This is a genomic window from Parahaemophilus parainfluenzae (assembly GCF_001053575.1).
Taxonomy (GTDB): domain Bacteria; phylum Pseudomonadota; class Gammaproteobacteria; order Enterobacterales; family Pasteurellaceae; genus Haemophilus_D; species Haemophilus_D parainfluenzae_S.
This window is the reverse complement of record NZ_JVSL01000020.1, coordinates 1-49115: the sequence shown is the minus strand read 5'-3', so window position 1 is coordinate 49115 and position 49115 is coordinate 1. Positions and strand designations below refer to the sequence as shown.

The 49115-nt window shown below is 40.6% G+C and carries 41 protein-coding genes and 4 tRNA genes; 25 read left to right on the top strand and 20 right to left on the bottom strand.

Features of this window, described 5'->3' with window-relative positions:
* Nucleotides 1–28 precede the first annotated feature (28 nt).
* The 5 genes from tuf to AC979_RS04280 form a co-directional block, all read right to left on the bottom strand.
* Nucleotides 29–1213, bottom strand: a complete 1185-nt coding sequence (tuf, locus tag AC979_RS04300) for an elongation factor Tu (protein WP_049365036.1) — start codon at nt 1211–1213, stop codon at nt 29–31.
* A gap of 103 nt (nt 1214–1316) precedes the next feature.
* Nucleotides 1317–1392: transfer RNA gene (locus tag AC979_RS04295), tRNA-Thr, on the bottom strand.
* Nucleotides 1393–1395: 3 nt separating this feature from the next.
* Nucleotides 1396–1470: transfer RNA gene (locus AC979_RS04290), tRNA-Gly, on the bottom strand.
* A 41-nt stretch (nt 1471–1511) separates the two neighbouring features.
* Nucleotides 1512–1596, bottom strand: a tRNA-Tyr gene (locus AC979_RS04285).
* Nucleotides 1597–1626: 30 nt separating this feature from the next.
* Nucleotides 1627–1702 (bottom strand) — tRNA-Thr (locus AC979_RS04280).
* Nucleotides 1703–1915: 213 nt separating this feature from the next.
* Between AC979_RS04280 and coaA the strand changes: the two genes are divergently transcribed.
* A complete protein-coding gene (gene coaA, locus AC979_RS04275; RefSeq protein ID WP_005695046.1) occupies nt 1916–2851 on the top strand; it encodes a type I pantothenate kinase in 936 nt (311 codons plus the stop codon).
* A gap of 39 nt (nt 2852–2890) precedes the next feature.
* Here the strand turns inward: coaA and cydC are convergent, their stop codons facing one another.
* The 5 genes from cydC to AC979_RS04250 all read right to left on the bottom strand — a co-directional run bounded on the left by cydC (nt 2891) and on the right by AC979_RS04250 (nt 10599).
* On the bottom strand, nt 2891–4549 hold the full coding sequence (cydC, locus tag AC979_RS04270) for a thiol reductant ABC exporter subunit CydC (RefSeq protein ID WP_049372995.1): 1659 nt from the start codon (nt 4547–4549) through the stop codon (nt 2891–2893).
* A complete protein-coding gene (locus AC979_RS04265; RefSeq protein ID WP_049372994.1) occupies nt 4542–6287 on the bottom strand; it encodes an ABC transporter ATP-binding protein/permease in 1746 nt (581 codons plus the stop codon). The genes cydC and AC979_RS04265 overlap by 8 nt, the downstream gene beginning before the upstream one ends.
* A gap of 252 nt (nt 6288–6539) precedes the next feature.
* Nucleotides 6540–8966 carry a DNA topoisomerase (ATP-hydrolyzing) subunit B gene (gene gyrB / locus AC979_RS04260; protein WP_049372993.1) on the bottom strand — a complete coding sequence of 809 codons (2427 nt, stop codon included), beginning with the start codon at nt 8964–8966 and terminating at the stop codon, nt 6540–6542.
* 176 nt (nt 8967–9142) lie between these two features.
* Nucleotides 9143–10030, bottom strand: a complete 888-nt coding sequence (locus tag AC979_RS04255; RefSeq protein ID WP_049372992.1) for a DUF3137 domain-containing protein — start codon at nt 10028–10030, stop codon at nt 9143–9145.
* Between the two features lie 11 nt (nt 10031–10041).
* Nucleotides 10042–10599 (bottom strand): LemA family protein, encoded by a 558-nt coding sequence (locus tag AC979_RS04250; RefSeq protein WP_080971306.1) that lies wholly within the window; start codon nt 10597–10599, stop codon nt 10042–10044.
* A 411-nt stretch (nt 10600–11010) separates the two neighbouring features.
* On the opposite strand from AC979_RS04250, the gene hybO reads away from it, so the two are divergent.
* The 6 genes from hybO to hybE all read left to right on the top strand — a co-directional run bounded on the left by hybO (nt 11011) and on the right by hybE (nt 17258).
* Nucleotides 11011–12159, top strand: a complete 1149-nt coding sequence (hybO, locus tag AC979_RS04245) for a hydrogenase 2 small subunit (protein ID WP_005697985.1) — start codon at nt 11011–11013, stop codon at nt 12157–12159.
* 1 nt (nt 12160) lies between these two features.
* Entirely contained in the window at nt 12161–13201 is a 1041-nt protein-coding gene (gene hybA, locus AC979_RS04240; RefSeq protein WP_049372991.1) for a hydrogenase 2 operon protein HybA, read from the top strand.
* Nucleotides 13194–14420 carry a Ni/Fe-hydrogenase cytochrome b subunit gene (hybB, locus tag AC979_RS04235; protein ID WP_049372990.1) on the top strand — a complete coding sequence of 409 codons (1227 nt, stop codon included), beginning with the start codon at nt 13194–13196 and terminating at the stop codon, nt 14418–14420. The genes hybA and hybB overlap by 8 nt, the downstream gene beginning before the upstream one ends.
* Nucleotides 14420–16129: a hydrogenase 2 large subunit gene (gene hybC / locus AC979_RS04230; protein WP_049371972.1), complete on the top strand. Its 1710-nt coding sequence runs from the start codon at nt 14420–14422 to the stop codon at nt 16127–16129. Before hybB ends, hybC begins: the two co-directional genes overlap by 1 nt.
* Nucleotides 16129–16608: a HyaD/HybD family hydrogenase maturation endopeptidase gene (locus tag AC979_RS04225; RefSeq protein WP_049372989.1), complete on the top strand. Its 480-nt coding sequence runs from the start codon at nt 16129–16131 to the stop codon at nt 16606–16608. The genes hybC and AC979_RS04225 overlap by 1 nt, the downstream gene beginning before the upstream one ends.
* 140 nt (nt 16609–16748) lie before the next feature.
* Complete coding sequence (gene hybE, locus AC979_RS04220) at nt 16749–17258, top strand: hydrogenase-2 assembly chaperone (RefSeq protein ID WP_049372988.1); 510 nt, start codon at nt 16749–16751, stop codon at nt 17256–17258.
* Between the two features lie 110 nt (nt 17259–17368).
* Here the strand turns inward: hybE and serA are convergent, their stop codons facing one another.
* The 4 genes from serA to lon form a co-directional block, all read right to left on the bottom strand.
* Entirely contained in the window at nt 17369–18601 is a 1233-nt protein-coding gene (gene serA / locus AC979_RS04215) for a phosphoglycerate dehydrogenase (RefSeq protein WP_049372987.1), read from the bottom strand.
* Between the two features lie 19 nt (nt 18602–18620).
* Nucleotides 18621–19280 (bottom strand): ribose-5-phosphate isomerase RpiA, encoded by a 660-nt coding sequence (gene rpiA, locus AC979_RS04210; RefSeq protein ID WP_005695032.1) that lies wholly within the window; start codon nt 19278–19280, stop codon nt 18621–18623.
* Nucleotides 19281–19388: 108 nt separating this feature from the next.
* A complete protein-coding gene (hemW, locus tag AC979_RS04205; RefSeq protein WP_049372986.1) occupies nt 19389–20537 on the bottom strand; it encodes a radical SAM family heme chaperone HemW in 1149 nt (382 codons plus the stop codon).
* A 48-nt stretch (nt 20538–20585) separates the two neighbouring features.
* Complete coding sequence (lon, locus tag AC979_RS04200; RefSeq protein ID WP_049372985.1) at nt 20586–23003, bottom strand: endopeptidase La; 2418 nt, start codon at nt 23001–23003, stop codon at nt 20586–20588.
* Nucleotides 23004–23238: 235 nt separating this feature from the next.
* Here lon and AC979_RS04195 point away from each other — a divergent pair, with 235 nt between their 5' ends.
* Both AC979_RS04195 and AC979_RS04190 read left to right on the top strand, forming a co-directional pair.
* Entirely contained in the window at nt 23239–24117 is an 879-nt protein-coding gene (locus tag AC979_RS04195) for a VirK/YbjX family protein (RefSeq protein ID WP_049372984.1), read from the top strand.
* Nucleotides 24118–24288: 171 nt separating this feature from the next.
* A complete protein-coding gene (locus AC979_RS04190) occupies nt 24289–25812 on the top strand; it encodes a YfcC family protein (RefSeq protein WP_049372983.1) in 1524 nt (507 codons plus the stop codon).
* Nucleotides 25813–25866: 54 nt separating this feature from the next.
* Here the strand turns inward: AC979_RS04190 and AC979_RS04185 are convergent, their stop codons facing one another.
* The 3 genes from AC979_RS04185 to ansB form a co-directional block, all read right to left on the bottom strand.
* Nucleotides 25867–26502 carry a hypothetical protein gene (locus tag AC979_RS04185; RefSeq protein WP_049372982.1) on the bottom strand — a complete coding sequence of 212 codons (636 nt, stop codon included), beginning with the start codon at nt 26500–26502 and terminating at the stop codon, nt 25867–25869.
* A 123-nt stretch (nt 26503–26625) separates the two neighbouring features.
* A complete protein-coding gene (locus tag AC979_RS04180; protein WP_049365060.1) occupies nt 26626–27927 on the bottom strand; it encodes an anaerobic C4-dicarboxylate transporter in 1302 nt (433 codons plus the stop codon).
* Nucleotides 27928–28082: 155 nt separating this feature from the next.
* Nucleotides 28083–29132: an L-asparaginase 2 gene (ansB, locus tag AC979_RS04175; RefSeq protein ID WP_049372981.1), complete on the bottom strand. Its 1050-nt coding sequence runs from the start codon at nt 29130–29132 to the stop codon at nt 28083–28085.
* Nucleotides 29133–29381: 249 nt separating this feature from the next.
* Between ansB and AC979_RS04170 the strand changes: the two genes are divergently transcribed.
* From AC979_RS04170 to AC979_RS04150, 5 genes are read left to right on the top strand one after another with little or no spacing between them, the layout of a single operon-like run.
* On the top strand, nt 29382–29828 hold the full coding sequence (locus AC979_RS04170) for a rhodanese-like domain-containing protein (RefSeq protein WP_005695015.1): 447 nt from the start codon (nt 29382–29384) through the stop codon (nt 29826–29828).
* 9 nt (nt 29829–29837) lie between these two features.
* The gene (gene secB / locus AC979_RS04165; RefSeq protein ID WP_005695013.1) at nt 29838–30347 is read left to right on the top strand and encodes a protein-export chaperone SecB; all 510 of its coding nucleotides are present in this window, start codon (nt 29838–29840) and stop codon (nt 30345–30347) included.
* 53 nt (nt 30348–30400) lie between these two features.
* The gene (gpsA, locus tag AC979_RS04160; RefSeq protein WP_049372980.1) at nt 30401–31408 is read left to right on the top strand and encodes an NAD(P)H-dependent glycerol-3-phosphate dehydrogenase; all 1008 of its coding nucleotides are present in this window, start codon (nt 30401–30403) and stop codon (nt 31406–31408) included.
* Between the two features lie 9 nt (nt 31409–31417).
* Nucleotides 31418–32215: a serine O-acetyltransferase gene (gene cysE, locus AC979_RS04155; protein WP_005695011.1), complete on the top strand. Its 798-nt coding sequence runs from the start codon at nt 31418–31420 to the stop codon at nt 32213–32215.
* Nucleotides 32216–32224: 9 nt separating this feature from the next.
* A complete protein-coding gene (locus tag AC979_RS04150; RefSeq protein ID WP_049372979.1) occupies nt 32225–33040 on the top strand; it encodes a shikimate 5-dehydrogenase in 816 nt (271 codons plus the stop codon).
* 47 nt (nt 33041–33087) lie between these two features.
* On the opposite strand, the gene udp is transcribed toward AC979_RS04150, so the two are convergent.
* Both udp and AC979_RS04140 read right to left on the bottom strand, forming a co-directional pair.
* Nucleotides 33088–33846: a uridine phosphorylase gene (gene udp, locus AC979_RS04145; protein ID WP_049372978.1), complete on the bottom strand. Its 759-nt coding sequence runs from the start codon at nt 33844–33846 to the stop codon at nt 33088–33090.
* A gap of 47 nt (nt 33847–33893) precedes the next feature.
* On the bottom strand, nt 33894–35393 hold the full coding sequence (locus tag AC979_RS04140; RefSeq protein ID WP_049372977.1) for a helicase HerA-like C-terminal domain-containing protein: 1500 nt from the start codon (nt 35391–35393) through the stop codon (nt 33894–33896).
* A 122-nt stretch (nt 35394–35515) separates the two neighbouring features.
* Between AC979_RS04140 and AC979_RS04135 the strand changes: the two genes are divergently transcribed.
* The 7 genes from AC979_RS04135 to ppx all read left to right on the top strand — a co-directional run bounded on the left by AC979_RS04135 (nt 35516) and on the right by ppx (nt 45292).
* Nucleotides 35516–36181, top strand: a complete 666-nt coding sequence (locus AC979_RS04135; protein WP_049372976.1) for an MOSC domain-containing protein — start codon at nt 35516–35518, stop codon at nt 36179–36181.
* A gap of 1 nt (nt 36182) precedes the next feature.
* Entirely contained in the window at nt 36183–36656 is a 474-nt protein-coding gene (locus AC979_RS04130) for a YchJ family protein (protein ID WP_049372975.1), read from the top strand.
* Nucleotides 36656–37480: a virulence factor BrkB family protein gene (locus AC979_RS04125; RefSeq protein WP_049372974.1), complete on the top strand. Its 825-nt coding sequence runs from the start codon at nt 36656–36658 to the stop codon at nt 37478–37480. The genes AC979_RS04130 and AC979_RS04125 overlap by 1 nt, the downstream gene beginning before the upstream one ends.
* On the top strand, nt 37477–37911 hold the full coding sequence (gene dtd / locus AC979_RS04120) for a D-aminoacyl-tRNA deacylase (protein WP_049372973.1): 435 nt from the start codon (nt 37477–37479) through the stop codon (nt 37909–37911). Before AC979_RS04125 ends, dtd begins: the two co-directional genes overlap by 4 nt.
* A gap of 188 nt (nt 37912–38099) precedes the next feature.
* A complete protein-coding gene (locus AC979_RS04115; protein WP_049372972.1) occupies nt 38100–39836 on the top strand; it encodes an autotransporter assembly complex protein TamA in 1737 nt (578 codons plus the stop codon).
* A gap of 3 nt (nt 39837–39839) precedes the next feature.
* Entirely contained in the window at nt 39840–43739 is a 3900-nt protein-coding gene (locus AC979_RS04110; RefSeq protein WP_049372971.1) for a translocation/assembly module TamB domain-containing protein, read from the top strand.
* An 8-nt stretch (nt 43740–43747) separates the two neighbouring features.
* Nucleotides 43748–45292 carry an exopolyphosphatase gene (gene ppx / locus AC979_RS04105; RefSeq protein WP_049372970.1) on the top strand — a complete coding sequence of 515 codons (1545 nt, stop codon included), beginning with the start codon at nt 43748–43750 and terminating at the stop codon, nt 45290–45292.
* Between the two features lie 22 nt (nt 45293–45314).
* Here the strand turns inward: ppx and AC979_RS04100 are convergent, their stop codons facing one another.
* Entirely contained in the window at nt 45315–45680 is a 366-nt protein-coding gene (locus AC979_RS04100; protein ID WP_049372969.1) for a hypothetical protein, read from the bottom strand.
* A 111-nt stretch (nt 45681–45791) separates the two neighbouring features.
* Here AC979_RS04100 and AC979_RS04095 point away from each other — a divergent pair, with 111 nt between their 5' ends.
* The 4 genes from AC979_RS04095 to purT all read left to right on the top strand — a co-directional run bounded on the left by AC979_RS04095 (nt 45792) and on the right by purT (nt 48821).
* Entirely contained in the window at nt 45792–46391 is a 600-nt protein-coding gene (locus AC979_RS04095; protein ID WP_005694997.1) for a beta-phosphoglucomutase family hydrolase, read from the top strand.
* Nucleotides 46391–46870 (top strand): YqaA family protein, encoded by a 480-nt coding sequence (locus tag AC979_RS04090; protein WP_049372968.1) that lies wholly within the window; start codon nt 46391–46393, stop codon nt 46868–46870. Before AC979_RS04095 ends, AC979_RS04090 begins: the two co-directional genes overlap by 1 nt.
* Nucleotides 46871–47126: 256 nt before the next feature.
* On the top strand, nt 47127–47630 hold the full coding sequence (gene luxS / locus AC979_RS04085; RefSeq protein WP_005694994.1) for an S-ribosylhomocysteine lyase: 504 nt from the start codon (nt 47127–47129) through the stop codon (nt 47628–47630).
* A gap of 9 nt (nt 47631–47639) precedes the next feature.
* On the top strand, nt 47640–48821 hold the full coding sequence (gene purT / locus AC979_RS04080) for a formate-dependent phosphoribosylglycinamide formyltransferase (RefSeq protein ID WP_049372967.1): 1182 nt from the start codon (nt 47640–47642) through the stop codon (nt 48819–48821).
* Nucleotides 48822–49115 lie beyond the last annotated feature (294 nt).

Genomic DNA, 49115 nt, shown 5'->3' with positions numbered 1-49115 from the left:
ATCTAACTTGTTACAGTTAATACATCAATTATTTGATGATTTTCGCAACAACGCCTGCACCTACTGTACGGCCACCTTCACGGATTGCGAAACGTAAACCTTGGTCCATCGCGATTGGGTGGATTAAGCTTACTGTCATTTTGATGTTATCACCAGGCATTACCATTTCCACGCCTTCTGGTAACTCGATTGTACCAGTTACGTCAGTTGTACGGAAATAGAATTGTGGACGGTAACCTTTGAAGAATGGAGTGTGACGACCACCTTCATCTTTTGATAATACGTAAACTTCTGATTCGAAGTCAGTGTGTGGAGTGATTGAACCTGGTTTCGCTAATACTTGACCACGTTCGATTTCTTCACGTTTGGTACCACGTAATAATGCACCGATGTTTTCACCTGCACGACCTTCGTCAAGTAATTTACGGAACATTTCAACACCAGTTACTGTTGTTTTCGATGTTGGTTTGATACCAACGATTTCAACTTCATCACCAGTACGGATGATACCACGCTCAACACGACCTGTTACTACTGTACCACGACCTGAAATTGAGAACACGTCTTCGATTGGAAGAAGGAACGGTTGGTCAATTGCACGCTCTGGTTCAGGAATGTAAGTATCTAAGTGGTTTGCTAACTCAAGGATTTTTTCTTCCCATTCTGCAACACCGTTTAATGCTTGTAATGCAGAACCACGTACGATTGGAGTATCGTCACCTGGGAAATCATATTGAGAAAGAAGTTCACGAACTTCCATTTCTACTAATTCTAATAACTCTTCGTCATCTACCATGTCGCATTTGTTTAAGAATACGATGATGTAAGGTACACCTACTTGGCGACCTAATAAGATGTGTTCACGAGTTTGTGGCATTGGACCATCTGTCGCTGCTACTACTAAGATTGCACCGTCCATTTGCGCCGCACCGGTAATCATGTTTTTAACATAGTCCGCGTGTCCTGGGCAGTCAACGTGTGCGTAGTGACGAGTTGGAGTATCGTATTCAACGTGTGAGGTGTTGATGGTGATACCACGCGCTTTTTCTTCTGGCGCGTTATCGATTTGGTCGAATGCACGAGCTGCACCACCGTAGTGTTTTGCTAATACAGTTGTGATTGCTGCTGTTAAAGTTGTTTTACCGTGGTCAACGTGGCCGATTGTACCCACGTTTACGTGCGGTTTTGTACGTTCAAATTTTTCTTTAGACATTTAAAGAGTCCCTCTAAATAGACACGGTTATCGATGGGTAAATTAAACCACATTAACCAATAAAATCATTACTATTTAATAAGGAGAGAGGAATTTGGAAGGCTGGTGCTGATAGGCGGATTTGAACCGCCGACCTCACCCTTACCAAGGGTGCGCTCTACCAACTGAGCTATATCAGCGTTTGGAGCGGGCAGCGGGAATCGAACCCGCATCATTAGCTTGGAAGGCTAAGGTAATAGCCATTATACGATGCCCGCAGTCCTAAATTCATCTGTCCCATCAGAATTCATTTAGAAAATGGTGGAGGGAGAAGGATTCGAACCTTCGAAGGCTGAGCCAACAGATTTACAGTCTGCCCCCTTTGGCCGCTCGGGAACCCCTCCACGCTAAATGAATACTTGTTTACTAAAGGATGGTGCCGACTACCGGAATCGAACTGGTGACCTACTGATTACAAGTCAGTTGCTCTACCTACTGAGCTAAGTCGGCGTGTTGTAAGCAAGTGAGGCGTATTATATGGAAAATTTTATGCCTGACAAGTTTTTTTTATGAAAAATGCGTTTTTTTTAACTATTCGTCTAATTTACAAGCAAAAAGCCACATTCTTGCTTTAAAACTCATCACTTTTAATAAAAAACGATGATCACAACTCATTTATAGGGTATATTTTGTCCAATTTTTTCACTCCAGATATAAAGCACCGTGGAAATTACCGAACAACTAACGCCCTTTCTGAACTTTAGCCGTCAGCAATGGGCCGAATTAAGAAAATCTGTTCCGCTAAAATTAACGGAGCAAGATCTCAAACCGCTTTTAGGTTTTAATGAAGAGCTTTCTCTTGATGAAGTGAGCACCATTTACTTGCCACTTGCACGTCTCATCAACTACTACATTGATGAAAATCTTCGTCGCCAAACCGTTTTGAATCGTTTTCTTGGCGGACAAAGCCCTAAAGTCCCTTACATCATTAGTATCGCGGGTAGTGTTGCTGTTGGGAAAAGTACATCGGCACGTATTTTGCAATCTTTGCTGACTCACTGGCCTACCGAACGAAAAGTTGATCTAATTACTACTGATGGTTTTCTTTATCCATTAGAGAAACTTAAAAAAGATGATTTGCTACAGAAAAAAGGCTTTCCTATTTCTTATGATACGGCCAAATTAATTCGTTTTTTGGCTGATATCAAATCAGGCAAGCCTTCTGTAAAATCACCTATTTATTCTCATCTGACTTACGATATTGTTCCTGATAAGTTCGATATTGTCGATCAACCGGATATTTTAATTTTAGAAGGACTAAACGTTCTCCAAACAGGTTCAAACAAAGCCAATCAAACCTTCGTATCTGATTTTGTGGACTTTTCTATTTATGTTGATGCTGACGAGAATTTGCTTAAAGAATGGTACATCAAACGATTCTTAAAATTCCGTCAAAGTGCTTTCACTAATCCGGATTCCTATTTTAAACATTACGCCAATCTCTCTGAGCAAGAAGCCATTGAAACAGCCAGTAACATTTGGGATAACATTAACGGATTGAATTTAAAACAAAACATTCTGCCGACTCGTGAGCGCGCCAATCTCATTCTTAGAAAAGGTGAAAATCATGAAGTTGAATTAGTGAAATTAAGAAAATAAAAAAGAGCGGTCAAATTGATCGCTCTTTTTCTCACTACCTTACGACATTCTACCATTCTCAATGCCAATCACCTGATCACAAATAGCCATGGTAGATTGGCGATGACTCACTAGAATAATCAATTTTTCTGCCTTCACATTCAACAATGATTTCAAAATCATCGCTTCGTTTAAGCTGTCCAAATTGCTGGTCGGTTCATCGAGTAAAATAATCGGTGCGTTGTGTAGGAATGCACGAGCAATACCAATACGTTGTTTTTCACCATCAGACAGGTTGCCGCCCAATTCCGTCATTTTTGTTTGATACCCTTCTGGCAAGCTTAAAATGAAATCATGAATTGACGCTTTCTTCGCGGCTTCCATAATTTCTTCTAATGTTGCATCACGGCGTGCAAGGCGAATATTTTCCTCGATGGTTTCGTTGAAAATGTAGGTTTGCTGGGTAATGTACGCCATATTGTCACGCAAACTATGAGTGTTGATGTTCGGTAAGGTTTCACCGTTAATTTTAATGCTACCTGATTTAGGATCGTAAAAACGCATTAGTAGTTTTAACAGGGTACTTTTACCACTGCCACTTCTGCCGTGAATCCCTAAGATTTCACCTTTTTTTACTGACAGGCTGACATCCGATAAAATTTGTTCTTCACCATAGGCAAAACTTACATTCTCAACATCAATGCGAGAAACCTCTTTTAAATCGACCGCACTTTCTACGTCTTTTAATTCGGGTTCTTCTGCTAGCAAACTCAATACACGCTCACCTGAAGCCAAAGTTTGTAACAAGTTGCTTGAAAGGTTACTTAACGCAATAACCGGGCCATAGCTAGACATCAATAAAATCACGCCGATTAAAAAGGCAGAAAAATCAATCTTATCTAGACTAAACAAAATTAAGCCGGTGAATAACATAATGATGTTAAACGCTGATACTGCCACTTCAGTGTAAACGCGCACTTTCGCTTCTTGGTCTTTAATACGTTCAAAAGCCGTATCAATTTTTTGGCTGCGTTGTTGGATTTCTGCTAAACGTTGTTGTGCATAGCCGAAAAGTTGAATTTCTTTCATACCACGCACGCTGTCGAGGAAGAAGTCATTCATTTCGCCTACTAATTCACGATAGCGTCTGCCATCTTCACGCGCCAATTTGGTGGTAATAATGGGTAGAATCACGCCCACTGTTAAATAAGCGGCTAATGCAACAACCACAAACCAGCCAGAAAGATGTCCAAAGACCAACAATAAAATCGCAGAGGTAAAGAAAGCGATCATAATTGGCGCAATGGTATGCGCATAGAATACTTCGAGCAATTCAATATCATTGGTGACTAATGACACTAATTGCCCCGCTTGTTTATCTTGCAACTTCACAAAAGCCAAACGGCGCAAAGAAGAAAACACTTTGTCACGCAATAATGCCAATAATTTAAAGGCGATATAATGCCCAGACATTTGCTCTAAATAACGCAACGCGCCACGAGCCACCGCTAAAACGATAAGTGCGGTCAAAATGCCAGAAAAACTTAAATGGGTGTCAAAGTTTAAGAGATTCACTAACCCCATCGCCCCAAGTACCATAATAAAGATGGCAGCCAGGAAACCAAGCGTTCCCATGGTGATGGTAAACGCCATGATATGCGCAAGTGGGGTCACTAATTTCAACAAATGCCCCATTACAACAAAACCATTTTTACGCATTTGACACCTCTCTAATTTGTTCTAAATCTTTTTGTTGTTGGAACATTTCAGCATACGCACCTTGTTTTGCCATGAGCTCTTTATGCGTGCCTTGCTCAATCAATTTGCCTTGTTCAAGCACATTAATGCAGTCGGCATTCACGGCATTAGCCAAGCGGTGAGAAATCATCACAATGGTTTTTTGTTGTTTAAATTGTTGAATGAACTGCAAAATAATTTCTTCGCTTTCCACGTCAATGTTACTGGTCGCTTCATCAAAAATATAAAGCGCCGCATTGTGTAATAACGCGCGTGCTAAGGCTAAACGTTGAATTTGACCGCCGGATAAATTCGCGCCACGACTTAATAGCTGCATATCTAATCCACCATTATCTCGAACGAATTGCGCCAGATTGACTTGCTCTAAACACGCATAAATTTGCTCATCTGTGGCATCAATTTTCGCCATCTTCATGTTTTCACGTAGCGTACCTTTAAACACATAACTGCTATGGCTCACCAAAGAGACTTTTTCGTAAAACGAATGACGATCAATCTCTTGAATTTCTTGGCCGTTGAACAAAATCTTACCTTGTTGCGCTTGATTAAAGCCCATTAGCAATGAAACCAAGGTCGATTTACCACAACCACTTTTACCCACAAATACCGTAAGCTGATTTGGTAAGATGCTTAAATCTAAGCCAACAATCGCAGGCTTCTCTTCGCTATAAGCAAAATATAGATTTTGAATATCCACTTGAATAGCATTTTTCGCTGCAAAATCGACCGCTTGTGTTTGAGTTTCAACTGGCGTATCTAACAATGTAAAGATCTTATCTGATGCCGCTTTACCATTCATCGCCACATGGAAGAAAGAACCCAATAAACGAAGTGGAATAAAGAATTCAGAAGAAAGCAGAATAAATAAAATGACACCTAATACAGTTAATTGATCGGCTTGGAATTGCAACAAAGCCGTTAAAATCCCAATTGCTGCACCACCATAAGCAAGTAAATCCATGAGTGATACCGAGTTAAGCTGCATGGTGAGCACTTTCATGGTAATTTTGCGGAAATGTTCCGCTTCTTCATCCATCGCTTTCGCTTTATAAGCATCATCTTGATAGATTTTTAGCGTAATTAAACCCTGTAGGTTATCTAAAAAACTACTGCCTAATCCCACATAAATGGACCAATATTTTGCCAGGAGTTTTTTCGCGATTTTATTCACCGCAATAATCGACATAGGAATAAGCGGCACGCAAATCAGCAAAATCACGGCTGTTTTAAAGCTGAAAAAGATCAGGAAAGCGAAGAGTGTGAGTGGGGCAAGCAAGCTATAAAAAAGCTGTGGCAAATAACGCCCAAAGTAGATTTCAAGCTGCTCCACACCTTCTGAAGCCACTTGGATAATATTTGACGTAGATTGTTGATTCACTTGGTTAAGTGGCATCGAAGCCAATTTGCGATAAATGAGGCTACGCAACTCATGTTTCACTTTTGTACTGGCAAAATAAGAAGCCTGCACCGATTTTTTACCCGCAAAGGCACGCAATGCCAAAGCGGCAATTAAAACAATGCCCAAAATGACCGCACTTAGTGGGCCCAATTCGTTAAAATAAGCCGCCTGTAAAATATAAGAAAACACGACGGCACTAATAATCCCACCAATTAACGCCACCCAGTTCCATAACACCGTGATACCAATCCATTTTTTACTGTCGGCCACCGTGTTAATTAGGCGTTTATCTATCATCATAATGATTGCTCCTAAAAACAAAAAAGAAGTACGCACATTACTATGCGTACTTTGCTACCAATCTAACAACAAAAAACGAGTCTATTTCGTATCATTGTCCTTAAACGATAAAAATCGTGAAAATTATAGTAAAGAATACACACAAATAATAGATCTAATTGAAAATTATTTCTATTTCTAAATAAAATAAAAAAATACCGCACTCGGTTTTCCTAAGTGCGGTCATTCTCAGTGATATTTTTGAATATTAGACTAAACGTCTAAGTTTGCTCGCAACGCATTCATTTCGATGAATTCACGACGCGGCTCAACTTCATCACCCATTAATGTGGTGAAGAGTTGGTCTGCAGCAACAGCATCTTTAATTGATACTTTTAACATACGACGAGCATTTGGATCCATGGTGGTTTCCCAAAGTTGCTCAGCATTCATTTCACCCAATCCTTTATAACGTTGGATTTCTAAACCTCGGCGAGATTCTTTCATCAACCATTCAACAGCTTGTTCAAATGATTGAACTGGTTGAGTTTTTTCACCACGAGTGACATACGCCCCCTCTTCGAGCAAGCCATTGACTTGCTGGCCGAATGTAGAAATCTTCGCAAATTCATTGCCTGTCACAAAATCAAAGTTAATGAAGTAATCTGTATCAATACCATGTTTACGAACGGTAATGACGGCTTCATATACTTGGCGTTCGCTGTTAAATTGGGTTCTTGCTGAATATAAATGGGCTTCCGTTTCTTTTTCGGTTAAGTACGCAACAAAAGCATTCGCCCAATTTTCGACCGCACTTTCATTACGCATTAACTCAACGGTTAATTGTGGTTGGTAAACCAAGCCTTGTAACAATGGCTCTGGATAGTAACGACTTAAACGAGTAATTAATTTCTGAACATTGTTATATTCGCCTACTAATTTCTCAAACACTAAATCATTCATTGCTGGCGCATTAGCACTAATATGTAACGCTGCACCATCTAACGCAAGCATTAACTCATATTGCACCATTTCGTCGTTATCTTTGATATAACGCTCTTGTTTACCTTTTTTCACTTTATAAAGTGGCGGCTGAGCGATATACACGTAACCACGCTCAATTAATTCCGGCATTTGACGATAGAAGAAGGTCAACAATAAAGTACGAATGTGTGAACCGTCCACGTCCGCATCAGTCATGATAATGATGTGATGATAACGTAATTTATCAGGATTATATTCATCGCGGCCAATACCACAGCCTAGCGCCGTAATTAATGTACCTACTTCTTGAGAAGAAAGCATTTTGTCAAAACGTGCTTTTTCAACGTTAAGAATCTTCCCTTTTAGCGGTAAAATCGCTTGGGTTTTACGATCACGACCTGATTTTGCAGAACCACCCGCAGAATCCCCCTCCACGAGGTAAAGCTCTGAAAGAGCTGGGTCTTTTTCTTGGCAGTCAGCTAATTTACCCGGAAGGCCAGCAATATCTAATGCGCCTTTGCGACGGGTCATTTCGCGTGCTTTACGAGCCGCTTCACGTGCACGTGCAGCCGTAATAATTTGATTTACAATGATTTTTGCATCAGCTGGATTTTCTAATAGATATTCCTGCATGCGCTCATTCATGGCAGATTCAACCGCACTTTTCACTTCAGAAGACACTAATTTGTCTTTTGTTTGTGAAGAGAATTTAGGATCTGGCACTTTCACCGAAATAATTGCCACCAAACCTTCACGCGCATCGTCACCTGAAGTGCTCACTTTCTCTTTTTTCAGTAACCCTTCGCTTTCCATGTAGTTATTTAAGCTACGGGTTAATGCGCCACGGAAACCGGCTAAGTGAGTACCACCATCACGTTGTGGAATGTTGTTGGTAAAGCAATAAACGTTTTCGTTTACGCCATCATTCCATTGCAATGCGACTTCCACGCCAATGCCGTCTTTTTCAGCTGAAAAATAGAATGGTTTTGGATGAATTGGATTTTTATTTTTATTTAAATATTCAACGAATGCCTGAATACCACCTTCATAATGGAAGTGATCTTCCGTACCATCACGTTTGTCGATTAAACGAATGGATACGCCAGAATTTAAGAATGAAAGCTCACGTAAGCGTTTTGCTAAAATTTTGTAATCGAAAGTTGTAATTGCAAAAATTTCTGGACTTGGCCAAAAACGCACGGTTGTACCCGTTGCTTGAGTTTCACCAATAACGGTTAAAGGTCCTTGAGGCTCACCCAAGTGATAGAATTGCTCATGCACATGACCTTGACGACGAATGGTTAATTGCAATTTATCAGAAAGTGCATTTACTACCGAAACACCCACGCCGTGCAAACCACCTGATACTTTATAAGAGTTATCATCGAATTTACCGCCCGCGTGAAGCACTGTCATGATTACTTCTGCTGCAGAAACACCTTCTTCTGGGTGAATATCTACTGGAATACCACGGCCGTCATCTTGTACGGAAACAGAATTGTCATCATGAATGGTCACGATAATATCGGAACAATGACCCGCAAGGGCTTCATCGATCGCATTATCCACCACCTCAAACACCATATGGTGTAGGCCTGTTCCATCATCGGTATCCCCAATATACATGCCCGGACGTTTCCGAACCGCATCAAGCCCTTTTAAGACTTTAATACTTGATGCACCATAAGCATTTTCTGTAACCGGTGTTTCTGACATAGTTTTTCTCTATTTTGTAATGAAAATTGTGCGGAATTATAGCAAAAAACTGACTATTTTGCGAAATAAAAGTGCGGTCAAAATTTTCGCTGTTTAAAAACCAATAAACAAGTACATAGCATATAAAACAAAAAGACGAGTTTTATCTAAACTCGTCTTTTTTATTGTATTAACACTTATTTCCAAATATGGTTATTTAACCCGAGTTCTTTCACCATATCTGTGAAACCTTTGATACTCGAAATATAATCACGGATCGTATTGTCTTCCAACAATGACTTTTCAAAGGATGGTTCAAAACTATTCTTTCCTAAATTAACCGCAATAATCACTTCTCGATTACGAAGCACCATCGAAATAGGGCTATTAAATTTCTCTTTCAATCCACAAAAGCGTTCCATTAACTTAGGCGATAAGGCATATCTTGCTAAGATTTGATCTTCAGTAAAGACATCAAAGTAACGATTAAAAGACGGATTATCCATCAATGCAATCTCACCTTCTTTTCTTAAACCCGCTTCTTTCTTATCGCAAACATAAACCCAATGGGCTAGTTCTTTAGGAAAAGTTGCTTTGAATAAAATGCCTTGAAAGTTCTTAATCCCTAATGATTTAACCGTTTTTTCCCTCAACTCCATGTTAAATGCTGAAAAATCACAGATTTCAACTTCAGTCTGGTTGAATTCACCAAAAATTAAATCCTCACTACGGAAAGTAGCGGGTCCCGTATCATAAACCGAGAGAAAATCAGCAATATGAAGACCTCTATCTGCTCTAAAATGGAAACCAAACTCCTGAACAATTGTGTTAATCACCCGAGTTTTAAATTCTGCGATAAAGCGTTTGTATCTAAAAAATAAGCGACGAAAACAATAAATGAGCACACCAAGAATCAATGCCGTACTTAATAGATTCTCACTCCCTATCGCGCCGAGAAGCAAAAATAACCCAAAAAACAACCCTATTATCGATTTGTTAATAAGGGATTTTATGGCTAAACGTTCCTCATCTAATTTTTCCAATCCAAGAAAACGAATCCCTTCAATCTCTTTTGGTGTATTCATGGTTTTTCCACTTATTGTTTAAATAAATTACCCACATTAGGGACTTCCGCTTCATTCTGAGGAATATCGAAAAATGTTCCTTTCTGGAAATTAAACAAGTTTGCAATTAAATTTGATGGGAACATTTCCACCGCATTGTTATACTCTTCAACTGCTGAGTTATAAGTACGTCTTGCTGCAGAAATTTGCTCTTCTACATCGCTAAGTACGGTCTGAATTTGCATAAGATTTTGATTAGATTTGAGATCAGGGTAATTTTCTAGACGAACCTGTAAATGACGTAATACCCCCGAAATCTCATTATTGAGTTGGAATTTTTCACTTGTAGTATGAGCTAATTTAGCACTTTCACGTAACGTTACGATACGCTCAAGCAAGCTACGCTCATGCGACATATATTCCTTTGCTGTGGCAACAAGGTTTGGTAACAAATCATAACGGCGTTTTAACTGAACATCCACGCTTGCCTCAACACTGCTCACTTGATTACGTCTCATAACCAATTTGTTATACATTGAAATGGTGAAAGCTAAAGTTACAACAACAATACCTGCGACTACACTCATCATTATTTTCTCCATAAAAAATTATCCCTGCTTAGTATAGGGAAAAGCGTAATAAAATCCATTCTCTTAGACAATTTTTTGTTGATAAAAATCAATAAAAATAAACAAAACCAAGAATTTAACTTATTCACTTCCTATTCATATCGACGCAAAGTGCGGTCAAATTTTACGAAGATTTTTCGAGACCAAATCCTTCTTTATTATTGTGATTTTATGTACAAAAAATATACTCCAAGTGAAGATAATGCTGGCAAATAACAATCATTCTCAATAATTAAGTAAAAACAATCACTTACCCACTTATTTTATAAGGAAAATAAGGGTATTTTTGATTACGATCAAATAAATTTCCCTCATTAAGGCATATCATGGGTAAATTAACCATACAAGTAACGTGCCAATTGGAGTGATTATATGCAACGAAGTGATGGATTATTTTCTGCTTTAGCAGAAGTTTCCCGTCGGGATTTTATGAAGTTATGTACCGCACTTGCGGCGACTATGGGGTTAAGTTCAAAAGCGGGTGCAGAAATGACCGCTGCTTTAACCGAACCTAAACGTCCACCAGTATTATGGATTGGGGCGCAAGAATGTACGGGGTGTACTGAATCCTTGCTACGTGCGACCCACCCAACAGTAGAAAACTTGGTATTGGAAATGATTTCCTTAGAATACCACGAAACCCTTTCTGCAGCCTTCGGGGAACAAGCTGAAGATAATAAACACAATGCAATTAAACAATATTATGGAAAATATGTTTTAGTCGTAGATGGATCTATTCCGGTGAAAGACGGTGGCGTCTATTGTATGGTAGCAGGTAAACCGATTGTAGAACACATCCAAGAAGCAGCTAAAGGTGCTGCAGCGATTATTGCTATCGGTTCTTGTGCCGCGTGGGGCGGCGTACCTTCCAGCGGTGGCAACCCAACTGGTGCAAGCAGCCTATCTGAAGTCTTACCAAAAGGTACACCTGTGATTAATATTCCTGGCTGTCCACCAAATCCACACAACTTCCTTGCAACTGTCGCTTATATTCTTACTTATAAGAAACTACCCGCAATGGACAAATTAAATCGTCCATTATTCGCTTACGATCGCTTAATTCACGAAAACTGCTATCGTCGTCCACACTTTGATGCGGGTCGTTTCGCTAAAGAATACGGCGATTACGGTCACCGCAACGGTTGGTGTTTGTATCATCTCGGTTGTAAAGGACCAGAAACTTACGGTAACTGCTCTACTTTGGAATTCTGTGATGTCGGCGGTAATAACTGGCCAGTCGGTATCGGACACCCTTGCTATGGTTGTAACGAAAAAGGGGTCGGCTTTACTAAAGGTATCTTCCAATTAGCGGGCGTAGAAAACCCAACACCACGCGTTGAAAAACCAGATGTTAATAATACCGAAGGTTCAGGTGCAACCATGACCGCCATTGGTTTATTAGGTGGTGCAGCTGCAATTCTAGCAGGCGTGAGTGTTGTGACCTTACGCGAATTAAGCGCTCAACATAAAGCCCGTTCCGAAGCTAAAGCCGCAGAGAAAGAACAACATACAGGTAAATAAGATGGATAGACGAAAATTTCTAAAAGCAGGTATGCTTGGCGGAATCGCTTCCTCCTTGCCTGTGTCGAGTGCGCAGGCAACGGAAACGGTTGAGCCCATTCCTGGTGCACTAGGAATGCTTTACGACTCCACCCTTTGCGTAGGTTGTCAAGCATGTGTGGCTGAATGTCAAAACGTAAACCACACCCCCGTGAACCCAAAAGGTGATCAAACTTGGTCAAATAACGACAAACTCACCCCATTTACTCGTAACGTGATTCAAGTATGGAGTGATGGCAACGGCACAAATAAAGACAAAACAGAAAACGGCTATGCTTATGTGAAAAAACAATGTATGCATTGCGTTGACCCTAACTGTGTTGCGGTTTGTCCTGTTCAAGCACTTACTAAAGATCCAAAAACGGGTATCGTAAAATATGATCCCGATATCTGTACTGGTTGCCGTTATTGTATGGTTGGCTGTCCGTTTGATGTACCAAAATACGACTATGACAATCCTTTCGGTGAAATCAGCAAATGTGAACTCTGTAACCAAAAAGGTGTTGAACGCCTAGATAAAGGCGAATTGCCGGGTTGTTGCCATGTTTGCCCAACAGGTGCCATTATTTTTGGTACACGTGAAGAATTATTGGCGGAAGCGAAACGCCGTTTGAGCTTGTTACGTGGTACTGAATATGATTACCCACGTCAAAGTGTCAATAGTACAGATAAATACCGTGCTACCGTGCCAGCCTATCTACACCACATTTACGGTGAAACCGAAGGCGGTGGTACACAAGTATTAGCGTTAAGTGGTGTACCTTTTGCCAACCTAGGTTTACCAGACTTAGATGAAGTTGCAACGGGTTCTCGTGCCGCGCATTTACAACACTTCTTGTATCGCGGTTTAGCATTACCGTTAGTCGCACTTGCCGGTCTAACCTTTATGACTTACAAAAATATGCACGGCGATAAAATCGCTGAGCGTATCGCAGCACAAAAAGAAGCTATGCGTCAGGCACGCAAGGAAATTGAAGAAGCGGAGGATGAGCATCATGAGTAATCCACGTCCGGTAGGCGGTCGCCTTGTTTCTGCCGCCATTCTCTTTTTTGCTCCCCTTGCCGTGCTTTGCGTTTTATTAATTTTAAAACGTTTGGTTTTTGGTATCGGTTCTGTAACCGCACTTAATGGCGGTTATCCTTGGGGTTTATGGATTGCCTTTGACTTACTTGTTGGTACAGGATTTGCCTGTGGCGGTTGGGCACTCGCTTGGACCGTGTATATTTTCAATAAAGGGAAATATCACGCTCTTGTTCGCCCAGCATTGCTTGCAAGTTTATTCGGCTATTCCCTCGGTGGTTTATCTATCACCATTGATATGGGACGTTATTGGCATTTACCGTATTTCTACGTTCCTGGCCAGTTCAACACGAATTCCGTGCTATTTGAAACAGCATTTTGTATGACGGTGTATATCATCGTGGTGACCCTAGAATTCGCCCCGGTATGGCTTGGATTCCTCGGTTTGAAAAAATGGTTTAATAAACTCAATAAAATCATGTTTTTTATCATTGCCTTGGGTGCCTTGTTACCAATGATGCACCAATCTTCCATGGGTTCCTTGATGATTGTAGCTGGTCACAAAGTCCATCCGGTATGGCAAAGCTATGAAGCACTACCAATTCTCTCCTTACTGACAGCTTTCATTATGGGCTTCTCTATTGTGATTTTTGAGGGTTCTTTAGTTAAAGCGGGTCTTGCAGGAAAAACACCAGATGAACGTCATTTATTTACTCAATTGGCACGCGTTACCGCAGGATTAATTTTCTGTTTCTTAGCGGTGCGTTTTGGTGAGTTGATTTATCACGACAAACTGCAAATGGTTGTGGGTTTCGATAAATTAACTAAATTTGAAGCATGGATGTTCTGGATGGAAGTCTGGTTGATGGTATTACCATTACTAACCCTCTTCCTTGGGGAGAAAAAATCAGATTCCCGTTGGTTATTTATTTCGGCATTAAGCATGTTACTCGGTGCAGCATTATGGCGTATGAACTACTCGCTTATCATGTATAATCCGGGCAACGGCTATCAATATTTCCCATCTGCGGAAGAATTGCTTATTTCAATCGGTTTCGTTTCTATTGAAGTATGTGCCTATATTTTAATCATTCGTTTATTCCCTGTATTACCGGTATTTAAAGAAAAACATACCGAAGACTCAGAAAAAATTATTGCCGAAAAAGCGGCATTCAGCAAAAAAGTTAGCGGAGCAGAATAATGTCAGAAAAAAAACGTATCTCAATTGACCCAATTACCCGTATTGAGGGTCATTTACGTATTGATTGCGAAATTGAAAACGGTGTTGTCACCAATGCTTGGTCATCAGGTACCATGTGGCGCGGTATGGAAAATATCGTAAAAGGTGCCGACCCACGTGATGCATGGATGATTATGCAACGTATCTGTGGCGTATGTACCACAGTACACGCGATTATCAGCGTACGTGCCGTAGAAGATGCTATTGGTGCTAAAGTTCCCGTCAATGCACAGTACATTCGTAACATGATTCTTGCTGCCCACAGCATTCACGACCATATCGTGCATTTCTATCAACTCTCCGCAATGGACTGGGTGGATATCACCGCTGCACTAAAAGCTGATCCTGAAAAAGCGGCAGATATGCTAAAAGGTGTATCTACATGGTCATTAAACAGTGCTAACGAATTCCGCAACGTACAGAAAAAAATCCAAGCATTAGTGGATAGCGGACAACTTGGTATTTTCGCTAACGGTTATTTTGGTCATGCAGCAATGAAACTTCCACCAGAAGTCAACCTCATTGCCGTCGCACACTATTTGCAAGCCCTTGAATGTCAACGTGATGCTAACCGCGTAGTGGCATTACTCGGTAGTAAAACACCACATATTCAAAACTTGGCGATTGGTGGCGTAGCAAACCCAATTAACTTAGATTCCCAAGCGGTACTAAACCAAGAACGTCTCATGTTCGTGAAAGCTTGTATCGATCGCTTAACTGACTTCATTAACCAAGTGTATAAAGTAGATGCGGCAGTATTTGCGGCTTACTATCCTGAATGGTTAAGCTTAGGTAAAACATCAGGCAACTACTTATCTGTACCAGAATACCCAATTGATGCAGATAACTCTAAATTCATGTTAAAAGGTGGTTATATCGAAAACGGCGATTTATCGACTTTCCGTGCAATCGACCAACAAAAAGATGAGTTCGTTGTAAAAGGCATTAAAGAGAGTGGTAAACACGCTTGGTACGAAGATGATGAGCCATTAGAACCTTGGGCAGGCTTAACTCGTCCGAAATATACCGGCTGGCAAGATGATGGTAAATACTCTTGGGTAAAAGCACCAACCTTCTACGGTAAAGTTGTCGAAGTGGGTCCTCTCGCCTATTTAATGTGTGGTTTGGCTGCGAATGACACGCCAACTGTCAACCACTTCAATGAATTAAAAGGCATTTATGAAAAATTGACTGGTAACACGTTAACCACCGATCAATTACATTCTACCCTTGGACGTATTATCGGTCGTACCGTGCATTGCTGTGCGATCAACGACATTTTAAGTGCTCAATGGCAAATGCTCATTGATAATATCGCTAAAGGTGATATGACGGCGTATATCAAAACAGATATTCCAGCAAGCGGTGAATTCCGTGGTGTTGGTTTCGGTGAAGTACCACGTGGTATGCTTTCTCACTGGGTTGTCATCAAAGACGGTCGCATTGAAAACTACCAAGCAGTTGTACCATCTACATGGAATGCAGGTCCACGTAACGAACAAGACCAAATGGGCCCTTATGAGCTTTCCATTATTGGTACACCGGTGGCAGATCCAACTAAACCGTTAGAAGTGGTCAGAACCATTCACTCTTTCGACCCTTGTATGTCCTGTGCCGTGCATGTCGTTAATACCGAAAGCGGTGAAGTGACTGAAGTGAAGGTGTTGTAATGAAGCCATTAATTCTTGGCGTTGGCAATATTTTGTTAAGCGATGAAGGTGTCGGTGTGCGTGTTGTGCAGGAGCTTGAAAAACGCCCTGAAATTCAACCGCACTTTGACGTCATCGATGGTGGTACTTGTGGCATGGAATTACTGGATGCGATGGCAAATCGCGAGCATTTGATTATTGTCGATGCCGTGCTTGCTAATAAACAGCCAGGTGAGATTGTCGTGTTACATGACGAGCAAGTACCAACCTTTTTCTCTCGTAAAATTTCGCCACACCAACTCGGCATTTGTGATGTACTTTCTGCAATGAAATTAACGGACGAATTTCCCAAACACCTTTGTCTCATCGGCATCCAACCAGAGTCGCTAGAGTCTGGAATTGGTTTAACGGAAACGATAAAAAACGTGTTGCCAAAGGTTTTTGAAACGTTAAATCAAGTCATTAAGGAATACGGCTTAAATCTAGATTCCCCTCTTTAGAAAAGAGGGACTGGGGGAGATTTGACTTAATTAATCGAGACAAGTGTTAAATCTCCCCTAACCCCTCTTTACAAAAGAGGGGAATTTTCTTTAAGGTTTCGCCAGAATTCTTTAATCTTATTAATATTGAAAAATAAACCATGTATAGACACGAAAAAACACCTGAAAACTCTACCGCACTTTTAACCTCTGTTACTGGTTTTGAAGAAAACCCAACGGAGATTTTCCTTGCCGAAATGCAAAACATTGTACCTGAAATGCAAGATCTCCCTTTTTATCACAAAGGCGTCGAATGTTTCTGCCCTAAATTTGTTTTATTCGAAGACCAATGGATTGGCACAGTATTAACCCCGTGGATGATGAGTGTGGTGATTCTACCTGGCCCTCAACAACAATGGGAACCACGTGAATTAGGTGATAAACTCACTGTACAACTACCGTACAAAGCACTCACTTTCACCGTTAGTAGTGTTGAAAATGTACCGCAATATTTAAGTTGCTCTTTACATTCACCACTCGACCCGAATCTGACTAACGAACAAGCGGTTCAACTTACACAAGATTGTTTGCGTATGGTTTTATCCATCCCAACCGCACAGCCGACATTTAATTCTGATCGCCGTAATCTATTTAAGGCCATGATCAAATAAATGTTATCTGCAAACAGTTAATAAAAATGGGCAAAGTAAAATAACTTACTTTGCCCATTTTGCTTTCCATCCCACACAAAGTGCGGTCAATTTTTGCTTAATTTTTCAAATTAATACAACACACGCGCTTTGATTGTGCCTTCAATCTCACGAAGTTTCGCCAATAATGGTGATGCATCATCTGTTTCAACATCCACAACCACATAACCAATTTTCGGATCAGTTTGTAAATATTGTGCTGCAATATTGAGATTAGCTTCAACGAAAATTTGGTTCAATTTGTTTAATACACCAGGACGGTTTTCGTGAATATGAAGTAAACGTTTTGTACCAACGTGTTCTGGCAAGGATACTTCAGGGAAATTCACAGAAGAAAGGGTTGAACCGTTATCTGAATATTTCACAAATTTACCCGCTACTTCAAAACCAATGTTTTCTTGCGCTTCCGCGGTTGAACCACCGATATGCGGGGTTAAGATCACATTATCAAATTTACGTAGTGGTGAAACAAACTCTTCATTGATTGATGCAGGCTCAACAGGGAATACGTCAACCGCTGCACCACGAACTTTACCTTGTTCAAGCGCAGCTGCTAAAGCATCAATATCCACTACCGTACCACGTGCTGCATTGATCAAAATAGAATCTTGTTTTAATTGCGCAATACGTTCAGCACTCATTAAATTACGAGTTGAAGGTAAATCTGGTACATGAAGCGAAATCACATCACAAGAACCCAATAACTCTTCAAGTGTGTGTAATTGTTTTGCATTACCCAATGGCAATTTATTTTCAATATCGTAGAAATATACTTCCATCCCTAGAGACTCTGCAATAATACTTAATTGCGAACCGATATGGCCGTAACCCACGATACCTAATTTTTTGCCACGCACTTCATGAGAACCCACTGCCGATTTATTCCATAAACCACGATGCACATCGGCATTCGCTTGAGGAATGTTGCGCATTAAGAGCAAAATCTCACCCAACACTAGTTCAGCCACAGAACGAGTATTAGAGAACGGTGCATTAAATACCGGAATCCCACGCATTTTGGCTGCATTAAGATCCACTTGGTTGGTACCGATACAGAAACACCCAATAGCAATCAGCTTCGGCGCAGCTTCAATCATTTCAGCGGTTAATTGGGTACGTGAACGTAAGCCGATAAAATGCGCATCTTTAATGGCTTCTTTTAGCTCATCACCATCTAAAGCTTTTTTGTAAAAGTCAATGTTGGTGTAGCCCGCCGCATGTAAGGTATCTAATGCACTTTGGTGCACGCCCTCTAATAGCACAAATTTAATTTTTGATTTGTCGAGTGAGACTTTGTTTGTCATGTTTGCTTCCTTATTTTTATTAATCAATAATTTTTGCGCCGTCTGGTGTACCAACAATCACAATATCCGCCCCACGTAAGGCAAAAATACCATTTGTTACAACACCTGCGACATTATTCAATTCTTTTTCCATTTCCACTGGATTTAAAATCGCGAAGTTATGTACATCTAAAATCACGTTGCCGTTATCAGTCACCACACCTTCACGATATTCCGGGGCACCACCAAGAGAGACTAATTTACGACCAACTTGTGAACGTGCCATTGGAATTACTTCTACTGGTAATGGGAACGTGCTACCTAACACATCCACTTGTTTACTAGCGTCCACAATACAAATAAATTTTTTCGCTAAAGCAGCCACAATTTTTTCACGAGTCAGTGCCGCACCGCCGCCTTTGATCATCATTTTTTGTGGGTTGATTTCATCTGCACCATCCACATAAATATCTAAACTGGATACATCGTTAGCACTAAACACTTCAATGCCCTGTTTACGTAATAATTCTTCTGAGGCTTTAGATGCTGCTACCGCGCCTTGAATTTGATCTTTTAATTCTCCTAAGGCTTCAATAAAACAATTCACTGTTGAACCACTTCCCACGCCAACAATGGTATCGGGCTTAACATATTTTAACGCCGCACGTGCCGCTAATTTTTTCATTTCTAATTGGTCCATTTTTCTCTCCCTTTTAAATCGTGGATACAACGTAAACGTTTGCTTTACTTTAATACGACCCTATTAAATAAACAAGTGTAAAAATTTATTCGTGCTGATGAAAAAATTTTATTCATCCAATAAAAGCGCTAATAGCTCGTTTAAAAACAATTTTCCATGTTCGGTGATTTGCCAATAATCAGGTGTTTCCACAATATAATTCTGCTGGATCGCAAAATCAATTTGATTTTTGACCGCACTTTGCGAAAGCCCCGTGTAATTTTCAAACTCTTGTTTTGGCACGGCTTCCAATAAACGAAAACGATTCATGAAAAATTCAAAAGCGCGGTCATTTTTTTCCACGTTTTTTTCTTCATAAAGGTATTCACCACGCAAGTAGCCTTTTGGATGCTTCGTTTTAGAAAAACGTAAAATATCGCCATCAGGAAAAGTGAGTTTTCCATGAGCACCGCAACCTATCGCCAAATAGTCCCCGAATCGCCAATAATTCAAATTATGCTGACATTGAAAACCCGGTTTTGCATAAGCAGATGTTTCATATTGTTGATAACCGGCTTCGGTTAAAAGTTGGTGGCCTTGCTCAAAAATATCCCAAAGTTCATCATCATCCGGCAACTTAGGTGGACGATAAGCAAACATGGTATTGGGTTCAATGGTGAGTTGATACCAAGAAAGGTGCGTCGGAGCAAGCTCAATGGCTTGTCGTAAATCATCTAAGGCTTCTTCAAGTGTTTGATTTGGCAAGCCGTGCATTAAATCTAGATTGAAACTTTTTAACCCAGAAACTTTCGCCAAACTGACCGCACTTTTAGCTTCCGCCGCATTATGAATACGCCCCAAGCGCTGTAATTTATCGTCATTAAAACTTTGGATACCCATGGAAATACGTGTTACACCAGCATCCACATAGCCTTTAAAACGCTCCGCTTCCACAGTGCCAGGATTGGCTTCCATGGTGATTTCAATATTCTCTGAAAAAGGAATGTGACGTTGAATTTCTACCAATAACAACTTGATACTTTCCGCTGAAAATAAACTCGGCGTGCCACCACCAATAAAAATTGAATGAAGTGGACGATTTTGAATACTAGCCTGATATTTCTCTAAGTCTGCCTCAAGATCGGCTATCAGATGTTGCACATATTCTTGTTCAGGAATTGTGCCTTTCTGTGCATGCGAATTGAAATCACAATAAGGGCATTTCTGCACACACCAAGGAATATGTACATAAAGGGAAAGGGGGGGAAATTTTTGCATAATTAAAAGTCAAAAGGGCTTGTTTTCACAAGCCCTAAAAATGAGTCATTAATTGACCGCTCTTGCTGTTTTAGTCGCAGCTTTGCGGCGTGGTGCTTTCGCTTTCGTTTCCACTTTCACAAATTCAATGCCTTCTGGTGGATTCTCTAACGCTAAGCCTAACACTTCATCAATGGTTTCTACCGCATGAATCGCAAGATTTTCTTTTACGTTACCAGGAATTTCTTCCAAATCTTTCACGTTATCTTTTGGAATCAATACGGTTTTAATGCCACCACGATGTGCCGCAAGTAATTTTTCTTTCAATCCACCGATTGGTAATACTTTACCGCGTAGGCTAATTTCACCCGTCATCGCGACATCGGCACGCACTGGGTTACCCGTTAAGCAAGAAACTAATGCGGTACACATTGCGATACCTGCACTTGGACCATCTTTCGGTGTCGCACCATCTGGCACATGAATGTGAATATCACGTTTTTCATGGAATTCAGGATTGATACCCAATTTCTCCGCACGTGCACGGACTACGGTCATCGCTGCTTGGATTGATTCTTTCATTACATCGCCTAATGAACCAGTGAAGGTCAACTTGCCTTTACCTACCACTGAAGCAGTTTCAATGGTTAGTAAGTCACCGCCCACTTCTGTCCACGCAAGGCCTGTTACTTCACCCACACGGTTTTGGGTATCCGCTTTACCAAATTCAAAACGTTTCACACCAAGATAGTCATGCAAATTGTCTGAATTAACGGTAATGGATTTCACTTTTGGATTGACCAATAAATTCTTCACTGCTTTACGACAGATTTTAGAAATCTCACGCTCTAATCCGCGCACACCAGCTTCACGGGTGTAATAACGGATAATATCTAAAATGGCGTTTTCTTCGATGGTTAATTCGACTTTTTTCAATCCATTGCGTTCAATTTGTTTTTGTAACAAATGTTGCATCGCAATATTGAGTTTTTCATCTTCGGTATAACCAGAAAGACGAATTACTTCCATACGATCTAGCAATGGACCTGGAATATTCATGGAATTTGAAGTTGCCACAAACATCACGTCAGACAAATCGTAGTCTACTTCAAGATAATGATCGTTGAAGGTGGTATTTTGTTCAGGATCAAGCACTTCTAATAAGGCTGATGCTGGATCACCACGCATATCCGAAGACATTTTATCAATTTCATCAAGCAAGAAGAGTGGGTTTTTCACGCCAACTTTTGCCATTTTTTGAATCAATTTACCCGGTAATGCACCAATATAGGTTTTACGGTGACCGCGGATTTCCGCCTCATCACGTACCCCACCCAATGCCATGCGTACATATTTACGACCTGTTGCATTGGCAATAGATTGCCCCAGTGAAGTTTTACCCACCCCTGGTGGTCCCACTAAGCAAAGGATTGGACCTTTGATTTTGTTTAAGCGAGCTTGTACCGCAAGGTATTCTAAAATACGTTCTTTCACGCGCTCTAAACCGTAGTGATCCGCATCTAAAACTTGTTGTGCTTTTGCGATATCTTTCTTCACTTTAGTACGTTTATGCCATGGCACTTGAAGCATCCACTCAACATAGCTTCGCACCACCGTCGCTTCAGCCGACATCGCTGACATCATTTTGAGTTTTTGCAACTCGCTTTCTACTTTATCACGCACATCTGCCGGCATACCTGCCGCTTCAACTTTTTGACGAAGTTGCTCAACTTCATCAATGGTATCTTCGCTTTCGCCTTCGTCCATTTCTTTGCGAATCGCTTTAATTTGTTCGCTAAGATAATAGTTACGCTGGCTTTTCTCCATTTGTTTTTTCACACGGCCGCGGATGCGTTTTTCAACTTGAAGAATATCTGCTTCAGATTCCATCATGCCGAGCAAGTATTCTAAACGTTCTTGCACATCTGCCAGTTCTAACACACTTTGTTTATGGCGAACGGTCACTGGAATATGTGCAGCCATGGTATCTGCTAAACGGTCAGCATCATCAATGCGTTGAAGTGCACCTAAAACATCTGCAGGGATTTTTTTATTGAGTTGCAGATAGCTTTCAAATTCATTTAAAACGGCTGCCTTCACCACATCTAATTCTTTTTCATCGCCAAATGTGGTTTCAATCGGTGTGACTTCCGCAGAAAAATGGTCTTCACCATCATTTAATTGATTGATTTTCGCGCGTTGTTGCCCTTCCACCAACACTTTTACTGTGCCATCTGGCAATTTTAATAATTGAATAATATTGGCAATCGTCCCGACATCGAATACATCATCAACGGTAGGTTCTTCTAAATCAGCTTGCTTTTGTGACACCAATAATAATTGTTTGCCCTCATTCATGGCCTCATCAAGGGCACTAATGGATTTTGCGCGCCCAACAAAAAGTGGCATCACCATATAAGGGAAAACGACAACATCCCGTAATGGCAATACAGGAAGTGTACGTTGTTGAGTTCTTTTGGCGTTCATAGTTATCTCTCTTACATCAATTCTATAATTTCATTGAATATGGGGATGAGTTGCATAAATTCAAGGTAGGATTTGGCATATTAAGGAGAAATCGAAAAATAGGCAAGTAAAGAACCACCTTTATTGATGGTTAATTGGAAAAACCATGGAATACAGGTACAATAAGTGCGGTCAAAAATCAGCATGATTTTACCCAATAAAAAACGTTTGAAAAAATAACCGCACTTTATCCATTATGACAGCAAAACAAACTATTACTTTCGCGACCTTTCAAGAATTACTACCCGATTCTTGTAATCATCCATTAAAAAAACAATTAAGGGATAAAGCCCGTTATTACGGACGCAAATTTTTATTTAAAAAACAATGTGATGCATTGGTTGATTTCTTAAATACTCATCAAACCTGGATTCCACTTTTTCAACAAAATCCATATCGTTTTAATGCATTGCTCGCGACCTATTGTGACAAACGTTTTTCTGCAACAGATCGACTCAATGCCATTACCAATAATCTGCTAATGCTTGAAGAAAAAATGGGCGTAGAATTTTGTAAAAAATTACTCCAAGAAAAATCCCTTTTATTAGCACAATTAACGGATCAACTTGGTATCTATTTCAATATCAACCAGATTGACCCTTTTGAAGGTTATTTTTCCATTAACTTAAAAGACAATGATGGGCGTAGCATTTATGATGCTTCTTTCACCTTCTTAAAGCCAAATAAATTACTTATCGCCTCAATTCAAGGCCCTTCTTATGAAGAAGCGCAAGAAGTGGTGAAACAAGCCACAAAAGAATTACACGGTGTTCGCCCGATGTTTATGTTGATGAATGTTTTCCGCTTATTAGCTGAAAAATGGCAATGTGAATTAATCGGTATTCCTCACACTTCACAAGGTAAATATCGCCTATCTGCTCGCAGTAAAATCCTATTCAACTACGATGAATTCTGGCAAGAAAACCAAGGGCAATTAAATGGTCAATATTGGCAATTACCGCTTGAAAGTGCCCGCAAACCGCTGGAAGAAATCGCTAGCAAAAAACGTTCTATGTACCGAAAACGTTATGAAATGTTGGATGATTTGAGTGAAAAAATTGCTCAATTTTCCTAAATAAAATAGCCTTAAGCCAGGCTTACTCACAACAAGGCCTGGTTTAGGTAAACGATTGCTCACCCCGTTATTATTGCATTCTTTTAAAAATCACTCTTTGCTTTTTTGCTCGTTTTGTGTAGAATACGCGCTCGGCTTATTAACTAATCCGAACACAAGGAGTTCTCCATAATGGAAGCATCAAAGAAAAAGATGAAATTTCCTTCCGCATTTAGCATTCTCTTTATTATTCTTCTTATTGCTATTGGTCTTACTTGGCTTATTCCCTCAGGGTCCTACTCTAAACTTTCCTACGACACCACCGAAAATCATTTTATTGTCAAAACTCACGGAATTCCCGATCAAAGCTATCCAGCAACAGAACAAACCCTTAATCAACTCAATATCAAAATTCAACTTTCTAATTTCACCAACGGCATTATCAAAAAGCCAATTGCTATCCCCGATACCTATCAACGCATTGAACAACACGAAAAAGGCATTACCGATATGATTCACGCCATGGTGGATGGCACCATTGAAGTCACGGATATTATGATTTTTATCTTCATACTCGGTGGAATGATTGGTGTGATAAACAAAACAGGAGCATTCAATGCCGGATTAATGTCTCTTACCAAAAAAACGAAAGGAAATGAATTCTCTGTTGTCTTTGCTGTCTGTGTGTTAATGCTGTTAGGCGGTACGGCTTGTGGTATTGAGGAAGAAGCGGTAGCCTTCTACCCAATTCTTGTTCCTGTCTTTTTAGCCTTAGGCTATGATTCCATTGTCTGTGTTGGTGCCATATTCCTTGCTGCATCAATGGGCACTGCCTTTTCAACAATCAATCCCTTCTCCGTTGTTATTGCTTCAAACGCTGCAGGGATTCCATTCACTGAAGGGATGGGATTTCGCACACTGGGACTTATTCTTGGTGGAACCTGTGTAATAGCCTATATGTATTGGTACTGTAAAAAACTGCGTGCCAATCCTGAATTTTCTTATACCTATGACGATCGCCAAGCTTTCTATGATCTCTATATGAAAGATATTGATCCGAATGCAACCGTTGAATTTACCTTTAGAAGAAAACTGATTCTGATTCTATTTAGTGGCGCCTTTCCTCTCATGGTATGGGGGGTGATGTTTGGTGGTTGGTGGTTCCCTCAAATGGCGGCTTCCTTCCTGGCCATCACCATCATTATTATGTTTATCAGCGGACTGCCTGAAAAAGATGTCGTAAATGGCTTTACTCACGGTGCTTCTGAATTAGTTGGCGTCGCATTGATTATCGGACTTGCTCGAGCAGTTAATATCATTCTGGAACAAGGAATGATTTCAGACACGATTCTCGATTATATGACACATCTTGTCGGTGGAATGAATGGCGGCGTCTTTATTATTGGTCAGCTCATTGTCTTCATATTCTTAGGATTGGTTGTACCTTCATCTTCAGGTCTTGCCGTACTCGCCATGCCAATTATGGCTCCGCTGGCTGATACCGTTGGCATCCCAAGAGACATTGTTGTATCGGCTTACAACTGGGGACAATATATTATGTTGTTCCTCGCACCGACAGGATTAGTCCTTGTCACGCTACAAATGCTTGGTATTCCATTCAACAAATGGTTGAAATTTGTCATGCCAATCGTAGGTTGTCAGTTTGTTATCTCATCGATACTTCTCCTCGCTCAAGTATTTATGTATGCGCAATAAGCAATAAAATAAAAAGCCACGCAGTCTTGCGTGGCTTCTTTTTCTCATCTGATGTTATTTAACAAACTCATCAAACTCTAACTCATAATCATCACCATCTCTGGTGTATTTGATATAACGTGGAAATTGTTCACCTGAGAATTTCTTCACCATAATATCCTTATTACCTGTTTTAAATGAATAAGTGATTTCCGTGACAGTTTGCTTGTTATATTGAATCTGTTTTTCTACTTTCTTCACATTCACATTTTCCATTGGGTAAAGTTTTTTACCATTTGTAATTTGGAAACTGGTTGGCAATTTATCGTAATAACTCAACTGAAATGCCATGGTGAATAAATCAAAAGTTGGTAATTTTAACGGCTCGGTTTCTAATCCATTTTTCACTTTACCGTATTCAATTGTTGTTGGTGAAATTTTAGAAATGGCATAAGGCTTGCCATTACGCACATCTTGATAATTCACCATTTTAAATTGACTCGCAGTTTGTGAACCACGAGAAGTAAACACAATGTTGTACAACGGAATATTAATTTTCGCATTGACTGAATACTGTGAACCATCAGCTTTAAAATGCACATACGCCGGCATTAAATAATTGGAACTGTATTTAATATTATAATCCACCGCAGACCATGCTGTTGGCACATAAGCAATTAATGCAGCAAAAAGGATTTTAAATAACTTCATTGGTTGTCCTTATATATAAAAATAGGTTGCCCTTTAGAGTATCACAGCGAGAAGAAGTTCCCCATTAAAAAACCATCTTATCCGCAGACAAGATGGTTTTATTTATGTTAGCTTAATGGGAGATTATAAAACTGCACCCGCCATTAAGAAACCGAATAATACAGATAAGCTGATTGCAATCACACCCGGTACTAAGAATGGGTGGTTAAATACATATTTACCGATACGAGTTGAACCAGTATCATCCATTTCTACTGCTGCAATTAAGGTTGGGTAAGTAGGAAGAATGAATAATGCTGATACTGCGGCAAATGCTGCAATCGCGGCTTCCGGAGAAACACCTAATAAAATTGCAGTTGGGTATAATGCTTTTGCAGTTGCAGCTTGTGAGTAAAGTAAGGTACTTGCGAAGAACAAGATTACCGCTAAACTCCAAGGGTATTGTTGTAAGAACTCAGCTGATACCGCTTTAATTTGATCGATATGACCTTCAACGAAAGTATTACCTAACCATGCTACACCAAGCACACAAATTACCGCTGACATACCAGATTTAAAGGTTGCTGCATTGGTAATTTTTGCGGTATCCACTTTACATGCCATAGTGATAATAGCTGCAGTTGCAAGCATAAAAGAGATAATGGCGTTATCACGAGAAAGAATTGGGTTTTGAATTAAACCAACTGTTTTACTGATTGCAGTTGCATAAAGCATGACCACTAAAATCGCGATAAGGAAAATTGCAACAGAACGTTTTGCATAAGGTTTGATCTCAATTTGCATTTCACCACGCATAGTAATTAAACCTTTTGCTAGACGATCTTGGTAAACTTCATCATCTTTTAAATCTTTACCAAGGAAGTTACAAATCACCGCAGTAATCATACATGCTGCGTAAGTAGTTGGGATCCAAATACCTAATAATTGTAAGTAACTTAAACCAAAGTTTTTCTCTAATTCAGCAGAAAGGAATACCACCGCAGCAGAAATTGGAGACGCTGTAATCGCAATTTGTGAAGCGATAACCGCAATAGAAAGTGGACGTGAAGGACGAATACCTTGTTCTTTTGCCACTTCAGCAATCACTGGAAGTGTTGAGAACGCTGTGTGACCAGTACCCGCAAGTACAGTCATAAAATAAGTCACTGTTGGTGCGAGGAAAGTGATGTATTTTGGATTTTTACGTAGGATTTTTTCAGCCATTTTTACTAAGAAATCCATACCACCCGCAACTTGCATTGCCGCAATCGCCATGATTACAGACATGATAACTGAAATTACATCAAACGGAATGGCGCCCGGTTTTAAGCCAAGTAGTGAAAGTGCAACAACACCCATACCACCCATGAAACCGATACCAATACCGCCTAATCTAGCCCCTAGGTAAATAAAGAGTAGGACGACTAAAAGTTGAGCCCAAATCATAATATTTTCTCCATATTAATTTTAAAAATAATTCCGGAACATATATTAACAACAAACTAGTGCATTATCTATATTTATTACTTAGATTAGTCTATTTTATCCGAAAGTGCGGTTAAAATTTGATTCAAATTCTGACCGCACTTTCAATGACTTTCCTAGAAATCCTCAAAGTATTGTTGAATCACTTTTGGATCTTTTGTTTGTGTTAAGGCTAATTGTAATAACACACGTGCTTTTTGCGGATTCAATGTACCTGAAGCCACAAAACCATATTTAGAATCATCTACTTCAGCATCACGTGTGGTGTAACCCGTTGGCACACGAGATGAACGTACTATAACAACGCCATCTTTCGCCGCTTTTTCTAAACGTTCTAAATGGGCTGCATTCACGTTACCATTACCCACACCTGCAGAAACAATGCCTTGATAGCCCGCATCTAATAATGAATTTAATGGCTCAATTGGTGCATTAGAATAAGCATAAACAATGCCTACTTTTGGTAAGCTGTCTAATTTATCTACGTTAAATGGTGTGTTTACAGTATGTTTGCTTTCAGGTGAACGCTCATAATCTACTTTACTGTTATGGATATAACCCAAGGTACCATAGTTTGGAGAATGGAACGTTTGTACTGCAGTAGTACTCATTTTGGTCACATCACGTGCACCTAATACTTCATCATTCATCGCCACTAATACACCGCGACCAGATGATTTTTTATCCGTTGCCACGACGACAGCGTTATAAAGGTTTAACGGACCATCCGCACTTTTTTCTGTCGCAGGACGCATTGCACCGACTAATACAATTGGTTTTTCACATTTCGCGGTAAGATCTAAAAAATAAGCAGTTTCTTCCATGGTATCGGTACCATGAGTAATCACAAAACCATCAGTATCTTTACATTGTGCATTAATCGCTTTCGCCAATTTTAACCACACATCATCGCTCATATCTTGTGAACCAATTTTCACAATTTGCTCACCTTTTATATTTGCAAGCTGCTTAATTTCGGGCACCGCATCAATTAATGCATCAACATTGAGTTGCCCTGCTTTATAAGCAGAAGAAACGGCAGTTTCGCCACTTCCGGCAATCGTGCCACCTGTTGCTAAAATTGTAATATTAGGTAATTCCGCAGCTTGTGCGACCGAAACACCGAATCCGAGCATCATAAGTGCCGTTAATTTTTTTAATTTCATGCGTGTCTCCCTTTACGTTTTATAATCTAAGTTTGGCTATTCTCTACTTAATTAGGCGTAGAATAAACACAAAGATAAGATATTTATGATCCCGATCACATTTTTATCGATCCGATTGTATAAGCTTTCGCCAACGTTGCGTTTCCTTGATAATTTTTTTGAAAGATAACTAAAGTGCGGTTATACTTAAAGCCTTATTTCATCTGAAGATAAACTCTTATTCATTATCAAAATTAAGTTGAGAACAACATGCAAGAATTTATTCCTCAAGCAATTGAATTTGCTCAAAAACACACTTTTTTAACGATCGCATGGTTTGCTGTCCTTTTTATGACACTTTTCACCTTTTTTAAAAGTGCGACACAAAAATATCGCGTCATCACCAACCCTGAAGCGGTTCGCTTAATGAACGATGAAGAAGCCGTGGTGATTGATTTACGCCCTATTGATGAATTCCAACGCGGCCATATCATTGGTAGCGTCAACTTGCTTCCAACTGAAATTAAAAATCAAAATGTAGGCAAAATTGAACATCACAAAGAAAAACCGCTTATCATTGTGGATGTTAACGGTGTTTCTTCTGCTACGTCCGCAGAACTTTTAACCAAACAAGGCTTTGAAAAAGTTTATGTGTTAAAAGACGGTTTAGCGGCTTGGGCGGGTGCAAATTTACCATTAGTAAAAAAACATAAGTAAGGATCCTCTATGTCTGAACAAAATCAACAACCTGAAGTAGCAGCTGAAGAGCAACAAGAAGCAGTACTTCAAATTCAACGTATTTATGTAAAAGATGTTTCTTTTGAAGCACCAAATCTTCCTCATATTTTCCACCAAGAATGGAAACCAAAACTTGGCTTTGATTTAAGCACTGAAGCCGTTCAAGTGGGTGAAGATTTATATGAAGTCACTTTAAACATCAACGTAGAAACCACCATGGAAGATTCTGGTGATGTGGCGTTTATTTGTGAAGTGAAACAAGCTGGCGTATTTACAATCAGCGGTTTAGAAGATGTTCAAATGGCACACTGCTTAACATCTCAATGCCCAAATATGCTTTTCCCTTATGCTCGTGAATTGATTTCTAACTTAGTAAATCGCGGTACATTCCCGGCATTAAACCTTTCTCCAGTAAACTTCGATGCGTTATTCATTGATTACATGAACAAGCAGCAAGCGGCAGCCGAAGCGGAAGAAAATCAGGAAACCCAACATTAATTGTGATGAGGGCAGGCGATATCGTCTGCCCTTTTATCTTAAAGGTGATTGAAATGAACGCATCCCAATCTCCAATTACCATTCTTGGTTGCGGTTCTTATGGAACAGCGCTCGCTATCTCATTTTCTCGCAATGGTTCTCCAACCTATCTTTGGGGGCACAATCCCGAGCACATTCATCAAATGCAACAAGAACGTCAAAATCGCCGTTTTCTGCCGGATATTGAATTTCCAGAAAGTTTGCATTTAGAATTAGATTTGAAAACAGCCCTTGAGCAATCGAAAGACATTTTAATTGTGGTGCCAAGCCATGCTTTCGGCGAAATTCTCTTAAAAATTCGACCGCACTTAAAACCTGATCATCGTTTAATTTGGGCAACTAAAGGATTAGAACGCAACACTGGCCGATTACTACAAGAAGTGGTAGAAGAAACCTTAGGTAAAGCAATTCCGACAGCAGTACTTTCTGGTCCTACTTTCGCGAAAGAACTGGCTCAAGGTTTGCCAACAGCGATTACCCTTGCCTCTCGTAATGAAAAATTTGCCTTAGAATTTCAAGCTCGGATTCATTGCAGTCAGCATTTTCGGGTGTATGTAAACCAAGATATGATCGGCGTTCAATTAGGTGGCGCCATTAAAAACGTAATTGCGATTGGTGCAGGTATTTCAGATGGTATGGGATTTGGTGCCAATGCCAGAACGGCATTGATTACCCGTGGGATTGCGGAAATTACTCGCTTAGGTGTAGCCATGGGAGCGAATACACAAACCTTTATGGGCATGTCTGGTTTAGGTGATTTAGTACTCACTTGTACCGATAACCAATCCCGTAACCGTCGATTTGGCTTAATGCTTGGTAAAGGGGCTGATAGCCAACAAGCCATGGATGAAATTGGTCAGGTGGTGGAAGGGTTTTATAACACCAAAGAAACTTATTTATTAGCACAACGACAAGGCGTGGAAATGCCGATTACAGAACAAATTTACCAAATACTCTTTTGTGGTAAAAGCGCACAAGAAGTCGCACTGAGCTTATTGGGTCGTGAACGAAAAGGCGAATAAGGAGAAAAAATGACGTTAGAAGTATGGCAACACATTCGCCAAGAGGCAAAAGAACTAGCAGAATGCGAACCAATGCTCGCCAGCTTTTTCCATTCCACTATTTTAAAACATCAAAATCTTGGCAGTGCCTTGAGTTATTTACTTGCAAATAAACTGGCTAACCCGATCATGCCGGCAATTTCGCTGCGTGAAATTATTGAGGAAGCCTATCAAGCCGAGCCCAACATCATTGACTGTGCTGCTTGTGATATTAAAGCCGTGCGCCACCGCGATCCTGCCGTGGAATTGTGGTCTACACCATTGCTTTATTTAAAAGGTTTTCACGCCATTCAGAGCTATCGCATTACCCATTATTTGTGGAACCAAAATCGAAAAGCACTTGCACTTTATTTACAAAATCAAATTTCAGTGGCTTTCGATGTGGATATTCATCCTGCCGCCAAAATTGGGCACGGCATTATGTTTGACCATGCTACTGGTATTGTAGTGGGTGAAACCTCAGTAATTGAAAATGATGTGTCTATCTTGCAAGGTGTCACCCTCGGTGGTACAGGTAAAGAATCCGGCGATCGCCATCCAAAAGTACGAGAAGGCGTAATGATTGGAGCAGGTGCAAAAATTCTCGGCAATATCGAGGTAGGCAAATATGCCAAAATCGGCGCCAATTCTGTTGTACTCCAACCTGTGCCTGAATATGCCACTGCAGCAGGTGTACCTGCTCGTATTGTTGGCAAAGACAAAGCGGCAAAACCGGCATTTGAAATGAACCAATATTTTATCGATGATGATATAAATCTAAATATTTAAGGAATCGATATGATTAACAAAGACACCCAACTTTGTATGTCCCTTTCTGGCAGACCAGGCAATTTTGGCACAACATTCCATAACTATCTATATCAAAAACTCGGGCTTAATTTTATCTATAAAGCCTTTACTACTACGGATATTGAAAGCGCCGTCAAAGGCATTCGTGCACTTGGTATTCGAGGTTGTGCCGTTTCAATGCCATTTAAAGAAAGCTGTATGCCATTTTTAGATGAAATTTCACCTTCCGCACAAGCCATTCAGTCCGTGAATACCATTGTGAATGATCAAGGTTTTCTTCGTGCTTACAACACCGACTATATTGCCATTGTTAAACTTATCAAAGAATATCAATTAGATAAAAAGAGTAAAGTGATTGTACAAGGCAGTGGTGGCATGGCTAAAGCTGTCGTTGCTGCCTTTAAAAACAGTGGATTTGAGCATCTGAAGATTTTTGCTCGAAATGAAAAAACAGGTAAAAATTTAGCCGCACTTTATGGCTATGAATATATCCCATCTTTAGACAATCAATCGGCAGACATTTTAGTCAACGTTACGCCAATTGGGATGAAAGGTGGAAAAGAAGAATTTGATCTCGCCTTTCCTGAAAATCTTATTCAACAAGCTCAAACCGCTTTTGATGTGGTGGCGATTCCTGCTGAAACACCATTTATCCAATTTGCTCAACAGCAAGGTAAACAAACCATTTCTGGTGCAGAAGTGATTGTACTACAAGCCGTTGAACAATTTGAGCTCTACACAGGCATTCGACCTGATGACCAATTAGTCGCTGAAGCCGCCGCTTTTGCTCGAAAAAACAGTTAAAAAATAAACCGCACTTCTAAAAAAGTGCGGTTCTTTTTATCTGAGTTTTACGCTAACAATTTTCTTGCTGCTTCCACCACCACAGATACTGCTTTTTCTTCCGTATCTTTCATGGTGGCTTCATTTGGAATTTCTTGTTGTGTACGGTTTACAATCACACCTGCCACCATACCTGCTCGTAAGCCAAGGGCATTACACATCGTGAATAACGTCGCAGACTCCATCTCATAGTTCATCACATTGAGATCTTGCCATTGTTTTAGCAAGCCTTGGTAATCACGATATACTTTACCGCTGTAAGTATCGTAACGTTCTTGACCTGGATAGAACGTATCTGAAGAAGCTGTAATCCCTACAAATGGCTCAATGCCTTTTTCTTTAGCTGCATTGTAAAGTGCAGTGGTACATTCAAAATTTGCCACTGCGGGATATTCAATTGGGGCAAAGTGACGGCTTGCACCATCAAGACGAACTGCACCCGTTGTGACAAGTACATCACCCACATTAATGTGCGGTTGAATCGCACCTGTTGTACCGATACGTAAGAATGTACGCACACCAAGCTGAGCCAGTTCTTCCACACAGATAGACGTAGAAGGACCACCAATACCGGTTGAACACACCACCACCGGTTGACCATTTAAATAGCCTAACCAAGAAGTGAACTCACGTGTACTTGCAAGAAACTCAGGGTTATCAAGTTTTTTAGCAATACGTTCGCTACGCGCCGGATCGCCCGGCACGATAGCTAATGTTGCACCTTTCAGTTGTGCTTTAGTCAGGTTTAAGTGAAATACATCAGACATAACAATCTCCTTTTTCATTCTTGCCGCAAAGTGCGGTCAAATTTTCGTTATTTTTTCAATGCACCTAAGATACCACGCATGATTTGTTTGGTCACTTCATTACGAATATTGCGACCCACTGATTTTGCCACGCTATTCACAATTTGCTCTGTTGGGGAAAGTTTATCCCCGCGTTTTTGTGTTCCAAAAATCATACGGCTTAAGCTACCAAATAAACCGCTCTCTTCCTCTTGCTGCGCTTGTTCGGCTTGTTTTTGTTGTACTGCCGCTAAATCCGCTTGAGCATTTAATACTTCGAAAGCGGATTCATTATCCACATAATCCTTATAGAATGCATAAAGATCATCGTCTTTCACCCAAGCAGCTCGCTCTTCTTCAGTAATCGGGGCAAGTTGGCTTTTCGGCGGATAAACATAGGCCACTTCAACTGGCGTTGGCATACCTTTTTCATCTAAGAATGAAATCAATGCTTGCCCCACACCTAAAGTTGAAATGGTTTCAACCACATTAACAGCAGGATTAGAACGGAACGTTTCTGCCGCAGATTTCACTGCTTTTTGATCGCGTGGTGTAAAAGCACGTAACGCATGCTGGACACGGTTACCTAATTGGCCTAACACGGTATCCGGTAAGTCTAATGGGTTTTGGGTTACAAAATAAATCCCTACCCCTTTAGAACGAATCAAGCGAACCACTTGTTCCACTTTGTCCACCAACACACTTGGTGCACCATCAAAAAGTAAGTGCGCTTCATCAAAGAACATCACAAATTTTGGTTTATCTGGATCGCCGACTTCTGGTAATTGCTCAAATAATTCAGACATCAACCAAAGCAAGAATGCGCTATACATTCTTGGGGAATTAATTAATTTTTCAGAATTTAACACATTGATCACACCACGACCATCACGGGTTTGTAACCAGTCTTCAAGATTTAATGCCGGTTCACCAAAAAGATTGGTCGCCCCTTCATTTTCAAGTGTCAGTAAGGCACGTTGAATCGCGCCCACACTTGCAGCTGATACGTTGCCATATTCTACTTGGAAGGTTTTTGCATTCTCTGCCACAAATTTAAGCATTGCACGTAAATCTTTTAAGTCGATGAGTAGCAAGCCTTTATCATCTGCAACACGGAATACGAGGTTTAATAAGCCTTCTTGGGTTGCGTTTAAATTTAATAAACGGGAAAGTAATAATGGTCCCATTTCAGAAATCGTGGTGCGAAGTGGAATACCGGTTTCACCGAATACATCCCAAAATGACACAGGATAGCCATTTAAATAACTCTCGCCACCTAAATCAAATTGCTCAATGCGTTCCGCCACTTTGCCACTGAATGTGCCCGCTTTGACTAAACCAGACAAATCGCCTTTTACATCCACTAAAAAGACCGGCACGCCATCATCACTGAACGCTTCTGCCATTTTACGTAATGTTACGGTTTTACCCGTTCCTGTTGCCCCGGCGATCAGGCCATGACGGTTTGCCATTTTTGCGGTAATACCAAGGGTTTGACCTTGTTCGGTACGCGCGAGAGAATATTGCATAAAGATTCCTTTGTTTTGTTGGTTTTATTTAAACGAATAATAAGGAAAAAACGAAGTGCGGTCAAAATTTAAGTGATTTTACGGTATAATTTATCAAAACTAACTCAAAGCAGGAAAAATAGATGTCAAACGCAAAAATTCTTATTATTAAAACAGGATTAATAGAAACCTTAACGTTCCCTGATGGTAGCTCATATGAAAGTGCTATCCGTAAAAAACCGGTACCGATGGTAAAAGTGCACACGCTAGGTGCAGAAGGTAACGATGTAGGCTTAAAAGCTCATCACGGTGGTGTTGATAAAGCCTTGTTTTTTATGTCTGATGTGTCTTTCGACGCTTTAAACGCGCTACTTGGTGAAAAGTTTGATTTTCACGGTAGCGCGATTTATGGTGAAAACTTTGTGGTATCCGGCTTACATGAAGATAATGTCTGCATAGGCGATCGTTACAAAATTGGCACCACGCTTTTAGAAGTGTCTCAACCACGTAAACCTTGCGAACGTTTATCTCATAATACCAAGAATGAGAATACAAGAGAGGTAATTCGTCAGTCTGGCTGGACAGGTTGGTATGTTCGCGTGATCGAAGAAGGTGAAATTCATCAAGGCGATGAACTCATCTTGCAACACCGTCCTTATCCAGAATGGACTATTCGTCGTTTAAACACGCTACTTTCTGCTCCTTCAAGTGTGGCAGAATTAGAAGAAGCCTTAGCCATCGAGGAATTGGCGTCAGCGTTTAAACGTTCTGTTAACTCACAATTACGTAATTTACAGCAGGCGGCCTAAAATGTCGGCTAAAGCAACCGCACTTTGTCCGTGCCAATCTTCGCTTTCTTATGAAGATTGTTGCGGGCGCTTTCATTCAGGCAATATGTTTCCAGAAACAGCGGAACAACTTATGCGTTCCCGCTATTCAGCGTTTGTGCTTAAAAAGATTCCTTATATCGTGCAAACCACTGTGCCAAGCCAACAAACCTTATTAGATGAAAAAGCCCTGCAAGATTGGGCTGATGAAACACAATGGCTCGGTTTAGATATTGTCAAAGCAGAAACCTTAACCAAAACACAAAGTGAGGTTGAATTTAAAGCACATTTTCAAGGCAACGAACAGCCGCAAGTGCATCACGAACATTCACTTTTTGTAAAAATTGATGGCCGTTGGTATTTTGTTGATCCCACTGTACCGCTCCCAAGCAATAAACAGCCTTGTGTTTGTGGCTCAGGGAAGAAATTTAAACATTGTTGCGGAGGCTTGCTCTAATGACCTTAACGTCTTTTCTCGCATTATTCTGGCAGCGTTCTCAAGAAAATAAATTAACGCAAGCCGCCGGTTCACTCACTTACAGCACCATGCTCGCTATCGTGCCATTAATTATGGTGGTGTTTTCAATTTTCTCCGCCTTTCCCGTTTTTAACGAAGTAACTGGCGCATTGAAAGAATTCATCTTCACCAATTTCGCTCCTTCCGCGAGTGATGTTGTGGGACAATATATTGATGAATTCGTCTATAATTCAAAGAAAATGAGCGCCGTGGGGATTGTGAGTTTGATTTTAGTGGCATTAATGCTGATTAACTCCATTGACCGTACACTCAATGGCATTTGGAAAGACACCAGTAATCGCCCAATTTTTACGTCATTTGCTATTTATTGGCTCATTTTAACGCTCGGTCCGCTTTTAATCGGTACTAGCATTGCGGCGAGTTCCTACGTCAAAGCTATGTTCGAGCAATCGGAAACGCTCTCTTTTGGCTTAAAACTCCTCAGTTTTGTGCCATTTCTTTCTACTTGGTTTATCTTCACGCTCATTTATATGGTCGTGCCAAATAAGAAAGTGAGCATCAAACACTCTGCAGCAGGCGCATTAATTGCGGCAATTTTCTTTACCTTAGGAAAACAAGCCTTTACTTGGTACATCGCCACCTTCCCGTCTTATCAATTAATTTATGGCGCCATGGCGACACTGCCGATCATGTTATTGTGGATTCAAATCAGCTGGACAGTGGTGTTATTCGGCGCACAATTAGCCGCAGTACTTGCAGAAGTGCAGTCGATGAATCAAACAAATTTAGAGGAAGTAAAATGATTGCATTAATCCAGCGTGTAACACAGGCTAAAGTGGAAGTTGAAGGTCAAATTGTGGGACAAATCGGCAAGGGGTTATTGGTTTTATTAGGCGTGGAAAAAGAAGATGACCAAGCCAAAGCGGATAAACTCGCCGAGAAAGTCTTAAGTTACCGTATTTTCAGCGATGAAAATGACAAAATGAATTTAAATGTGCAACAAATCGGTGGCGAAGTGCTTGTGGTATCACAATTCACCCTAGCTGCAGACACGCAAAAAGGTTTACGACCAAGTTTCTCAAAAGGTGCCGCACCAGCCTTGGCTAACGAATTATATGAGTATTTTTCACAAAAATGTGCAGAAAAAGTCACTGTTGCCAACGGACAATTTGCAGCAGATATGCAAGTAACGCTGACCAATGATGGCCCGGTTACATTTTGGTTAAATGTCTGAATAAAGAGAACAATCACTATTTTTTTCAAAGCAAAGGAAACTCTTTCTTTGATCGCATTGTCGTATTAACGCTCACACGCATATAACAATTTCAAATCCCATCCATAATTGCGTTGCTAATCCCCTTATTTTATGGGTAAACTAAGGCGGTTTGATGTGGATCTTCTTAAAGTTTAGCTTGTAATAAAATGAAAAAAATTTCGTTAAAAATAACCGCACTTTTGCTTGGATGGATGAGTTTTTCAGCCCTTGCAGAACAAACCGTAGATATTGAGATCCGCGGTATTAAGGGTGAACGCGCCATTCGCAATACTGACATGAATGTCAATCTCATTGATAAAGGTGAGATGGACGGCTCAGATCGTTATAAACAATTAGTTTCAGATGCTGTCGATAAAGGCCTTCGAGTCTTTGGTTATTATGGTTCTTCCGTGACCTTTGAATTGAAAAAACGTAAAGGTCAACGAGATTTACTTATTGCGAATGTTACCCCAGGTGAGCCAAGTAAAATTGCAGGAACAGACGTTGAAATTACAGGCGAAGCCGCAGAAGATGAAAACTTCACGGCGCTCCGTAAAAACTTGCCAAAACAAGGGGAGTTAGTTGAGCATCAAAAATACGATGACTATAAAAGCAGCATTTCAAACCTTGCACTAGCTCGTGGTTATCTTGACGGAAAATTCCAAATTTCTCGCTTAGAAATCAGCCCAGAAACTCATGAAGCATGGTGGCGTATGCTATTTGATAGTGGCGTACGTTATCATTATGGCAATATCACCTTCAACCATTCCCAAATTCGCGAAGATTATTTGCAAAACATGCTCAACATCAAATCGGGCGATCCTTATTTAGTCAGTGATTTATCTGAATTAACTAACGATTTCTCTTCTACCAACTGGTTTAGTTCAGTGCTTTTACAGCCTCACGTTCGCGAAGAAGATAAATTAGTCGATATCGAACTTTTACTTTATCCACGTAAGAAAAACTCAATGGAGCTTGGGGTAGGTTTTGCAACTGATACGGGCCCTCATGTCCAAATTGGTTGGACAAAACCTTGGATTAATAGCCGAGGCCATAGTTTCCGTACAAATCTTTATGTCTCTGCGCCAAAACAAAACTTTGAAGCCACCTATAAAATGCCATTGTTGAAAAATCCATTAAATTATTATTATGAATTTTCAACTGGTTATGAAAAAGAAAATAAAAACGATACGGATACCAAAGCCCTCACTTTCGCTGCATTACGTTATTGGAATAATAGCGAGGGTTGGCAATATTTTGCAGGCCTTCGTGTTCGTTATGACAGCTACACACAAGCTGATTTCACCGATAAAACCTTCCTAGTTTATCCAACTGGGGGCTTTAGCCGTACCCGTTTAAGAGGTGGCCAATTCCCAACATGGGGAGATACCCAAAAAATCACGGTTGATTTAGGGAATAAGCTTTGGATGTCCGATGCTAATTTCTTTAAAGTTCAAGCTTCTACTGCCTGGATTCGTACGTACGCAGAAAATCACCGTTTTATTACCCGTGCAGAAATTGGTTATTTAAATACGCCTGATATTCGAAAAATTCCACCTGCATTACGTTTCTTTGCCGGGGGCGATCGCAGCGTGCGAGGTTATGGCTATAAGAAAATTTCACCGAAAAATAAAGAAGGGAAATTAGTCGGTGGCTCTCGCTTAGTAACAGGTAGCCTTGAATATCAATATCAAGTTTACCCAAATTGGTGGGGAGCGGTGTTTGCGGATACAGGCTTAGCCGCAGATGCTTACAAAGCAAATGAGTTACGCTACGGCGCAGGTTTCGGTGTACGTTGGGCATCGCCAGTTGGCGCCATCAAATTTGATATTGCAACGCCAATTCGAGATAAAGATAACAGCAAAAACATTCAATTTTACATTGGCTTAGGTGCTGAAATTTAGGGTATGACTATGTCTGAACAAGAAAAACAACCAGATAACCAAACCACACAACCCGTTAAAAAGAAAAAGACCTGCCGTAAAATTTTATGTGTCGGAAGTGCGGTCATCTTTGTCCCTGTTTTAGGCTTAGTCACAGCACTTTCTTTTGATAGTGGACAACGTGCACTTATTCAACTTGCGGATAAAATGCTCGATAGCTTATCTATTGAACAAGTCAGCGGTGGCTTACAAGATGGTTTGATCTTGGAAAATTTACGTTTTCAAACCACCGGCGTCGATGTAGCCCTTCCTAAAACGCGCTTACAACTGAATTTAGCTCGTTTACTTTCGGGTGATATTATTGTTGATGATCTCAGCTTAACACAGCCGAAAATTGCCATTGATACCAGTGTCATGCCACCTTCTGAAGAGAAACAAACGGAAAGTGGTCCAATGGAAAAAATCCATTTACCGGTTTCTGTACAAGTGAAAAATGTGGCGGTCACTGACTTTGATATGAAACTCGATCAAAGCAATATTACGTTTTCGTCATTTCAAAGTGCGGTCAGTTTAAACAATGAATCTGGTCTTACCCTTGAGCCTACCACACTTTCAGATGTGCTTTTCTCAACGGTCACCCAAACTCAACCGAATCCCCCTCAGCCCGAGAAAAAAGAACCTGCTAAACCCGTTGATTGGGCGCAAATTGAGCAAACACTCACACCGGCTTTTTTAGGTAATTTAAATGCGGTGAACTTGCCTTTTGATATGCACATTCCAAGTTTTTTGGGTACAAACTGGCAATATCAATCTCTCAATGAAAAAGGCGAAGAAACACAAAAAATCTCTGTACCTAAAGTGGAATTACAAGCGGATGCCACTGATCATTTAGTGAAATTACAAAAACTCGAGATTGATAGCTCTCTTGGCACACTTTCGAGCCAAGGGCAACTTCAACTCAATGAAGATTTTCCGGTTGATCTCACATTAAAATCTGATCTCCAAGCCTTTAAATCAAAAGACAAAACCATTCTTCCTGCTAGCAAAGTTGATCTCAATTTATCGGGTTCATTGAAAAAAACAACCGCACTTTCGTTAACCACACAGGGTGTGCTTGATGCCACCTTAACGGGTGACGTGAAACTGGCCGAAGATAAAATGCCATTAAATCTGCAGTTAAAAGCGAAAAAAGGTCAATATGCTTTTGCAGACAGCCTAGCACCACTCAAAATTAACGATGTCGATATCAAACTCACAGGCGATTTATTGAATTATCACGCAGAAGTTGTTGGTGGTGTGGAGGGTATGGATCATATCCCTCATACTCACGTTGATTTAAATGCAGACGGTAAACTCTACGAAGTCACCCTCAACGAATTAAAACTTGCTGCCCTCGATGGTACCGCACGTTTAACGGGTTCCTCAAACTGGAAAGATGGCGCACAATGGGATGTGACGGCTGATTTAAACAAAATGAACATTCGTCCTTATGTGCCTGCCATGCCAGCCGTATTATCGGGCAAAGTGAGCTCACAAGGTTCCGCTGATTCCAATCATTGGAAAGTGGATGTGCCTACCGTGGATTTAACCGGTAGTCTTTCCTCTCGCCCATTGAGCTTGAAAGGTAGTGTCTTTTTAAGTAATGAAACCTTATTAAACATTCCTGATTTATTGCTGAACTATGGCGATAACCGCATTGCGGCAAAAGGGACATTAGGTGATAAATCAAACTTAGATTTAGATATCAACGCACCAAGCTTACGTGGACTATGGCAAGATTTAGCGGGTTCCGTAGTTGGTAAAGCACAGATTTTAGGGAAACTTACTGCGCCAACCATTAATGCTGATTTAACTGCACAAGGCTTGCACTTCCAAGGATTAGATTTATCCAAAGCCTTAATTAAAGGTAATGTTGTCAGTGAACCGCAAGTGAAAGGTGAACTTACCGTCAAAGCGGAAAACTTCCGCTATGGCGACAGCATCAAATTGCATAATATTGATTTGAATGCATCGGGTGATGAAAAACATCATACGCTCACCTTAAAATCAAAAGGTGAGCCCGTTGCAGCTGATTTACAAATCGCGGGGAATTTTGACCGCACTTCTCAGCAATGGAAAGGCAATTTAAGCCAAGTGAGCCTAAACTCACCTATTGGTGATTTTAAAGTGAATCAAACCATTCCGGTGACTTATGACAATAAAAAAATCCAAGCCACCATTGGTTCACACTGCTGGATTAACCAAGACTTAGATCTGTGTTTCCCTCAACAATTTACGGCAGGGAAAAACGGCGAAGTCCCTTTTGAGCTTAAACGTATTAATTTAGATTTAGTGAATAAATTGATGGGACAAGACACGCTCAAAGGCCAGTTACAAAGCCGAGGTAAAGTGGCATGGTTCACGGATAAACCATTACAACTAAATGTGGCAGTGGAAGGAAATAACATTGGTGTGGCACAAAAATTAGACTACCGCACCTTTAAGCTGGATATTCCTAAATTAAGTGTGAATGCCGATATTCAAAATAACAATTTAACCTTGAAATCTGACATTAACGTTCAAAATCAAGGTCGAATCGGCACAGACTTAAAAATTCATGATTTAAGTAAAGGTCGTCAATTAGGCGGTACCTTTACCATTGAAGGTTTACGCTTATCCTTAGCCAATCAACTTTTCTCTAGCGGTGAAAGCATAGATGGTGAAGTGGTCTCACGCTTAAGTTTCGGTGGTAATTTAGAAAAACCATTATTAAACGGTAATTTTGATATCCGCAATGTGAAAACAAAACTGAAAAGCCTGCCTTTTGATGTAACTGATGGTCAAGTGGCAATCCGCTTTAATGGTACATCTTCAACCTTAAATGGCCATGTTCAAACACCAGATAGCAAACTCAATATCAACGGACAAGCTAACTGGGCTCACATGGATAACTGGACGGCAGAAGTTAGAGCGCAAGCGGATAATTTCAAAGTTGATATTCCATCCATGGCGAAGTTAAAAGTCAGCCCGAATGTGGTTGTCAAAGCCTCGCCAAAACTCTTAGATTTGAGTGGCAATGTGGATATCCCTTGGGCAAGAATTGCTATTGAAAGCTTACCGGACAATGCTGAACCAGTGAGTGAAGATGAAGTCATTTTAAATGGCCCAAGAAAAAGTAAAGAAGAGCTCATTAATCGCCAATTTGCTTCAGAAACCAAATCGGGCATGCAAATTCAATCTGATTTAAAAATTAAAATCGGTGATGATGTGCATTTAGATGCCTATGGTTTAAAAACCAATTTGAACGGCTTACTTTCTGTAAAACAGGATAAAGGCAAATTAGGTTTATTTGGTCAAATTAACCTAAAAAATGGTCGTTATGCTTCTTTCGGACAGGATTTATTAATTCGTAAAGGACAAATCAGCTTCGCCGGTTTACCTTCACAACCGATGTTAAATATTGAAGCAATTCGTAACCCTGAAGCGATGGAAGACAGCAAAGTAACCGCGGGGGTAAAAGTGATTGGTATGGCATCTAGTCCACAAGTCACCATTTTCTCTGACCCAGCCAAATCTCAAGACCAGGCTCTTTCTTATTTATTAACTGGCCGCTCATTAGAAAACAGCGGTGAAGCAGGCTCTAGTGGTTCTGTGGGTGCGGCATTACTTGGCTTAGGTTTGGCGAAAAGTGGTAAAGTAGTCGGCGGTATTGGCGAAGCCTTTGGTATTCAAGACTTAAACTTAGGCACTGCCGGTGTTGGGGATAGCTCCAAAGTACAAGTTAGTGGTAATATTGGTAAACGCTTACAAGTGAAATACGGTGTAGGATTGTTTGATGGCTTAGCCGAAGTGACCTTGCGTTACCGCTTAATGCCACAACTTTATTTCCAATCGGTTTCCAGCACAAACCAAGTTTTTGATTTATTGTATCAATTTGAATTTTAGGAAAGGACATGCATAAAGACAAGCAACTGGCTCAACTCACAGAACCTCATCACCGAGGTGAGGCCCGGGAGATTGCCGCCATTGATTTAGGCTCAAACAGCTTCCACATGATTGTGGCGCGCATTATCAATGGTTCGATTCAGGTGCTTTCTCGTTTAAAACAAAAAGTGAGACTCGCCGATGGCTTAGACGAGCACAATGTATTAAGCCAAGAAGCGATTGAGCGCGGGGTAAATTGCCTTGCACTTTTTGCTGAGCGCTTACAAGGCTTTGAGCCGAAAGATGTGAATGTCGTCGGCACTTATACCCTACGAAGAGCGGTCAATAATGACGAATTTTTACGTCAAGCTGCCACTGTCTTTCCTTATCCCATTAATATCATCAGCGGTCAAACTGAAGCCAAAACCATTTATGCCGGTGTTTGCCACACTCAACCCGAAAGCGGACGTAAACTGGTCATCGATATTGGTGGTGGCTCGACAGAAATGATCATCGGTGATGATTTCACCCCCTTAGTGGCGGAAAGTCGTCACATGGGCTGCGTCAGTTTTGCCAAAAAATTCTTCCCGAATGGAGAAATTTCAAAAGAAAACTTCGAGCAAGCGCGCCAAAGTGCGGTCAATAAAATTGAAGATTTAAGCTGGGAATATCGCAAGCTCGGTTGGCAATCGGTGTTAGGTTCATCAGGCACCATCAAAACCGTCTATCAAGTGATTACTGCAACTCTTGATCCTAACGGCATCATCACGGCTGAACGTTTACAGAATTTAATTGAACGAACCTTACAAGCATCCCATTTTGAAGAACTCAACATCGCAGGATTAAACCCTGATCGCGTGGATGTCTTTGTGCCAGGCTTAGCCATTTTAAGCGCTGTTTTTGATGTGTTTGGCTTAGAAAATATGCGCTATTCTGACGGCGCTTTGCGTGAAGGGGTGATTTACAGCTTAGAAAAAAACTTCCAAGTTTCAGACATCCGTACACGTACCGCATTAGGACTTGCCGAACAATTTAACTTAGATTTAGCGCAAGCTGATCGCGTGGCAAATAGTGCGAAAACCTTAATTGACCAATACACCCATTGGCAAAAACCGCATCTTGCTGATGAAATGAAAAATCTGTTAATTTGGGCAGCACGCTTATTGGAAGTCGGTATTGTCATTAATCATCGCAATGTGCAAAAACATTCCGCTTATATTCTGCAGAATATGGAATTACCAGGCTTTGATCGCGAACAACAACGCTTATTGGTAAATTTAGTTCGTTATCATACGAGTGCATTTAAAAAGAATGATTTACCGATTTTTGCTCGTTATGCGGATGACGATGTCCTTGTTTTACTTATTCTTTTACGCATTTCGGTGATTTTAAATAAATCTCGTCAGGCGACAGATAGCACCGATAAAATCAACCTCAGAATTGACCGCTCTTTGCAGACTTGGGAACTGACTTTTGAGAAACATTACTTGGATAATAATCCATTAGTATGGAATGATTTGCGCTTAGAAAGCAATTTACTCAAAGATTTAGAACTCAGTTTGATTTTTAACTGATAGAATAGGGGCTTTCATGCCCTTATTTTTTATCTTGCTCCAACAGCAAGCTATAAATATTGGCGAGATAATAGCTCTGCTCGGCTTCGGGAATTTCTCGCGGAATAAAAGAAAGCAAATCGTGGTGAATTTCCAAAACATCGGGGAAAATGACCGCACTTTGCATTTCATCATAAAAGGCTTGATGAAGCGGGGAAACGCAACCCCCTCGTTTTAAGCGGGCAAGGCTGTTGGCAATATGCAATAAGAGTGTGATGACAGTCGGAATCGACACATCAATGCGCCAATGATGCTCTAGGCGACTTTGCAAAGTCAGAATAATATCAATAACGTCCTGATCAATCTGACCGCGAATTTTCCAACGGGTTAATTGTTTGAGTAACGACATAACATTCCTTTTTGAGATAGGATAACTTTACCGCTATTTCATAAAATTACCAGTGCACAGATCACAAAATTGAAACAAAGTGAAAAAATTTACGAACTAGGAAAGCAATAAATGATAGATAACAGACTTTTTGAAAAATATGATGGCCTGATTTTTGATATGGATGGCACTTTAATCGACACCATGCCAGTACACGCCCGTGCGTGGAACATGGTGGGGGAACAATTTGGTTATCGTTTTAACAGCCAAATTATGTATGATTTAGGTGGCGCAACTGTGAGCACTATCGCCTCCGCCATTATGCAAGATGCCGGTATGCCACAAGAACGTTTAAATGAAGTCATACAAGCAAAACGCAAACTTTCTTATGAATTGATTCCAACAGAATCAAAATTACTTCCGACCTTTGACGTGGTGCGTCATTACTATCAACAAAAGCCAATTGCGCTTGGTTCAGGTTCGAACCGCCAAATCATTGATATGTTGATGCAAAAATTAGATATCAAACATTACTTTAATGCTATTGTCAGCGCTGATGATGTGAAAGAACATAAACCGCATCCAGAAACCTTTTTACGCTGTGCAGAACTGGCAAAAGCCGAACCATCACGCTGTATCGTCTTTGAAGATGCCGATCTCGGCGTAAAAGCGGGATTAAGCGCAGGAATGGATGTGTTTGATGTTAGAACGAGAGAGATTATTAGAGCCTAATGTGGGATATTTTCTCTTTCAGCTTTTGGGCTGATTTTTGGCAAACCCATGGTTTGTGGTTGATGTTTTTCAGCGCGTTCTTAAGTGCCACCATCTTGCCGGGCAATTCAGAAATTGTGTTTGTCTCCCTTGCTGTGCCAAAAGTATTGGTCGGGTCATTATTAAGTGCGGATATTTTTTGGCTTGTTTTTCTGGCAACCGCAGGCAATACACTTGGCAGCCTCACCACTTACTGGATTGGTCGATGGTTTCCGAAAATTGACAGCAAAAATGACCGCACTTTATGGGCAATAAACAAAATACAACGCTATGGTGCCATCACTCTATTATTGAGCTGGTTGCCTATTATCGGGGATGTATTTTGCGCGGTAGCCGGTTGGCTTCGATTGAATTGGCTAAGTTGTTTGATTTTTATGACGATTGGAAAAGGACTGCGTTATATTGCGTTACTCTTTTTCAGTTTACCTTTCGTGTCATAGCCGAGAATAGCCTTTGTGCATAACCTGGTTGTGGACTAGAATAAAGACGAATTGATATTCAACAGATAAAAAAACGCCCCTTATCGAGTAAGGGGCAAATAACCTAAGGAACCAATTTTATTAAAACAACTGCAAGTTGCTTGTTCTATAAGACCGACGCTAAAAAGAAAAGTTCAAAGAAATTGTAAAAAAATGTAAAAAAATTTACAAAAACTTGCAATTAATTTACAAATCACTGATTTTCAAGGAAATAAATATGCCATTACTTGACAGTTTTAAAGTGGATCACACCCGTATGAACGCACCTGCCGTGCGTGTAGCCAAAACGATGCGCACCCCAAAGGGCGATGACATCACTGTTTTTGATCTTCGTTTTTGCATTCCAAACAAAGAAATTCTCCCACCAAAAGGGATTCACACCCTTGAGCATTTATTTGCAGGCTTCATGCGTGACCATTTAAACAATGACAACGTAGAAATCATCGATATTTCCCCAATGGGCTGTCGTACAGGTTTTTACATGTCATTAATTGGCACACCAAACGAACAACAAGTGGCTGATGCATGGTTAGCTTCTATGAAAGATATTTTAACCGTGCAAGATCAAAACCAAATTCCAGAATTGAACGAATACCAATGCGGAACTTACACCGAACATTCTTTAGAAGAAGCACATGATATTGCTAAAAATGTCATTGCTCGCGGTGTGGGGATTAATAAAAATGACGATTTAGCTCTTGATGAATCTTTCTTAAAATAAGGACACAACATGACAACCCTAGGTACAGCATTAACCCCGAATGCTATCAAAGTGATGATGCTTGGCTCTGGTGAACTGGGCAAAGAGGTGGTGATTGAATTACAACGTTTAGGCGTGGAAGTGATTGCCGTTGATCGTTATGAAAACGCCCCAGCACAACAAGTTGCCCATCGTGCTTATACGATTTCCATGTTAGATGGTGCAGCCCTCAAAGCCTTAGTAGAAAAAGAGCGCCCTGATTACATCGTGCCGGAAGTAGAAGCCATCGCGACTGATACGCTGATTGAATTAGAACAAGCGGGTTTTAATGTTGTGCCTACCGCCAAAGCCACCAAGCTGACGATGAATCGCGAAGGCATTCGCCGTTTAGCTGCCGAAGAACTTGGCCTACCAACTTCACCTTATCAATTTGTCGATAACTTTGCTGACTTCCAAAGTGCGGTTGAAAAAATCGGTATTCCTTGCGTGGTAAAACCGATTATGTCTTCTTCCGGCCACGGTCAAAGTATTTTAAGATCCAAAGACGACTTACAAAAAGCCTGGGATTACGCGCAACAAGGTGGTCGCGCAGGCGCAGGACGCGTGATTGTGGAAGGGTTTGTTAAATTCGATTATGAAATCACTTTACTCACCGTTCGCCATATCAACGGCACCAGCTTCTTAGCACCAATCGGCCATCGCCAAGAAGATGGTGACTATCGCGAATCTTGGCAACCACAAGCCATGTCTGATGCAGCCTTGAAAAAAGCCCAAGATGTTGCCGAGAAAATTACCACTGCATTAGGTGGTCGTGGTATTTTCGGGGTGGAAATGTTTGTATGTGGTGATGAGGTTATCTTCAATGAAGTTTCCCCTCGCCCACACGATACCGGCATGGTAACGCTAATTTCTCAAGAATTATCCGAGTTCGCCTTACACGCCCGTGCGATTTTAGGCTTACCGATTCCGGAAATCACCCTTATTAGCCCATCCGCTTCAAAAGCCATTGTGGTGGAAGGCCAATCGAAAAACGTGCAATTTGGCAATATCGTCGAAGTATTGGCTGAACCTCACACCAATATTCGCATTTTCGGCAAAGGTGAAGTCAATGGTCATCGCCGTTTAGGTGTCTTACTCGCTCGTGATATTTCCGTAGAAAAAGCATTGGAAAAAGTAGAATGTGCTTACGCTAAATTGAATGTGAAATTATAAGATTAACTTGAGGATAAGTAGCTCTAAAATACAAAAAGTGCGGTCAATTTTTGAAAGGTTTTAAAACTCTTTGAAAATTGACCGCACTTTATATCGAGTTAAATTGTATTCTGCTTAAAATACTTCTGTATTATTTATCCCCAAGGCTTAGCATCAGGCTTGCTGTGTTTTTTTCGCCATTGGATACATGCAGGTCTATTCCACATTGTTCTTTCTTCACAGATTGGACCACCTTCTAAATACCAGCCTCTTTTCTCTAAACAAAGATTGACCTCTGGATTATCACTTTCACCA

Bases quoted from the DNA above. Each gene is read 5' to 3' on its own strand.
- tuf (WP_049365036.1), bottom strand. From the start codon at position 1,213: ATGTCTAAAGAAAAATTTGAACGTACAAAACCGCACGTAAACGTGGGT.
- cydC (WP_049372995.1), bottom strand. From the start codon at position 4,549: ATGCGTAAAAATGGTTTTGTTGTAATGGGGCATTTGTTGAAATTAGTG.
- AC979_RS04265 (WP_049372994.1), bottom strand. From the start codon at position 6,287: ATGATGATAGATAAACGCCTAATTAACACGGTGGCCGACAGTAAAAAA.
- gyrB (WP_049372993.1), bottom strand. From the start codon at position 8,966: ATGTCAGAAACACCGGTTACAGAAAATGCTTATGGTGCATCAAGTATT.
- AC979_RS04255 (WP_049372992.1), bottom strand. From the start codon at position 10,030: ATGAATACACCAAAAGAGATTGAAGGGATTCGTTTTCTTGGATTGGAA.
- AC979_RS04250 (WP_080971306.1), bottom strand. From the start codon at position 10,599: ATGATGAGTGTAGTCGCAGGTATTGTTGTTGTAACTTTAGCTTTCACC.
- hybO (WP_005697985.1), top strand. From the start codon at position 11,011: ATGCAACGAAGTGATGGATTATTTTCTGCTTTAGCAGAAGTTTCCCGT.
- hybA (WP_049372991.1), top strand. From the start codon at position 12,161: ATGGATAGACGAAAATTTCTAAAAGCAGGTATGCTTGGCGGAATCGCT.
- hybB (WP_049372990.1), top strand. From the start codon at position 13,194: ATGAGTAATCCACGTCCGGTAGGCGGTCGCCTTGTTTCTGCCGCCATT.
- hybC (WP_049371972.1), top strand. From the start codon at position 14,420: ATGTCAGAAAAAAAACGTATCTCAATTGACCCAATTACCCGTATTGAG.
- AC979_RS04225 (WP_049372989.1), top strand. From the start codon at position 16,129: ATGAAGCCATTAATTCTTGGCGTTGGCAATATTTTGTTAAGCGATGAA.
- hybE (WP_049372988.1), top strand. From the start codon at position 16,749: ATGTATAGACACGAAAAAACACCTGAAAACTCTACCGCACTTTTAACC.
- serA (WP_049372987.1), bottom strand. From the start codon at position 18,601: ATGACAAACAAAGTCTCACTCGACAAATCAAAAATTAAATTTGTGCTA.
- rpiA (WP_005695032.1), bottom strand. From the start codon at position 19,280: ATGGACCAATTAGAAATGAAAAAATTAGCGGCACGTGCGGCGTTAAAA.
- hemW (WP_049372986.1), bottom strand. From the start codon at position 20,537: ATGCAAAAATTTCCCCCCCTTTCCCTTTATGTACATATTCCTTGGTGT.
- lon (WP_049372985.1), bottom strand. From the start codon at position 23,003: ATGAACGCCAAAAGAACTCAACAACGTACACTTCCTGTATTGCCATTA.
- AC979_RS04195 (WP_049372984.1), top strand. From the start codon at position 23,239: ATGACAGCAAAACAAACTATTACTTTCGCGACCTTTCAAGAATTACTA.
- AC979_RS04190 (WP_049372983.1), top strand. From the start codon at position 24,289: ATGGAAGCATCAAAGAAAAAGATGAAATTTCCTTCCGCATTTAGCATT.
- AC979_RS04185 (WP_049372982.1), bottom strand. From the start codon at position 26,502: ATGAAGTTATTTAAAATCCTTTTTGCTGCATTAATTGCTTATGTGCCA.
- AC979_RS04180 (WP_049365060.1), bottom strand. From the start codon at position 27,927: ATGATTTGGGCTCAACTTTTAGTCGTCCTACTCTTTATTTACCTAGGG.
- ansB (WP_049372981.1), bottom strand. From the start codon at position 29,132: ATGAAATTAAAAAAATTAACGGCACTTATGATGCTCGGATTCGGTGTT.
- AC979_RS04170 (WP_005695015.1), top strand. From the start codon at position 29,382: ATGCAAGAATTTATTCCTCAAGCAATTGAATTTGCTCAAAAACACACT.
- secB (WP_005695013.1), top strand. From the start codon at position 29,838: ATGTCTGAACAAAATCAACAACCTGAAGTAGCAGCTGAAGAGCAACAA.
- gpsA (WP_049372980.1), top strand. From the start codon at position 30,401: ATGAACGCATCCCAATCTCCAATTACCATTCTTGGTTGCGGTTCTTAT.
- cysE (WP_005695011.1), top strand. From the start codon at position 31,418: ATGACGTTAGAAGTATGGCAACACATTCGCCAAGAGGCAAAAGAACTA.
- AC979_RS04150 (WP_049372979.1), top strand. From the start codon at position 32,225: ATGATTAACAAAGACACCCAACTTTGTATGTCCCTTTCTGGCAGACCA.
- udp (WP_049372978.1), bottom strand. From the start codon at position 33,846: ATGTCTGATGTATTTCACTTAAACCTGACTAAAGCACAACTGAAAGGT.
- AC979_RS04140 (WP_049372977.1), bottom strand. From the start codon at position 35,393: ATGCAATATTCTCTCGCGCGTACCGAACAAGGTCAAACCCTTGGTATT.
- AC979_RS04135 (WP_049372976.1), top strand. From the start codon at position 35,516: ATGTCAAACGCAAAAATTCTTATTATTAAAACAGGATTAATAGAAACC.
- AC979_RS04130 (WP_049372975.1), top strand. From the start codon at position 36,183: ATGTCGGCTAAAGCAACCGCACTTTGTCCGTGCCAATCTTCGCTTTCT.
- AC979_RS04125 (WP_049372974.1), top strand. From the start codon at position 36,656: ATGACCTTAACGTCTTTTCTCGCATTATTCTGGCAGCGTTCTCAAGAA.
- dtd (WP_049372973.1), top strand. From the start codon at position 37,477: ATGATTGCATTAATCCAGCGTGTAACACAGGCTAAAGTGGAAGTTGAA.
- AC979_RS04115 (WP_049372972.1), top strand. From the start codon at position 38,100: ATGAAAAAAATTTCGTTAAAAATAACCGCACTTTTGCTTGGATGGATG.
- AC979_RS04110 (WP_049372971.1), top strand. From the start codon at position 39,840: ATGACTATGTCTGAACAAGAAAAACAACCAGATAACCAAACCACACAA.
- ppx (WP_049372970.1), top strand. From the start codon at position 43,748: ATGCATAAAGACAAGCAACTGGCTCAACTCACAGAACCTCATCACCGA.
- AC979_RS04100 (WP_049372969.1), bottom strand. From the start codon at position 45,680: ATGTCGTTACTCAAACAATTAACCCGTTGGAAAATTCGCGGTCAGATT.
- AC979_RS04095 (WP_005694997.1), top strand. From the start codon at position 45,792: ATGATAGATAACAGACTTTTTGAAAAATATGATGGCCTGATTTTTGAT.
- AC979_RS04090 (WP_049372968.1), top strand. From the start codon at position 46,391: ATGTGGGATATTTTCTCTTTCAGCTTTTGGGCTGATTTTTGGCAAACC.
- luxS (WP_005694994.1), top strand. From the start codon at position 47,127: ATGCCATTACTTGACAGTTTTAAAGTGGATCACACCCGTATGAACGCA.
- purT (WP_049372967.1), top strand. From the start codon at position 47,640: ATGACAACCCTAGGTACAGCATTAACCCCGAATGCTATCAAAGTGATG.